Source organism: Klebsiella sp. KP20-425-1, from assembly GCF_025813515.1.
Lineage (GTDB): Bacteria > Pseudomonadota > Gammaproteobacteria > Enterobacterales > Enterobacteriaceae > Klebsiella > Klebsiella pneumoniae.
In genome coordinates, this window is the sequence record NZ_CP109614.1 from 3,044,360 (window position 1) to 3,099,309 (window position 54,950).

Consider the following 54,950-nt stretch of genomic DNA (forward strand, 5'->3'; position numbering starts at 1 on the left):
CGCTGCTGACCGCCCTGGCGGTGGGCTTCTCAGTGAGCATCGCGCAGTATCTGCCAACGCTATGGCTGGGGGCTGGCCGAATTCCGACGCTCACCAGCCAGGCGGTGGCGCTCAGCAGCGGCGGCGAGGCGCAGACGCTCGCCGCTCAGGCGCTGTGGCAATTACTGCTGCCGGCGGTATGCTTTACCCTGACCGCTCTGCTGGCCTGGCTGGCAGGCCGCTATCGACGAGGACTTCGCTAGTGCTAACCGTAAACCATCTGACTCTGAGCGTGAGACGCCAGCCGCTGCTGCGGGAGGTCGCCTTTTCGGTAGCCCCGGGGGAGGTGCTGACGCTGATGGGCCCCTCCGGTAGCGGGAAATCAACGCTGTTTGCCTGGATGATTGGCGCCCTGTCCGGCGATTTTCGCGCCCGAGGCGAACTGTGGCTCAACGAACGGCGTTGCGATACGCTGCCGACAGAGCATCGGCGCATCGGCATTCTGTTTCAGGACCCGTTACTGTTCGACCATTTCAGCGTCGGGCAAAATTTACAGCTGGCGCTGCCGGAGAACGTGCGCGGCGAGGCGCGAAAAACCGCGGTGGAGGAAGCGCTTAGCCGCGCCGGGCTGGCGGGCTTCGCCCCGCGCGATCCGGCCACGCTCTCCGGCGGGCAGCGGGCGCGGGTGAGCCTGCTGCGCGCCCTGCTGGCGCGCCCCGAGGCATTGCTGCTTGATGAGCCCTTCAGCCGCCTGGATGCCAGCCTGCGCGCCGGGTTCCGCCGCTGGGTCTTTGAAGAACTGGCCCGCCAGGCCATTCCGGCGATCCTGGTGACCCACGATCGCGAGGACTGCCCGCCGACGGGGCGCTGCCTGGCGATGGAGCGCTGGCAATGAAGGACAATAGCGTGCAAACCTGCGTTACCGCAAAGAAATCGGCGCCTGGCGAGTGGAGAATACGCCCTCCACTTTTTACCGTCGGGCATTTCGATGAAACGTGTTTCTCAATTGACCGCACTCGCCCTGCTCATGGGGCTTGCTGCTTCCACTACCTGCGCCGCTGAAACCATGCCAGCGCTCACTCTCTCCCACCTGCAACAGCAGCACGGCGTGGCCATCGACACCCGGCTGAGCGCTTATTACAACGGCTGGCCGCAGCGCGCCAACGGCCCGGAAGGCCATGAGCCGCAGGCCCTCAATCTTTCCGCCCGCTGGCTCGGCGCCATGAGCGACGATCAGCTCCGCGCCTGGGCTAAGCAGCACCAGCTCCTGTCCGATACCCCCATCGCGCTGTACGGCAGCCCGGAGGATAACGTCAGCGTCGCGGCGCGGCTGAAACAAACGGGTTTCACCCGGCTCAGCACCCTGAGCGATGCGCTGAGCCAGACCGACCGTCTGCAAAAGCTGCCGCACTTTGAACAGCTGGTCTACCCCCAGTGGCTGCACGACCTACAGCAAGGGAAAGCGGTCGCCGCCGCCCCGGCAGGCGACTGGAAAGTGTTTGAAGCCGCCTGGGGAGCGCCGAAGCTCTATCTGCTGAGCCATATCCCTGGCGCGGGCTATATCGATACCAATGAGGTGGAGAGCGAACCGCTGTGGAATAAAGTGTCCGACGCGCAGCTGAAGGCGATGCTGGCGAAGCACGGCATCCGGCATGACACCACGGTGATCCTCTATGGTCGCGACGTCTACGCCGCAGCGCGGGTGGCGCAGATCATGCTGTACGCCGGGGTCAAAGACGTGCGCCTGCTTGACGGCGGCTGGCAGACCTGGTCCGACGCCGGGCTGCCGGTAGAGCGCGGTATGCCGCCGGCGCAGCAGCCGGCGCCTGATTTCGGCGCGCCGATCCCCGGCCAGCCGCAGCTGATGCTGGATACCGAACAAGCCCGCGGGCTGCTGCATCGTCAGGACGCCTCGCTGGTCAGCGTCCGCTCGTGGCCGGAGTTTATCGGCACCACCAGCGGCTACAGCTATATCAAGCCGAAGGGCGACATCGCTGGCGCCCGCTGGGGCCACGCCGGGAGCGACTCCACGCACATGGAGGATTTCCATAACCCGGACGGCACCATGCGCAGCGCCGACGATATCGCTGCCCTGTGGCGCCAGTGGAACATTCTGCCGAGCCAGCAAGTGGCGTTCTATTGCGGGACCGGCTGGCGGGCCTCGGAAACCTTTATGTATGCCCGCGCCATGGGCTGGCCGCACGTCGCGGTGTACGACGGCGGCTGGTACGAATGGAGCAGCAACCCGCACAATCCGGTGGCCCGCGGAGAGCGCGGCCCGGAAAGCAGTCAGTAACTCGCCCCGCCTCAGCGCGTCGCCCTTTGTCGGCGACGCGCGATACCCCGTTTACGCTATGGTCGTTACCCGCTTTAAGGTCTGGTAGCCACTGCAGATGCGCGTCGCCGTCGTCAGCCAGCACAGCGCGCCAAACAGCCACGCCAGCCAGGCGAAATGCGCCGGAAACAGGCAGCCGAGGACAAACAACAGGATGGTCTCCGTCCCCTCCGTCAGTCCCCCGAGATAGTACAGCGATTTATGGGCGTAGCCGGGATTGGCGATCTGGTGCCTGGCCGCCAGGGCGGCAAAAGCGAGAAAGCTGCTGCCGGTGCCGATAAAGGCAAACAGCAGCCAGCCGCCCGCCAGGGCATTGTTCAGCGGATCCGCCAGAATAAAGCCGAACGGCACCAGGGCGTAAAAGAGAAAATCCAGCGCAATATCGAGAAAGCCGCCCGCGTCCGTGAGCCCGCGCCGCCGCGCCAGAGCGCCGTCCAGGCCATCCAGCAGGCGGTTAAGGAGAATGGCCGCCAGCGCCGCGCCATACCACCCCAGCGCCAGAAAGGGCAGAGCCAGCACGCCGATGGCAAAACCAACCAGCGTCAGCCCGTCCGGTGAGATGCCGGGGCGGTCAAGGACGCCGGCGACAGCGTTAAGCAGGGGTTTAAGGCGCGGATGCAGGTGGCTATCAAGCACGAAGGTCTCCAGCAGGGTTGGCGGTTGTCAGTTACGGTCTATGGCGGTGATAATAGGCCATATTCGTCTTATTAACCTTGATGCTTATGCTAAAAATGATTGATGTTGTCGCCGCCATTATTGAACAGGATGGCCAGATTCTGCTGGCGCAGCGTCCGCCCCGCGCCGACCAGCCGGGGATGTGGGAGTTCGCCGGCGGCAAAGTGGAGCCGGGTGAAAGCCAGCCGCAGGCGCTGGCCCGCGAACTGCAGGAGGAGATGGGCATCATCGCCCGCCCGGCTTGCTATATCGCTAGCCATCAGCGGGAGGTCTCCGGCCGCCGGATCCATCTGCACGCCTGGTGGGTGCCGCACTTTCAGGGCACGCCGCTGGCCCACTATCACACTCAGCTGCGCTGGTGCCTTCCCACAGAAGCGCTGGCCCTCGATCTCGCCCCGGCCGATATTCCTCTGCTGCACGCCTTTATCGCCCAGCGCCCCACCCTTTCCGTCCGCTGATCCGCCCGCCGCCTCGTCATCGCTTTTAGTTATGACGAGCGGGCAATTATAAATTTTGTTGTCGGCTCAATTTTTCCTTGCTTGCCTAAGGATTAGCGGTGTTATAGTCGGAAAATCGGTTTTTTCAAGGACCGAATCATAATAAATACATGCAACCACAACCATAAGGGGAACTGATATCTATGGATCAGACGTGCACTCTGGAAGGCTTTCTCACCCGCGTTCAACAGCGCGATCCTCATCAAACCGAATTTGCTCAAGCCGTCCGGGAGGTGATGACCACCCTGTGGCCTTTCCTTGAGGAAAATCCGCGCTATCGTCAGCTTGCTTTGCTGGAACGTCTGGTGGAACCGGAGCGCGTGATCCAGTTCCGCGTGGTGTGGGTGGACGACCGCAATCAGGTCCAGGTCAACCGCGCGTGGCGCGTGCAGTTCAACTCGGCCATCGGCCCGTATAAAGGCGGGATGCGTTTTCACCCGTCGGTTAACCTGTCGATTCTCAAATTCCTTGGCTTCGAGCAGACCTTCAAAAACGCCCTGACCACTCTGCCGATGGGCGGCGGGAAAGGCGGCAGCGATTTCGATCCTAAAGGCAAGAGCGATGGCGAAGTGATGCGTTTCTGCCAGGCGCTGATGACCGAACTCTATCGCCACCTTGGCCCGGATACCGACGTACCGGCGGGCGATATCGGCGTCGGCGGTCGCGAAGTCGGCTTTATGGCCGGAATGATGCGCAAGCTCTCCAACAACAGCGCCTGCGTCTTCACCGGTAAAGGACTCTCCTTTGGCGGCAGCTTGATCCGTCCGGAAGCCACTGGTTACGGCCTGATCTACTTCACCGAAGCGATGCTCAAACGTCACGGCCTCGGCTTCGAAGGCGCTCGCGTGGCGGTCTCCGGCTCCGGCAACGTCGCGCAATACGCCATTGAGAAAGCGATGGAGCTTGGCGCGCGGGTGGTGACGGCCTCCGACTCCAACGGCACCGTCGTTGACGAAGCGGGCTTCACCAAAGAAAAACTGGCCCGCCTGATCGACATTAAAGAGCGTGCCCACGGCCGCGTGGCCGATTACGCCCGCGAATTTGGCCTCACCTATCTTGAAGGCCAGCAGCCGTGGTCAGTGCCGGTGGATATTGCCCTGCCTTGCGCGACCCAGAACGAACTGGACGTCGATGCCGCCCGCCAGCTGATTGCCAATGGCGTCAAGGCCGTGGCGGAAGGCGCCAACATGCCGACCACCATCGCCGCAACCGACCTGTTCCTGGAAGCTGGCGTGCTGTTTGCCCCGGGCAAAGCGGCCAACGCCGGCGGCGTGGCGACTTCCGGTCTGGAGATGGCGCAGAACGCCGCGCGCATGGGCTGGAAAGCGGAAAAAGTGGATGCCCGCCTGCATCACATCATGCTGGATATCCACCACGCTTGCGTGCAGTACGGCGGCGAAGCGAAGCAGACCAACTACGTGCGCGGCGCGAATATCGCCGGTTTCGTGAAGGTTGCGGATGCTATGCTGGCCCAGGGCGTGATTTAACCTCCCCTAACTCCATCCCGGCGGCAGCCCGCCGGGATGCGTCTCACGACGTCATCGTGATCACAACTTTCCCCAGATGCTGACCACTGTCCAGACAGGCATGGGCCTCGGCAATCTCCGCCATCGGGTAGCTGGCGTAGATCAGCGGCTTGCATTTCCCTGCCTCTAGCAGCGGCCAGACGTGGCGGCGCAGCGCCTCGGCAATCTGTTGTTTCTCCGCCGCCGTCCGGCCGCGCATGGTCGAGCCGGTGACGGTGGCTCGCTTGAGCATCAGAGTCTGAATATCAACCTCATGAGCGATTCGCCCGCCCATAAAGCCGATGATGACCAGTCGTCCATCCTTTTTCAGTAGCCCAAGGTTGCGGTTAAAGTAAGGGCCGCCAACAATATCCAGAATGACGTCCACCCCTTCATCGTTGGTCAGCTGGCCGATTTTCTCGGCAAAATCATCGGTTTTGTAGTTAATCGCCGTAGCATAGGGACGTAGCGCAGCAATTTTTTCGTCCTGGCCGACGGTGGCATAGACGGTCATCCCCAGCGCGTGGCACAGCAGGACCGCGGTGGTGCCAATCCCGCTGGCGCCGCCGTGGACCAGAATGCTTTCGCCAGGCTGCAGCTTACCCAGCTGGAAGACGTTCGCCCAGACGGTGAAGAAGGTTTCCGGAATGGCGGCCGCTTCGCTAAAGCTGAGGCCCGCCGGGATCGGCAACGTCTGGCCTGCCGGCACGGCGCAGTATTCGGCATAGCCGCCGCCGTTGGTCAGCGCGCAAACGCGATCGCCGGGCGTAAACGCTGTGACCTGCGCGCCGACCTTAACAACCACGCCCGCCACCTCGAGGCCGGGCACGGGGGTGACGCCCTCAGGCATGGGATACAGACCCTGGCGCTGCAGAATATCCGGCCGGTTGACGCCCGCCGCCTTCACCTCAATGAGCACCTCATGCTCCCCGATGGTGGGGATCTCCCCTTCGCGGATCTGCAATACCTCCGGGCCGCCCGGTTGGCTGATAGCAATATATTTCACGGGTCCTCCTTATCGCCTGTGAGAGAAATGGGGCATCGGCATCAGGAAAAGCGCAGCGGGCATCCCCTGCTCAGGGGCCCCGCGTCCAGGCTCTTCCCGGCTGTTTAGTGTAGACCATTGGCCTGACTGGCGGAGAAGCGGTGGCCGTGGGGTAACGCATCCTCGCGACCACCGGCGGGTTACTGCGGCGGCGGCGCGGTATCGTCTGCCGCTTTTTTGCCTTTCGGCTTCCCTTTACCTTTGCTGAACGACTTCTTCGCCCCGCCCGGCGCCACCAGGCCGCGGAACTGACGCACCGGCGTGCTGCGCGCCTGATCGATCAGTTGATACAGCGTCCCCACCAGCGGCTGCATAAAGTCCTGATAGCGGCACTGTTTCTCGCTGATCTGCGTCAACACCGACTCCCAGTGGGCGGTCATGTCCGGTCGCCCGGCCATCTCCGGCAGGGAATGAATGAGCGCCCTGCCGGCCTCCGAAGAGTGGATATAGCGCCCCTTTTTGCTCAGGAAACCACGCTTGAACAGCAGCTCGATAATCCCTGCGCGGGTCGCTTCCGTGCCGAGGCCGTCGGTGGCGCGGAGGATCTTCTTCAGATCTTTATCCTGCACGAAGCGGGCAATCCCGGTCATCGCCGACAGCAGCGTGGCGTCGGTAAAGTGGCGCGGCGGCTGGGTCTGACGCTCCACCACCTCGCCCCTCTCGCACAGCAGTTCATCGCCTTTGGCCACCACCGGCAGCGGCGTGCCGTCGTTCTCTTCATCGCGCTCTTTGCTGCCAAGCAGCGTCCGCCAGCCCGCCTCGGCCAGAAAACGCGCCTTGGCGACAAACTTGCCGTTGGCGATCTCAAGATCAATCTGGCATTTGCGGAACACTGCGTCAGGGCAGAACTGCATCAGATACTGGCGGGCGATCAGGGTGTACACCTTCGCTTCGTTATCGGTGAGCTTCACCTGGCTGCTGCGGGCGGTTGGGATAATCGCATGGTGCGCGTCGACCTTTTTATCATCCCAGCAGCGGTTGCGGATCTCCGGATCCACTACCGGCTGCGGCAGCAGGTCCGCCGCATGGACGGCAATCGCATTCAACACCGCATGGCGGCCAGCGAAGTGCTCTTCCGGCAGATAGCGGCTGTCCGAACGCGGATAGGTGATGAGTTTGTGGGTTTCGTACAGCTTCTGGCAGATATCCAGCACGTTCTGCGCGCTGAAGCCGAAACGTTTGGCCGCCTCAATCTGCAGCGCCGACAGCGAGAACGGCAGCGGCGCGGGTTCGGAATCGCGCTTATCGTTATAGCCGGTCACGATTGCCGGCTGGCCTTCGATGCGCTTAACCACATGCTCGGCCAGCGGACGATGCAGCAGGCGCCCTTCTTCATCCTGGTAAGGTTCGCAGGCTTCGCTCGGCACCCAGGTGGCGACAAAACGCTCCTCCTGCGGCGTGACGATATGCGCCTTCACGTCGAAGAAATCTTTGGCGACGAAATTTTCAATCTCTTCATCGCGACGGACCACCAGGCCAAGTACCGGGGTCTGCACCCGCCCCACCGAGAGCACCCCCTGATAGCCGGCGTTGCGCCCCAGCAGGGTGTAGGCGCGGGTCATATTGATGCCGTACAGCCAGTCGGCGCGGGCCCGCGCCAGCGCCGACACGCAGAGCGGCACGAACTCGCTGTTGGCGCGCAGACGGTTGATCGCCCGCTCCACCGCCTGCGGGTTGAGATCGTTAATCAGACAGCGCTGCACCTGCTGACGCTTCTCCGGCGCCAGCTGCAGGTAGTCGAGTACTTCGTCCACCAGCAGCTGCCCTTCTCTGTCCGGGTCGCCGGCGTGGATAACCTCCTCGGCGTCGCCGAGCAGGCGCTTGATGACATTCAGCTGTTTGGTGACCGAGGGCTTTGGCTGCAGCTGCCATTTCTCCGGCACAATCGGCAGATCGTTGAGATTCCACCGGGCATAGCGGCTGTCGTAGATGTCCGGCTGCGCCTGCTCCAGCAGGTGGCCGATACACCAGGTGACCACCTGCCCGTTGCCGCACTCAATATAGCCATCGCCTTTGCGGTGCGGTTTAGGCAACACATCGGCGATAGCCCGACCGAGACTCGGTTTTTCTGCAATAAACAACCGCATCGAATCAACGGATCTCGATCATGGGTCGCCCGCCGCGGGCGGTCACCAGCTCGCCGATGGCGGCCAGCTTAATGCCGAACTCCGCCGCGGCGCCCTGAACTTCCGCCTCCGCCTCCGGGGTCACCGCCAGCAGCAGACCGCCGGAGGTCTGCGGATCGCACAGCAGATCCCGCCACTCCGTCGGCATCTCGCCCATGAGATGGCCGTAGCTGGCAAAGTTGCGCCCGGTGCCGCCCGGCACCGCGCCGGCGGCGATATAGTCCTCCACCCCCGGCAGTTTTGGGATATCGGCATAGCGCAGCTGCGCCTGCACGCCGGCCCCGCGGCACACCTCGCTGAGGTGGCCGAGCAGGCCAAAGCCGGTGACGTCGGTCATCGCCTTCACCCCGTCGATGGCGGCAAACGCGGCGCCGGCGAGGTTCATCTGGCACATGGTCTCCGTCGCTAACCCTTGATGCTCTGGCTTGAGCAGCGATTTTTTCTCTGCAGTGGTCAGTACGCCGATCCCCAGCGGTTTAGTAAGATACAGTTTGCAACCCGCCTGGGCGGTGCTGTTTTTCTTGATGCGCTCGGTGGGCACCACGCCGGTGACCGCCAGACCGAAGATCGGCTCCGGGGCGTCAATGGAGTGGCCGCCCGCCAGCGCGATCCCCGCCTGCTGGCAGGCAAAGCGCCCGCCCTCCACCACTTCGCGAGCGATTTCCGGCGCCAGGGTGTTGATCGGCCAGCCGAGGATGGCAATCGCCATAATCGGTTTCCCGCCCATAGCGAAAATATCGCTGATGGCGTTGGTGGCGGCGATGCGGCCAAAGTCGAACGGGTTATCGACAATCGGCATAAAGAAATCGGTGGTGCTGACGATCGAGGTGCCATTACCGAGATCGTAAACGGCGGCATCATCGCTGGTTTCGTTGCCGACAAGCAGGTTTGGATCGACAAACTTCGCCTGCTCGCTATGCAGGATAGTTTCCAGCACTTTCGGGGAAATTTTACAACCACAACCGGCTCCGTGGCTGTATTGCGTTAAACGAATGGCTTGCTCGCTCATGGACATCTCCTGTCATTGCAATCCCGCTATGTTAGCGCCCAAACGCCAGGGTGGTAAGTACGACAGTCTGAAATCGCGTATGGTTGCTCATTAAGCAGACAAAAAGCCGTTTTTGCGAGACGCGACAATTTTTTCCCGACCATTTTCACTTTTACTTAAAGATGACAGAAATGTGACAGCACAGGACTGTCTTCTCTGGAATGATTATGACGTAAGGAAATTCTAATGAAAAAGCGTGTTCTTGCCCTTTGCCTGGCCAGTTTCTTCTCCGTTAACGCCTTTGCTCTGGTTCCCCCCGGGAACGATGTCACCACCAAGCCCGATCTCTACTATCTGACCAATGCCCAGGCCATCGACAGCCTGGCGCTGTTGCCACCACCGCCGGCGGTGGGCAGTATCGCATTTTTAAACGATCAGGCGATGTATGAGCAAGGACGTCTGCTGCGCAATACCGAGCGCGGGAAGCTGGCGGCAGAGGATGCCAACCTCAGCGCGGGCGGCGTGGCCAACGCCTTCTCCAGCGCCTTTGGTTCGCCGATCACCGAGAAAGACGCGCCGCAGCTTCACAAACTGCTGACCAATATGATTGAAGACGCCGGCGACCTGGCGACCCGCAGCGCGAAAGAGAAATACATGCGCATTCGCCCGTTTGCGTTCTATGGCGTCTCCACCTGCAACACCACCGAACAGGACAAGCTGGCGAAAAACGGCTCTTACCCGTCCGGGCATACCTCTATCGGCTGGGCCACCGCCCTGGTGCTGGCGGAGATCAACCCGCAGCGGCAAAACGAAATTTTGAAGCGCGGCTATGAGCTCGGCGAGAGCCGGGTGATCTGCGGCTATCACTGGCAGAGCGATGTCGATGCGGCGCGCATCGTCGGCTCCGCGGTGGTCGCTACGCTGCACACCAACCCGGCCTTCCAGCAGCAGTTGCAGAAAGCCAAAGATGAATTCGCGAAAAGGCAGAAGTAACGTCATCGCCGTTGCATTCCCGGATGCGGCGCCTGGCGCGCCTTGTCCGGGCTACAAAAACCGCGATTGATTCGAATGGTAGGGGTTGTAGGCCGGGTCCGGCGCGAGCCGCCACCCGGCATAGATGCGGCTCCGAGCCTGCTGCCATCGCCCGGCGGCGCTGCGCTTGCGCGGCCAGCCGGACGGTTCCCTCTCCCTCCGGGAGAGGGCCAGGGTGAGGGGAAGCACTGCAGTGTGGTTGTTTATGTTATCTGTGGCTTCAGCGTAGTTTGCGCTCCCGGTTAATCGTCTGCGTTATGTCACTCATGGCGCCGGGAGCGCACAGGGGGCGGCCAGTCACCGCCGCCCCCTGTACCCCCGGGCTCTGGCCAGCAAAATCGCCGCTGCGCGGTCCCTTCGACTTATCCCTGCAGGCTTCGGGTCGGGCCGAGGCAGCGTCCCTGCAAAACACGGCCCTCAGCCCGCATCCATGCGGGCTGCCCCGGCCTGCCGGGAACGTCTCAGCGATTTTGAGGCCGTCAGCACCGGCAGTTTCAGCAAGAAAAGTGAATAAATTAACGACAGGTCGTACGAACGTAGGCCGGGTAAGGCGCAGCCGCCACCCGGCACAAAATCGGCTCCGTGCCCGCTGTCCTTGCCCGGCGGCGCTGCGCTTGCGCGGGCCTACAGACAGTCAGAGCCGGATGCGTTGGCCGGGTAAGGCGCCAGCCGCCACCCGGCATAATAAGCACCGACTCAGAATCGCGTCACAAACGGCGCGGTATCCGGCAGGGCAATGGTGGTTGAGGCTTTTAGCTGCGGCGTCCCCAGATAGAGGAAGCCGACAATTTTATCCTGTTCGCGGCACTCGAAGCCGGCCCGCACCACCGGACTCTCGGTCAATGCTCCGCTGCGCCAGATACCGTTGAATCCCTGAGCCAGGGCCGCCATCTGCATCGCCATCACCGCGCAGCCAGCGGACATCTCCTGCTCCCAGCGCGGCACCTTAGGGTGGTCTTCACAGCGCGCGACCACGGTAATAATCAGCGGCGCACGGAACGGCGCATTGCGGGCTTTCTCTATTCCCTTCTCATCCTGGCCGGCCTCTCTGGCCCCTTTTTCCAGCAACTGGCTGAAGCGCTCGCGGCCGTCATCGGCGATAATAAAGAAGCGCCACGGCTGCAGGGTGCCATGATCCGGGGCGCGCAGCCCGGCGCGCAGAATGTTTTCCAGCTGTTCGCCCGCCGGGGCAGGTTCCGCCAGGCGGGAAGCGCTGCGGCGATTAAGCAGTAGATCGAGAGCATCCATCTGTATAACTCCTGTGATGTCATTTTTCATAAAATTAACATGCACAAGGATTTTGTTACAGCGCGGTCGGTGATTCCTGCTGACAACCGACGGCTCACTCTTTAGGATAGCCAGACGCGGCGGCCCCTGCGGCCTGCCCTTTTTAGATAACGTTAGGGAGAAGACATGCGAACCCTTTGGCGACTGATTGCCAGCTTTTTTAAATGGACGTGGCGGATACTCAACTTTATTCGCAAACTGGCCCTCAATGCGATCTTCCTGGTGCTGGTGCTGGTGTGTATCGGCATCTGGAGCCAGTTCAGCAGCACCACCAGCGAACATGCCGCGCGCGGCGCGCTGTTGCTGGATATTACCGGCGTGGTGGTGGATAAACCATCCGCCAGCAGCAAGCTCGGCGTGATTGGCCGCCAGCTGTTTGGCGCCAGCTCGGACCGTCTGCAGGAGAATTCCCTGTTCGATATCGTGCAGACCATTCGCCAGGCGAAGGATGACCGCAATATCACCGGTATTGTGCTGGATTTGAAAAACTTCGTCGGCGGCGACCAGCCATCCATGCAGTACATCGGCAAAGCGCTGCGCGAATTCCGCGATAGCGGCAAACCGGTGTATGCCGTTGGCAGCAGCTACAGCCAGGGCCAGTACTACCTGGCGAGCTTCGCCAACAAAATCTGGCTCTCGCCGCAGGGCGAGGTAGACCTGCACGGCTTCGCTACCAACGGGCTATATTACAAATCGCTGCTGGATAAGCTGAAGGTCTCCACCCATGTCTTCCGCGTCGGCACCTATAAATCCGCCGTCGAGCCATTCATCCGCGATGATATGTCCCCTGCCGCCCGCGAAGCGGATAGCCGCTGGATTGGCGAACTGTGGCAGAACTACCTCAACACCATTGCCGCCAACCGCCAGATCACCGCCCAGCAGCTCTTCCCGGGCGCCCAGGGCATTATCGATGGCCTGCGTAAGGTGGGCGGCGACACGGCGAAATATGCGCTGGACAATAAGCTGGTGGATGAGCTGGCGACCTCCACGGAAGTGGAAAAGGCGCTGACCAAACAGTTTGGCTGGAGCAAAGCGGATAACAATTACCGGGCGATCAGCTATTACGACTACAACGTGAAGACGCCGTCTGACCAGGGTTCCGCCATCGCGGTAATCTTCGCCAACGGCGCCATCATGGACGGTGAAGAGACCCCGGGCAACGTCGGCGGCGACACCACCGCAGCGCAAATTCGCGATGCGCGCCTCGATCCGAAAATTAAGGCCATCGTTCTGCGCGTAAACAGCCCGGGCGGCAGCGTAACCGCTTCGGAAATCATTCGTGAAGAGCTGGCGGCAGCCAAAGCCGCCGGTAAACCGGTAGTGGTCTCGATGGGCGGCATGGCGGCGTCCGGCGGCTACTGGATCTCCACCCCAGCGGATTACATCGTGGCGAACCCAAGCACCCTCACCGGCTCCATTGGCATCTTTGGGGTGATCAACACCGTGGAAAATACCCTCGGGTCGATTGGCGTCCACACCGACGGCGTCGCCACGTCGCCGCTGGCGGATGTCTCCAGCACCAAAGCGCTGCCGCCGGAAGTGCAGCAGCTGATGCAGTTGAGCATTGAGAATGGCTATCAGCGCTTTATCACCCTGGTGGCTAACGCCCGTAAGAGCACGCCGGAGAAAATCGACCAGATCGCCCAGGGCCACGTCTGGACCGGGGAAGATGCTAAAGCCAACGGACTGGTCGACAGCCTCGGCGACTTCGACGACGCGGTGGCCAAAGCCGCCGAGCTGGCGAAGCTGAAAACCTGGCACCTCAACTACTATCAGGAAGAGCCGACCTTCTTCTCGATGGTGCTGGATAGCCTGACCGGCTCGGTACGCGCCTCGCTGCCGGCGGCCATTCAGGCCTGGCTGCCTGCGCCGGTCGCCGCAGCGGCCGAGACGGTGAAAGCGGAGAGCGACAAGCTGGCGGCGTTTAACGACCCGCAGAATCGCTATGCCTTCTGCCTGACCTGCGCTAACATCCGTTAATACGCAGCGGCTGCCCCGTCTCCCGGGGCAGCCTTTTTCCCTCTCCTGCCAACACTGCCACAAAGCCCGCGACCGACGCTGTATTTTTTCCTGCGTCTCTTTATACTGCGCCTGTCTACGACCAACCTAAGCGATGCTATGCAAAAAAAATCGATTTACGTTGCCTACACCGGTGGGACCATCGGTATGCAGCGCTCTGAACACGGCTATGTACCCGTTTCCGGCCATCTGCAGCGTCAGCTGGCGCTGATGCCGGAGTTCCATCGTCCGGAGATGCCGGACTTCACGATCCATGAATACCATCCGCTGATGGATTCATCCGATATGACCCCCGAGGACTGGCAGCACATCGCCGACGATATCCGCAGCCATTATGAGGAGTATGATGGCTTTGTGATCCTCCACGGAACCGACACCATGGCGTTTACCGCCTCGGCGCTGTCGTTCATGCTGGAAAACCTTGGCAAGCCGGTCATTGTGACAGGGTCACAAATTCCGCTGGCCGAGCTGCGTTCCGATGGTCAGATTAACCTGCTCAACGCCCTGTACGTCGCCGCCAACTATCCGATTAACGAAGTGGCGCTGTTCTTCAACAATCGACTGTTCCGCGGCAACCGCACCACCAAAGCCCATGCCGACGGCTTCGACGCTTTCGCCTCGCCAAACCTTGCCCCGCTGCTGGAGGCCGGGATCCATATTCGCCGTCTCGGTACTCCGCCGGCGCCGCAGGGTAGCGGAGAGCTTATCGTGCACCCCATCACTCCGCAGCCGATTGGCGTGGTGACGATTTATCCCGGCATCTCCGCCGACGTGGTGCGTAATTTTTTGCGCCAACCGGTGAAAGCGCTGATCCTCCGCTCCTATGGCGTCGGCAATGCCCCACAGAATGGCGAGTTTATTCAGGTGCTGGCGGAAGCCAGCCAGCGCGGTATTGTAGTGGTCAATCTGACGCAGTGCATGTCCGGAAAGGTGAACATGGGCGGCTATGCCACCGGCAACGCCCTCGCCCAGGCGGGGGTCATCAGTGGTTTCGATATGACGGTGGAAGCGACGCTGACCAAGCTACACTATCTGCTTAGCCAGCAGCTGGACGTTGACGCCATTCGCGCGGCGATGCAGCAAAATCTGCGTGGCGAACTCACCCCCGACGAGACTTAAGGAGGACGTATGGCACATCGAGCGCTGTTACTGGTTGATTTGCAGAACGACTTTTGCGCCGGCGGCGCGCTGGCCGTTCCTGAAGGCGACAGTACCGTCGACGTAGCCAATGCGCTTATCGACTGGAGCCTGGCGCGCGGCGAGCCCATCGTCGCCAGCCAGGACTGGCATCCGGCGGATCACGGCAGTTTCGCCAGCCAGCACCAGGTGGAACCCTACACCGAGGGCGAGCTGGACGGCCTGGCGCAAACTTTCTGGCCGGATCACTGCGTGCAGCACAGCGAAGGCGCGGCGCTGCATCCGCTGCTCAAGCAGCAGGCGATCGCCGCTGTGTTCCACAAAGGGCAAAACCGGATCATCGACAGCTATAGCGCTTTCTTTGACAACGGTCACCGGCAGAAAACCGAACTGGACGGCTGGCTGCGTGGTCAGGGGATCGTGGAGCTGACCGTTCTCGGCCTCGCCACCGATTACTGCGTTAAGTTCACCGTGCTGGATGCCCTGGCGCTGGGCTACGCGGTCAACGTCATCACCGACGGCTGTCGCGGCGTAAATCTGCAGCCACAGGACAGCAGCCAGGCGTTTATGGAGATGGCCGCCGCGGGCGCCACGCTCTATACCCTCGACGACTGGCGGGAAACTCAGGCCTGATCCCTCCCCCCCGGCGCCCTCGCGCCGGGTCTTCTTCTGCCGCCTCGCTATTGTCCATAAATTGAACTCTCTCGCAGTTTCAACAGGTTATTGCTGCTAGTCTGGCAAGGCTGTTTTTTCGCCACGCCATTTCCGTGGCGTGGTTATTTTTATGTCAAAGAGGAACCACTATGAAACGTTTGCCCTTGCTGGCAGCTTTGCCCTTGCTTTGCGCTTCCGCGCTCTCTGCCCAACCGCTGATGTCCGTCGGCTATTTTAACGGCGGCGGCGACGTCACCGCCGGGCCGGGCGGTGATATCGATAAGCTGGACGTCCGGCAGATCACCCATCTCAACTACTCGTTTGGCCTTATCTATAACGATGAAAAAGACGAGACCAATGCGGCCCTGAAGGATCCTGCTCATCTGCACGAGATCTGGCTGTCGCCGAAGGTGCAGGCGGATCTGCAAAAGCTCCCCGCCCTGCGTAAACAGAATCCGGACCTCAAAGTCCTGCTGTCGGTCGGCGGCTGGGGCGCGCGTGGTTTCTCCGGCGCGGCGGCGACCGCAGAAAGTCGCGCCGTCTTTATTCGTTCCGCGCAGAAAATCATCCAGCAATATGGTCTGGACGGCATTGACCTCGACTGGGAGTTTCCGGTCAACGGCGCCTGGGGACTGGTGGCCAGCCAGCCGGCTGACCGCGACAACTTCACTGCCCTGCTGAAATCGCTGCGTGAGGCAGTCGGTGAGCAAAAGCTGGTGACTATCGCCGTGGGCGCCAATGCCGAGAGCCCGAAAAGCTGGGTGGACGTCAAAGCGGTGGCCCCGGTGCTGAACTACATCAACCTGATGACCTACGACATGGCCTACGGCACGCAGTACTTCAACTCGAATCTGTATGACTCCAGCCACTGGCCGACGGTCGCCGCAGCGGATAAATACAGCGCCGATTTTGTGGTCAACAATTACCTGGCCGCCGGGCTTAAACCCAGCCAGATGAACCTCGGGATTGGTTTTTATGGCCGGGTACCGAAACGGGCGGTCGAGCCGGGGATTGACTGGACGAAAGCGGATGCGCAAAACAATCCGGTCACCCAGCCCTATTTTGGGCCACAACAGATCGCGCTGTTTGCCTCGCTGGGCTATGACCTGAGCAAAGACACCTATGTGAAATACAATGATATCGTGGGCAAACTGCTCAACGATCCGCAAAAGCGTTTTACCGAGCACTGGGACGATGAGGCGAAGGTTCCGTGGCTGTCGGTGCAGTCCGCAGAGGGCAAGCCGCTGTTCGCCCTCTCCTATGAGAACCCGCGCTCGGTAGCCATTAAGGCGGACTATATCAAGGCGAAGGGCCTCGCCGGGGCCATGTTCTGGGAATATGGCGCCGATGACCAGAATCAGCTGGCCCGTCAGCTGGCGGAATCGCTGGGGATCAAACACTAATCATGGCTGTTCCGCCGCATCGTCGGCACCGAGAGGCGTGACGCAGGCAGCATCGCCTGCAATGCAGGTATATCGCGCCGCCCGGGATAGGTTATGATGCCTGTTATCCGCTGCGCCAGGGGCTGGCGCAGCTTAACCGTTTGACAGGAGGCAGGGGGCCATGGCCTATATCCCCAAAAATTACGCACGTCTGGAAGTGGGTTACCGCGAAAAGGCGCTCAAGCTTTTTCCCTGGGTGTGCGGACGCTGCTCACGGGAGTTTGTCTACTCCAATCTGCGCGAGCTGACGGTGCACCACATCGATCACGACCACTCCAATAACCCGGAAGATGGCAGCAACTGGGAGATGTTGTGCCTGTACTGTCACGATCACGAACATTCCAAGTACACCGAAGCCGATCAGTATGGCTCCACGGTGGTGGCAGGAGAAGATGCGCAAAAGAGCGTCGGCGAGGCCACCTACAACCCGTTTGCCGATCTGAAAGCGATGATGAACAAAAAGTAAGCGAAGCGGCTGACCGCCGGACGCGGTCATTCGACATGACGCCATCCGGCGCGCAGTTACCCGACGCCGGAACGTCTCACCGCCGGCCGGCGGTTTATTGCAGTTTAACGGTGGCGATCGGCTTCGGCACGATGCCAAAATCCTCTTTCAGCTGCTGTTTGCTCTTCATTACCATCTGCCCGCTGGTGTCGATGGTCATGTGCTGGGCGTCGGTGTTATACCGGGCCTGCCAGAGCATCACCAGCTGCAGGCTATTTTCCTTCTGCTCCGGCGTCAGCGCGACGCCATCCGGCCATTTTCCCAGCTCTACCGCCGTCGCCAGACGCTGATACACTTCCGGCGTCATACTGTCGATAATTTGCTCAATATCCATCTTCCGCTCACCTCCGCCTGGAATAATTTGCTGAATCGTTTCTTCAACCCTTGATTTGCTCGCCATTTTGCTCATCGGTGAAGCTCAGCGATGCCGAGTTGACACAATAGCGCTCGCCGGTCGGCTGCGGACCATCCGGAAACACGTGGCCGAGATGGGCATCACAGTTTCCACAACGGATCTCAATGCGCTGCATGCCGTGCGAATTGTCGGTCAGATAGCGAATGGCCTCCGCGCTTACCGGCTCGTAGAAGCTCGGCCAGCCGCAGCCGGAGTCGTATTTAGTCTGGGAGTTAAACAGCGGCGCATCGCACACCAGGCAGTGGTACACGCCATTTTTCTTGTTGTGCAACAGCCGTCCGGTGAAAGGCGGTTCGGTGCCATGATGCTGCGTCACGTAAAACTGCATTTCGCTCAAGCCATTTTTCAGCTCTTCCGGGGTGGGTTTATTCGCCATGGGCTTACATCTCGCTTTGCAATGGACTACTTTCGCCCCAATTCTAACAAAACATTAACAATGAAGCGTACACTTTTGTTCTAAACTTATCCGGTGCCCACAGGCAGCCAGATAATTGTGACTTAAATCACGTTTTTATCTTAAATGCCCTTTAAAATTCCGCGCGCAGCCCCCATATGGAATTGGGCTCAAAGGGAAAGTGAGGCAAATCAATCGCGCAAAGGTCTGCTCAGGATTGATTTGTCGCAATGATTGACACGATTCCGCTTGACGCTGCGTAAGGTTTTTGTAATTTTACAGGCAACCTTTTATTCACTAACAAATAGCTGGTGGAATATATGACTATCAAAGTAGGTATCAACGGTTTTGGCCGTATCGGTCGCATTGTTTTCCGTGCTGCTCAGAAACGTTCTGACATCGAGATCGTTGCAATCAACGACCTGTTAGACGCAGAGTACATGGCTTACATGCTGAAGTATGACTCCACTCACGGTCGTTTCGACGGTACCGTTGAAGTGAAAGACGGTCATCTGGTCGTTAACGGTAAAAAAATCCGTGTTACCGCTGAACGTGACCCGGCTAACCTGAAGTGGGACGAAGTTGGTGTTGACGTTGTTGCTGAAGCAACCGGTATCTTCCTGACCGACGAAACCGCTCGTAAACACATCACCGCTGGCGCGAAAAAAGTCGTTCTGACTGGCCCGTCCAAAGACAACACTCCGATGTTCGTTCGCGGCGCTAACTTCGACGCTTACGCTGGCCAGGACATCGTTTCCAACGCTTCCTGCACCACTAACTGCCTGGCGCCGCTGGCTAAAGTTATCAACGACAACTTCGGTATCGTTGAAGGCCTGATGACCACCGTCCACGCTACCACCGCTACTCAGAAAACCGTTGATGGCCCGTCTCACAAAGACTGGCGCGGCGGCCGCGGCGCAGCTCAGAACATCATCCCGTCCTCTACCGGCGCTGCTAAAGCAGTAGGTAAAGTACTGCCAGAACTGAACGGCAAACTGACCGGTATGGCGTTCCGCGTTCCGACTCCGAACGTATCTGTTGTTGACCTGACCGTTCGTCTGGAAAAAGCTGCGTCCTACGAAGAAATCAAGAAAGCCATCAAAGCCGCTTCTGAAGGCGCTATGAAAGGCGTTCTGGGTTACACCGAAGACGACGTTGTTTCTACCGACTTCAACGGCGAAGTTTGCACTTCCGTATTCGATGCTAAAGCGGGTATCGCACTGAACGACAACTTCGTGAAACTGGTTTCCTGGTACGACAACGAAACCGGCTACTCCAACAAAGTTCTGGATCTGATTGCCCACATCTCCAAATAAGTTGAGATGAAAAAGTAATCTGTAAGAGCGACTTCGGTCGCTCTTTTTTTTGTCTGCAGAGATAGGATTGCACAATGATAAATAAAATTTTTGCTCTCCCGGTGAATGAAACCATTTCTCCCGTGATCTCCCGTCGCCAGCTGGACGACCTGGAGCTGATTGTCATCGACCATCCGCAGGTGAAAGCCTCTGTGGCGCTGCAGGGGGCGCACCTGCTCTCCTGGAAACCCGCCGGTGAAGAAGAAGTTCTGTGGCTGAGCAACAACACCCCGTTTAAACAGGGCGTCGCCCTGCGCGGCGGCGTGCCGATTTGCTGGCCCTGGTTTGGTCCTTCTGCGCAGCAAGGTCTGCCGTCGCACGGCTTTGCCCGCAATCTGCCATGGACCCTGGAAGGTCATGACGAAGACGACAGCGGCGTCATGTTGACCTTTGCGCTCCAGCACAGCGCTGAAACCATGAAGCTCTGGCCGCACGAGTTCACCCTCTATGCCCGCTTTAAGCTGGGTAAGACCTGTGAAATCGAGCTGGAAGCCCACGGTGAATTCGAGACCACCTCTGCCCTGCACAGCTATTTCAACGTCGGCGATATCGCGGCGGTGAAGGTGAGCGGTCTTGGCGAGCGCTATATCGATAAAGTGAACAATGCCGAAGAAGGCGTTCTGAGCAACGGCGTGCAGACCTTCCCGGACCGCACCGATCGCGTCTATCTCAACGCCGACAGCTGCAGCGTGATCCATGACGACGCGCTAAACCGCACTATCGACGTGGTGCATCATCATCAGCACAATGTGGTGGCCTGGAACCCGGGCCCGGCGCTGTCCGTCAGCATGGGCGATATGCCGGACGATGGCTACAAAACCTTCGTTTGCGTCGAAACCTGCTGCGTAACCCAGCCGCAGAAAGCCAGCGAAGAGACGCCCTCTCGCCTGGCGCAAACCATCAGCGTGAAAAAACGCTAATAGCAAAAGCCCCGTTGGTAACGGGGCTTTTGTTTTTCTTTGCCGTGAACGATGGGTTAAACCATATCCAGCCGGGTTTTTCGCTGCGGCGGCGGATAGAGGCGGTCCAGCTGCGCGAGCTCTTCCCCACTAAGGACGATGTCGAGCGCTGCGGCATTCTGCACCACATGCTCAATACTGGCCGCTTTCGGGATCGCCAGCACTCCCGGATGACGAATCACCCAAGCGAGCAGCAGTTGCGCTACCGTAATCCCCCGCGCGTTAGCCATATTAATGATATCGCTATGCTGAAAAAGTCCATCGCGTAAGCGCCCCGCCTGCGCCAGCGGGCAGTAGGCCATCACCGGCAGACTGTGCTGCTGGCACCAGGGCAGGAGATCGTATTCAATGCCCCGCGATGCGAGATGGTAGAGCACCTGGTTGGTTGCACAGTGCTCTCCATCCGCCGTCCGCCACAGCGCCTGCATATCGTCGGTGTCCAGATTAGAGACGCCCCAGCGGCGGATCTTGCCCTCGGCCACCAGCTTCTCCATCGCCTCAACCGTCTCCTGCAGCGGGATATCCCCGCGCCAGTGCAGGAGATACATGTCCAGATAGTCGGTCTGCAGCCGGCGCAGGCTGTTTTCACAGGCGCGGTGCATCGCCGTTCCGCCGGCATGCCAGGGATAGACTTTGGAGACTAGCACTACCCGGTCGCGCAGACCGCGGATCGCCTGGCCCACCACTTCCTCCGCCCCGCCATCGGCGTACATTTCCGCCGTATCGATCACCGTCAGTCCATGGTCGATGCCCGCCCGCAGTGCAGCCACTTCCTGCTGACGCTGCGCCGCATGTTCGCCCATATACCAGGTGCCCAGCCCGATGGCCGGCACTGCCTCCTGCTCGCCGAAGCGTACTGTTTTTTTCACCATCTTCTCCTCCTTAACCGTATGCACCACCATAAAGCAAAACAGGGCGCAAGGCCCTGTTTTGATGCATGAAGCGTACTGTAAGAATGCACAATCAGAAGGTGTAGGTGATCCCGGTGGAGATCAGACCGCTCCAGGATTTATCCACCATCGGACTGTCGGTAATTTCATCCGACAGACGCGTGTAGCGCGCCACGCCATAAACGCTCCAGTCACCAAGGAAGCGATAGTTAGCCGACAGTTCCAGATACGGGTTCCAGCTACTGTCCGGGTCATAGCTGCGCATGCCGCTGCGGCGCGACTCGTGCCGGGAGACACCATAGTAGTATTCGTTCTGATTGTCGCTGTTCCACTCCACGCCAATACCCGGCGTCAGCGTCAGGTTACCGTTGGTGTAACGGTACAGCCAGGCGAGATCCCAGTTAATACCGTTGCTGTTATCCAGCGTATCGCCGGCAATCGTCGTGCGCAGGAAGCCATAGGGCGTGTTGTGGACATAAGAAAGACCGGCCATCACGGTCGATTTACGTTTATCCAGTCGACGCATCTGCTCGCTGTCGCTGTCGCCCGGCTTGAAGTACATTGGCGACCAGTAGGCCGTAATCGACAGTTTATCGTTGGTGTCATTCCACAGGTAGTAACCCCCGCCCAGACCGTGGAACCAGAAGTTTTCGCTCTCATAACTAATGACCGGCACCGGATAGACATCCGCATCATATTGCTTATACGGATGCTCAACGACCCCTACGCCAGCCCCAAGAGTGAACTTCCCGTCGGCATGCGCCGCGCTGGCGGACGTCGCTATCAGCACGCCGAGTGCCAGAAGTTTGATTTTAGTCACAATCCATATTCCCGTTGTCAAATAATCAGCCCGTGCAGTGTACCGTCGTAGGTCTCATGCCTCAAATTCTTTACCCGATATGACACAAATCGTTCACTTTGCCACCCTTCTCTTACCATCCGGTGACAGCCCGATGACAACTTTGCGTCCCAACGAATCAAAAAGCGTCATGTTCAGGATGAGTTATTGATATGTCATTGAAATTGATTTTCTGCGCCATGCAAGATTTCTAAATGCATCTACGCTTAAATTTAGAAGGTGTAATTGCCGGGCACATTCACGCTACCCCACCCGCAACCTGGCATAAGGGTTGCTGGATACCAGGAGAGCGATGTTCAGCTTATGTCTTCCGGGGGCCCCCACTATTCATATGAACGGCTCTCAACCTGTGCTAAAAAACGAAAGGACGGCATGCCATGAATATATTCGATCACTATCGCCAGCGCTACGAAGCTGCCAAGGACGAAGAGTTCACACTGCAGGAGTTTCTTACCATCTGCCGGCAAGATCGCAGTGCCTATGCCAATGCGGCAGAACGTCTGTTGATGGCCATTGGTGAACCCGTCATGGTTGATACGGCTCTCGAGCCGCGGCTATCCCGTCTCTTTTCAAACCGGGTTATCGCACGCTATCCGGCATTTGAAGAGTTTTACGGTATGGAAGACGCCATTGAGCAGATCGTTTCCTACCTCAAGCATGCCGCCCAGGGGCTGGAAGAGAAGAAACAGATCCTCTATCTGCTGGGGCCGGTGGGCGGTGGTAAATCGTCGCTGGCTGAACGGCTGAAAGCGCTGATGCAGCGCGTGCCCATCTATGTGCTGAGCGCCAACGGCGAACGCAGTCCGGTCAACGATCACCCGCTGTGCCTGTTCAATCCGCAGGAAGATGCGCAGATCCTCCAGAAAGAGTATGGCATCCCGACCCGCTATCTCGGCACCATTATGTCGCCGTGGGCGGCCAAGCGCCTGCACGAGTTTGGCGGCGATATCACTAAATTCCGCGTGGTTAAAGTCTGGCCATCGATTCTCGAGCAGGTTGCCATCGCCAAAACCGAACCGGGTGATGAAAACAACCAGGATATTTCAGCGCTGGTCGGTAAGGTGGATATCCGTAAGCTGGAACACTATGCGCAGAACGACCCGGACGCCTACGGCTACTCCGGTGCGCTGTGCCGCGCCAACCAGGGGATTATGGAGTTCGTCGAGATGTTTAAAGCGCCGATTAAGGTGCTGCATCCGCTGCTGACCGCCACCCAGGAAGGTAACTATAACGGCACCGAAGGGATCTCCGCCCTGCCGTTTAACGGGATCATCCTTGCTCACTCCAACGAATCGGAATGGGTGACCTTCCGTAATAACAAGAACAATGAGGCCTTCCTCGACCGCGTCTATATCGTCAAGGTGCCTTATTGCCTGCGTATCTCCGAAGAGATCCGCATCTATGAAAAACTGCTCAACAACAGTGAGCTGACCCATGCGCCCTGCGCCCCGGGCACCCTGGAAACCCTGGCGCGCTTTTCGATTCTGTCGCGCCTTAAAGAGCCGGAAAACTCGAGCATCTACTCGAAGATGCGGGTCTATGACGGCGAAAGTCTGAAAGATACCGACCCGAAAGCGAAGTCCTATCAGGAGTATCGCGATTACGCCGGGGTTGATGAAGGGATGAACGGGCTCTCCACCCGCTTTGCCTTTAAGATCCTGTCTCGGGTATTTAACTTCGACCACGTCGAGGTGGCCGCTAACCCGGTGCATCTGTTCTATGTGCTGGAGCAGCAGATTGAGCGCGAACAGTTCCCACAGGAGCAGGCCGAGCGCTATCTGGAATTCCTCAAAGGCTATCTGATCCCGAAATACGCCGAGTTTATCGGCAAAGAGATCCAGACCGCTTATCTGGAATCCTACTCCGAGTATGGACAGAACATTTTCGATCGCTATGTCACCTACGCTGACTTCTGGATCCAGGATCAAGAATACCGCGATCCGGACACCGGGCAGCTGTTTGACCGTGAATCGTTGAATGCCGAGCTGGAGAAAATTGAGAAGCCAGCCGGGATTAGCAACCCGAAAGACTTCCGTAACGAAATCGTCAACTTTGTGCTGCGTGCCAGAGCCAACAACAGCGGACGTAATCCGAACTGGACCAGCTATGAGAAACTGCGCACGGTTATTGAGAAGAAAATGTTCTCCAATACCGAAGAGCTGTTGCCGGTCATTTCGTTTAATGCCAAAACCTCAACCGATGAGCAGAAAAAACATGACGACTTTGTCGACCGCATGATGGAGAAAGGCTACACCCGCAAACAGGTTCGCCTGCTGTGCGAGTGGTACCTGCGGGTTCGTAAATCGTCCTGATGCGTCCAACCCGGCGGCACGCCGCCGGGTCAACTGCAGCTGAATGATGATAAGTAAAGTTGGCTAATGCAGTACAGGAGGGCATATGACCTGGTTCATAGACCGACGCCTGAACGGGAAAAACAAAAGCGCCGTCAACCGCCAGCGCTTTTTGCGCCGTTATAAGGCGCAGATTAAACAGTCGATCTCCGAGGCCATCAACAAGCGCTCGGTGACCGATATTGAGAGCGGAGAATCCGTCTCGATCCCGACGGACGATATCAACGAGCCGATGTTTCATCAGGGTCGCGGCGGCCTGCGCAACCGCGTCCACCCGGGCAACGACCATTTTGTGCAAAACGACCGCATTGAGCGCCCGCAGGGCGGTGGCGGCGGCGGCGGTAGCGGTCAGGGGCAAGCCAGCGCCGATGGTGAAGGAAAGGATGAGTTTGTCTTCCAGATCTCGAAAGATGAATACCTGGATCTGTTATTTGAAGATCTGGCCCTGCCGAACCTGAAGAAAAACCAGCACCGGCAGCTGAATGAGTTTAAAACCCATCGCGCGGGTTTTACCTCCAATGGGGTGCCAGCCAACATCAGCGTGGTACGTTCACTGCAGAACTCGCTGGCCCGCCGTACGGCGATGACCGCCGGCAAGCGTCGTGAACTGCGCGCCCTGGAGGAGGATCTGGAAGCCATCAGCCGCAGCGAACCGGTGCAACTGCTGGAGGAGGAGCGCCTGCGCAAAGAGATTGCCGAACTGCGGGCTAAAATAGAGCGGGTGCCGTTTATCGACACCTTTGATTTACGCTACAAAAATTACGAAAAACGGCCGGAGCCTTCCAGCCAGGCGGTGATGTTCTGTCTGATGGACGTCTCAGGCTCGATGGACCAGGCCACCAAAGACATGGCCAAGCGCTTTTATATCCTGCTGTATCTGTTCCTCAGCCGGACTTATAAAAACGTCGACGTGGTCTATATCCGCCACCATACCCAGGCAAAAGAGGTGGATGAGCACGAATTCTTCTATTCTCAGGAAACCGGCGGCACCATTGTCTCCAGCGCCCTGAAGCTGATGGATGAAGTGGTGCAGGCCCGCTATGACCCGGCGCAGTGGAACATCTACGCCGCCCAGGCGTCGGATGGCGACAACTGGGCCGATGACTCCCCGCTGTGCCACGAACTGCTGGCGAAGAAAATTCTGCCGGTGGTGCGTTATTACAGCTATATCGAAATTACCCGCCGGGCGCATCAGACCCTGTGGCGCGAGTATGAACACCTGCAGGCGACCTTTGATAATTTCGCCATGCAGCATATTCGCGACCAGGAGGATATCTACCCGGTATTCCGCGAACTGTTTCACAAGCAGTCATCTAAAAGTGAAGCTTAATTAAATACTCAGCCAGTGAGTCGAGTGACTTGCTGGCTGTTTTCCTCAGACACAAGGCCCGGTGGCACATCCATACATCATGTAAAACGGAAACAACGGGGCCAGGGCAACGGCGCCAAGCGAGCTAATCGTTTTGGTCTTATCATTGATTGATACCACAACGGGGTGCGCTAACTGGTAGGCGGCGGCCAGATCTGACGCGTCCGATGCAGTCCAAAATCCTGTCGCTTTAAACAACACCCCGAGGCGATCGTTATCAATTTGCACCGCATGATACTGATTCACCAGCTCGCTATGCTGCCCGGCATCCAGTTTGCGCTGATCCATCACCACCAGATATTCCGCCGTCACCTCATGTTGTTCCACGACAAAGTTAACCCGCACGCCGGAAGCCTGTTGGTGAAAGCGTTCATAAAAGGTCTTGTAACGCTGATATTCCTGAGGCACACCGTCACGGACAAAGCGGTAACTGTATTTCGCTGAGCTGGCGACAATACCGGACTCTGTGGGTTTCATCGCCACAATGGTATCCCGAGGCGGCAAGTTTGGCGTGCTGGTACATCCTGCGAGTATCGCCACCACCACCAGCGATAAGACATATTTCATCATTTTCAGCCGTTCCTGTTCGCGATTTTCTCTATGACATCTGGCGTTTTTTTAACACTCCAGGTACAAATCCCTAACCCTGTGTATCATAACTGCCTAATCTGCTTCAAACATTCGCGCGATCGTCAGCGTTGAACTGTTTCTACTCTCAGGAGCCTGCTATGACCCCTTTTTATCAATTGACGGCTACCCGCCTGCGCGGCCAGCCCCTCTCCATGGCTGACTATGCTGGCAAGGTGGTTCTGGTGGTGAATACGGCCAGCCATTGTGGCTTCACACCGCAATACGCTGGCCTGGAAGCGCTCTACAAAAAGTACGCGGCTCAGGGGCTGGTAGTGCTTGGTTTCCCGTGCAACCAGTTTGGTAAGCAGGAACCCGGCGGTGCGGATGAAATCGAGCAGACTTGTCACGTTAACTACGGCGTGAGCTTCCCGATGTTTGAGAAAGTGGACGTCAACGGCCCCGCCGCACACCCGCTGTTTCGTTATCTGAAACAAGCGTTGCCCGGCGTGCTCGGCGGACGGATCAAGTGGAATTTCACCAAGTTCCTCATCGGTCGCGACGGCACACCCCTCACGCGTTTTGCGCCGTTCACGACGCCGGAGAAAATGGAAGCCTCCATTGTCGCGGCCCTCACGCGCTGAGTGTTCCCATCATGCCACGTTCACCCAGCGGCGGCTGGCTGCCCATACAAGGTAGACGTCGCTCTCACGCGGCCAGCAACCGCCTGCTGCTGGCCAATCTTCCACCTGCCCGGTCATCAGCCTACAGCGGCGACACGGCCTCGACTTCATGCTGAAACACATAGGGGTCGGAGAGGAGTTCGAATGCTTCGTCGTCCGGATAGGTGACCGCGACGTGATAGTCTTCGCCAGCGAAGGCTTTGACCGCCGCGAGATCCTGCCAGTAGGTGGCAAGAAAGAAATGCGCCCATTCGCCCTGGTTTTCCTGGCGCACCAGCGCCCCCCGGTTGCCGGCGATGCTCTGAGCGTGTTCCACGCCGGTCCGCTCGAGGTGGCGGGCAAACCCCTCAGCATGTTGCAATGGCACACAGCCGTGCCAGGTCCTGACAATCATTTGCGTTCTCCTGTGGTGATAAACGTCTCACCCTAACATCGACAGGCATTTCTGGGGGAGCGCAACAATGCCGCGCTGGCCACAACACAAAATTATTTTGCCGGACGGGGATATCCTCTCACTCTGCAGTATTTTCGACTGCGGGGCAGCATTGGGCCGAATATTGCGCGGCGAGTATCACTGTTAGCTGGCGCGGAGAAAATCGTGGCTCGTCAGCCTCAGGCAGTCTTATCGATACACGCCCAAGCCGCGCCCCTTCAGGGCATCGCCAGCCGATCTTGATGGTCCGCAAAGAGAGCGATGAGATGGTCGGCGAGAACCCGCACGCGTCTGGATCCGGCCAGGTCAGAATGCATCACCAGCCAGAGGGTCTGATCCGCGCCGATCTCCGGCTGCAGGCACTGCAGGCCGCTGGCCCGCGCCATAAAGTGCGGCAGGACGCCCAATCCGAGGCCCGCGGATACTGCGGAAACCTGGGCCACGAGCGTATTGGCTTCGACTTTACACGGCCGGCCGCGCAGGGTGCGCGTGATCCATTGGGCGGCCGGCAGGTGCTGGTGAGTTTCCGGCCACCCCACAAAGTCCGCCTCGCTCAGCGACAGGCCGTCCGCGCCGGCCAGACAGTCGGCGGCGCCATAGACGCCAAACCCCACCGTCCCCAGCCGCTTTAACGTCAGATGCCCGGCCTCAGGCTTGACCATGCGGATCGCCAGATCGGCATCCCGACGGTGCAGGTTCACCGGCTGCACGCCGCTCAGCACCTCCACCCGCAGCTCGGGATAATGGTCCAGGAGCCCTTTCAGGGAGGGCAGAATAAAATGCGTGGCCAGGTTATCCGAGGTGGCCAGGCGAACAACCCCGGCGACATGCCCCTGCAGTTGCGCCGCTTCGCCGAACGCCAGGCCAGCGTATTCCAGCGCCTCCGCCCGCGCGAGCAGGGCTTCGCCATCGTCGGTCAGGCGGTAGCCGCTCTGATGGCGGCTGAAGAGCGGAACGTTCAACGCCTGCTCCAGCCGATCCAGCCGGCGGGAGACCGTGGCAATCCCCATGTTCATCTTGTCGGCGGCGCCGCTCAGCGTTCCCGCCCGGGCGATGGCGAGGAATATGCGAGCATCATCCCAGTGGAATTCTGCGGTCATCTATTTTCCATGTATGGAAAACGGCTCTCCGTTTTCCGCTCTTTTTTATCAGTTTCGCAGGGATGATACTGCACGCCATTCGCGGAGACAACCAGGCCATCCGATCGCCTGCTCTCTCCTCACCTGAACGTCCGTGCACCGCGCGGAACGCTCCTTTCCTAAGGATACGCCTGATATGAAAGAGATTGCTTTACCCCTCCACCCGGCGCCGGCGCGCGTCTGGATTGCCGTCGTTGCGCTCGGGATCTGCGCCTTTTCGATCGTCACCAGCGAACTGGCGCCGGTGGGCATGCTCAGCGCCCTGGCGGCGGATTTTCACCAGACGGAATCCGGCGTGGGCCTCGCCGTCACCGCCTATGGCTGGGTAGGCGCCCTGGCGGCTCTGCTTTCCGGCGCAATGCCGACGCGTATTTCCCGCAAGGCGCTGCTGGTCGGGCTGATGCTGATCCTCGCGCTTTCCTGCCTCGCCGCAACCCGGTCTTATTCGATGTTCGCCCTGATGAGCGCCCGCATGATTGGCGCCCTGGCGCATGGCGCCTTCTGGGCCTTAATTGGCATTGTCGCCGCGCAGCTGGTGCCGCCGCACCGGCTGGGGCTGGCCACGGCGATCATTTTTGGCGGCGTGTCAGCGGCAAGCGTAGTGGGGGTGCCGCTGGCGAGCTTTATCGCCACCCTGGCGGGCTGGCGACCCGCGTTTATGTCGATGGCCTTGCTGTCACTAGCCGCCGCTGCTGTGCTGTGCTCGACGCTGCCCCCGCTGGCCGCCCCTGCCCCCGTCAGGCTGCGTGTTTATCGCGATATCTTCCGCAATCCGCTGCTCGGTGGCCTGTATGGCGCCACGGCCTGCATCATTACCGCTCACTTTGCCGCCTTCACCTACATTGAACCGCTGCTGATAAATCTGCAGGGAGTCCCGGCGACCGCTCTCTCCGGCCTGCTGCTGCTGTCAGGGGTTTCCGGGCTGCTGGGTAACGTTATCGCGGGTAAGCTTATCGATCGTCATCTGAAGGGGCTGATTTTCGCTGCGCTGCTGCTGAGCGGGGGCGCGCTGGCGCTCCTTGGCGCCGCCCGTCTTGCGCCACTGCCGTTCTGTTTTAGCGGGCTACTGTTAGCCCTGTGGGGCGCCGGCATCGCGATTGTGTTCGTCGGCTTACAGACCTGGCTGCTGCGCAGCGCGGGCGCTGTCGCCCAGCCGGCGTCAGCCATTTATGTGGCCATTTTTAATGCCGCCATCGGCACCGGGGCGTTTGTCGGCGGCCAGCTGATCGCCTCAGCTGGCCTGTCGGGAATGGTGTGGCTGGCGGCGGGGATCATGGTGGGCAGTACGCTGCTGATCGCCCTGCTGAAAGCGCCTCTGCCCGGTCAGATCGGTGCGGCGACGGCAGGCGCTTAGATTTGCGCCAGCCCGCCGTCGACATAGATCTCCGCGGCGTTAATAAAGCTCGACTCATCCGACGCTAAAAATACCACCGTCCGGCCAATCTCCTCCGGCTCGCCCAGCCGCCCGAGCGGTACGCCGGCCGCCAGAGCATCGAACAAGCCCTGGCGGTCCGCCTCCGCCACCAGCCCTCCCAGACCCGGGGTACGTACCGGCCCCGGGCTGACCACATTGATGCGGATCCCGCGGTCGCTAACCTCCAGCGCCCAGGAGCGCGCCAGGCTGCGTACCGCGGCCTTACTGGCGCTATAGATGCTGAAGTTAGCCGTCCCTTTTACCGCCGCCGTAGAGCCGGTCAAAATCACCGAGGCGCCGTCGGCGAGCAGCGGCAGCGCTTTTTGCACGGTGAACACCACCCCGCGCACGTTGGTGGCGAAAATTCGGTCGACGTGCGCTTCGGTGATGGCGCTCAGCGGCAGCATGTCTCCGCCGCCGGCATTGGCGAACAGCACATCCAGCCGGCCGGACTCTTCGGCAATGGTCGCAAATACCGCGTCAAGGTCGCTTAACACGGCGGCGTCGGCGCGGATCCCGCGGGCGGCGGGCCCGATGAATCTTACCGCCGCATCCAGCTCCTCCTGACGGCGGCCGGTGATGTACACCTTCGCGCCCTGCTCCGCCAGCGCTTTCGCCGACGCCAGGCCAATCCCGGCGCTGCCGCCGGTGACTAACGCCACTTTATCCGCAAGTTTTTTGCTCATGGTGCATTTCCTTGGTTAGAGTATAAACAGGCCAGGCTCGCGAACGCGCCCCGCCGGGTATGGAAAGCACTGTAATCGTCCCGGCGAGGCGGAAAAATGGCCTAATCTGAAAAACACTCTTCCCCTCGGTGGATAATGACCTCCAGTAACCAGGATAAAGCGAATAATGGACCGGTTTTCAGCTCTCAAAGCCTTCACTCGCGTTGTCGAAGCCGGCAGCTTTACCCGCGCCGCGGACTCGCTGAATATGCCCAACGCCACCCTCAGCAAAACCATTCAGCAACTGGAAGCGCATCTTGGGGTTTCCCTCCTGCAGCGCACCACGCGGCGTATTACCGTGACGCCGGAAGGACGGGAGTACTATGAAAAAGCCCGCTGTCTGCTGGAAGACCTGGAAGAGATCGACGCGTCGTTCAATACCGCCCGCAATAAGCCGAAGGGCCATCTACGGATCGCCATCGGCGGGTCGACCGCGTGCGATGTGCTGATCCCGCTGCTGGCGGACTTTATGACCTCCTGGCCGGATATCCGTATCGATTTGCAGGTGGCCGATAAGCCCGCGGACCTCATCAGCGGCAATATTGACTGCGCCATCCGCGGCGGTCCGATGGAAGACTCGACGCTGATCGCCCGTAAAATCGGCGAGGCGACGCTGGTCACCTGCGCCACCCCGGGCTATCTTCAGCGCTACGGCACCCCCGCCTCGCCGGATGAACTACATCATGGCCACCGGCTCATCAGCTATCTGTCGCCGGCCAGCGGCAGAGCGTTTCCGTTTCGCTTTACGCGTCACGGCGTCAGCACCGAGCTGAAGACAGAGCCCCATCTCGGCATCAATGAGAGCAACGCGCATATTGCCGCCGGCGAGGCGGGCTTAGGCATTGTGCAGACCTTTACCTATTCGCTGAAACCGGCGCTGGCGAGCGGCGAACTGGTGGAGATCCTCAGCGCCTGGCGCCCGGCCCCCTATCCTTTTCACGTTGTCTATGCCCGGCACCGGCACGTCCCGCCCCGGCTCCGCGTCTTTATTGACTGGCTGGCGGCGGTTTTTCCGGCCGCGGTGCAGGGATAGCGCGCGTTATCTGACGCGGAGCAGGTCGCTGTATCGCGTGGTGTAGCGCGGCGAGAGCATCTCTCGCTTCATCTGCCACTGCTGCTGGATCCCCTGGCCGGCAAAATAGAGCGCCCCCCTGCCGTTTTTCGCATTCAGCTGATCGAGAACCTGCATCAGTCTGGCGCTGTTGTGCCGCGGAGCAAGCTCGTCGAACAGATTCAGCTGGGCGACGCCCTGGCTGTAGAAATCGCCGAGCATCACGCCGGCCTTCTGATAGCGATGCCCCGCTTTCCAGATGGCATCCAGACAGCTCGTCGCCGCGGCGATAATATCCCGGGAGTCCTGGGTCGGCGTCAGCAGCTTTAGCGAGGCGCTGTTGCCGTAATAGGGTTCATTCAGCGCGAAGGGGCTGGTTTTGACAAAGGCGGAGACGAACCGGCAGTACTGATGCTCACCGCGCAGCTTTTCTGCTGCCCGCGCGGCATAGCTGCAGATCGCCTGGCGCATATCCTCATAGGCCGTAATCCGATCCCCGAACGAGCGGCTGCAGATAATTTCCTGCTTAGCGGGGGCAAACTCCTCCAGCGCCAGGCAAGGCTCGCCGCGCAGCTCCCGTACCGTTCGTTCGAGCACCACCGTGAAGTGCTTGCGGATAAAGCGGATATCGCTCTCCGCCAGCTGGAGTACCGTGCCGATCCCCATCGCTTCAAGCTTTTTGCCGATCCGCCGCCCGATGCCCCAGACCTCGCTCACCGGCAGCAGCGCCATCAGCTTTCGCTGCCGCTGCGGGCAGGACAAGTCCACTACCCCGCCCGTCTGCCGCGGCCACTGCTTCGCCGCGTGGTTGGCCAGCTTCGCCAGGGTTTTGGTCTGGGCGATGCCAACGCCCAGCGTCAGATGGGTACGCTGCAGCACCGTGGCACGGATTTCGCGGCCAAAATCGGTCAGATCTCTGCAATGACGCACACCGCTGACATCGCAAAAGGCCTCATCGATACTGTAAATTTCGCAGCGCGGGGTGAGCTCTTCCAGGGTGGCCATCACCCGGCTGGACATGTCGGCATACAGCTCATAATTACTGCTAAACGCCACGACGCCGTGGCGAAGAAACGCAGCCTTCTGCTTAAAGTAGGGTTCGCCCATTTTCACAAACGGCTTCGCCTCCGCCGAGCGGGCGATCACGCAGCCGTCGTTGTTCGACAGCACCACCACCGGCCGCCCCTTCAGGTCTGGCCGGAAGGCGGTCTGACAGCTGGCATAGAAGGCGTTCACATCACAATGCGCGAACATGATCAGCCCGCCGCCTTGATGATGTAGGTTACGACACCGAAAATATCGAGCGTCTCCTCGCGGCCGACCACGATGGGCGAATAGGCCGGGTTCATCGGGTTAAGCTGCACCCGCGGCAGAAGCTGCAGCTTCTTTACCGTAAACTCGCCGCCGACGGCGGCAATCACGATATCGCCATGCTCCGCTTTACGCGCGCTGTCCACCACCAGCAAATCGCCTTCGTCAATGCCGGCATCGATCATGCTGTCGCCAGCGGCTTTGACAAAATAGGTCGCGCTGGGATGCTGCACCAGCAGCTCGTTGAGGTCGATTCGCTTTTCAACATAGTCCTGAGCCGGGCTGGGAAAGCCGCACTGCACCAGGTCGGCAAAAAAGGGAAAGGAGACAATCTGACGTAGCTCAACCGGCGTGTAAACGTTCATTTTTCAACCCACCACACAATGTCGCGGTAGGGATACCCGTTACCGGATACCCCCCGCACAGATCCCGGCGTGCGCGATTTACGCACCGGGCTCCTGCCTCGGGTGTCTGGCGGTGAACCGCTCCACAGGCCATGGATGAAGAACCCGAACCCTTGGTAGCCATGCGGCTGCCAGTTTGTTTGCTTTCGTCCAGGTCGTATCATCCTTCTGGCTCCTGCGCCTGAGCGCCCGGCGCCAGAGGTTTGTTACGTGTGTCCTGAACTTCTGCATGGTGGGGAAGTTGCCCGGTACCGAGTGATAGTTCAGGTATCCCTGAACCACTCTCCTGAGCCATTTTCCCTGTTCGGGGATTGAGTAATGCCAGCGCCTTCGCAGACCGTCTTTGATGGCTTTCAGAGTTGCCGTCATCCGATCCCGGCGGGTCTTTCGTATCAGCATGAACCTGCCGTTGCGATCTTTCCCGCTGATGTGCGTGAACCCGAGGAAGTTGAACGTTTCTGGTTTGCCTTTTCCCCTGATGGCACGGTTTTCGGCAGCGAAGCGGCCGAACTCCATCAGACGGGTTTTCTCCGGGTGAACCGTGAGTCCGAACTCCCTCAGTCTGCGCTGCATGGCTATACGGAAGCGCCGGGCATCGTATCGTTTGTCGAACCCGATGACGATGTCATCGGCGTATCTGACCATTACCACATTGCCTGTGGCATAGCGACGTCGCCACTGATGCGCCCACAGATCGAAGACGTAGTGGAGGTATATGTTTGCCAGCAGCGGTGAGATGACCGCACCCTGTGGGGTGCCTTCCTCCGTTGCTCGCCATTGACCCTCCTCCGACGTCCCGGCTGTGAGCCACTTACGTATGAGCCTGATTACCCTCCGGTCGCCGATCCGATGCTCTGTGAACCTGATCAGCCATTCGTGGCTCACCCTGTCAAAGAACTGACTGATGTCGGCATCCAGTACCCAGTTTACGTTAGTGCGTACCAGCCCTGTGGCCAGTGCGTCCAGTGCATCGTGCTGGCTTCGCCCGGGTCTGAACCCGTATGAGAACCCCATAAAGTCGTTTTCATAGACTGCGTTCAGGATTTTCACCAGCGCATACTGGACGATCTTGTCCTCCAGCGAGGCGATGCCGAGCGGGCGTTGTTTTCCATCCGCTTTTGGGATGTAGTGACGCCTGCCGGGCTGCGCCCTGTAGCTGCCCTGATGTAGCCTCCGGTGCAGATCTGTTATGTTGTTCTTCATGTTTCCGGCGTAGTCCATCCACCTGATGCCATCCACTCCGGCGGCCGCTTTCCTGCTCAGGGAGAGGAATGCGGCTTCCAGTGCTTCGACTGTCAGCAGGTGGAACAATGCTGTAAACCGTTCTTTCTTCCGCTGCTTCGCAGCTTCCCGCACGCGTGACAGCCTCTGTGACATGCTTTCCCGGCTCTGTGTCCGGCGCATGTGTGGCTGTTCCACGTTCCCCTTGGCCCCGCTCCTTCGCTCCACTGACTCCGCTCCTTTCGGGTTGTTCGCCTGCTTCGCCGCTACTATGAGCGAGTCCGACTTCTCCTCTCCGTACATCACCGGCTATGACTCCTCGTCTTCCCGGTGCGGGCCATCTCCGACACTGGCAGATGGTCAGAGGGGAGATCTCCCGGTTCCCGCGTAGAGATCGTATTGACATGCCAGGGTCTCAGACCCCGCCGGGTCCATGTGGCACTCGCAGTATCGCACCCTATGATGTTGCCTTCCGTTAACAGTACAACGTCGGCACCCGGTAATTTAATATACATTTCGTGGCTCAATGGCTGGCCTGTCAACACCCCTGTCAACGCTTCGCCCCATACCTCGCGGTATGCAACGCATGACTCGGGGACCTTGTGGATTGCTGGTCCTTCAATGGTCGGGGACTTTCACCCCTTGATCTCTACCGGTCTCCCGGCGCACACTGAATATATATACAGTAGTTTTGCCAGTTTTACCGGTCAATATCGGCTCCAGCTATCAATCGCCAGCACTGAAATAACTCCTTGATGTCAATAGGGGTCTTCTTCAGCGCCAGCGAACCGTTTGCTGCTTTTGCGCGCAGCCCGCCCGCCGCGCGAGGTGGTAGATGCGCAGCGCCGCGGCATTCGCTTGACACTGTACATTAATACAGTAAAACTATCGCCCGCGATCAGCATACAGAGGACAGAAGATGTTTGTGGAACTGATTTATGACAAGCGCAATTTTGCCGGGCTACCGGGCGCCAGAGAGGCCATTCTTAACGAGCTGACCAAACGCATGCAGCGCATTTTCCCGGAGGCGGAAGTGCGGGTGAAGCCGATGATGACGCTGCCGGCGATCAACACCGACGCCAGCAAGCATGAAAAAGAGCTGATCAGCCGCACGGTGCAGGAGATGTTTGAAGAGGCGGATATGTGGCTCACTGAAGAGTGATCCCGCCCGTCAGTCGCGGCGACCACCTCTTTAAGAGCTTTCCCGGATGTGGCAGAGCCGCGGGCAACAGTACAATAGCGGCGGTTGCAGACTGGCAATGCAACCTTCGCTCACCTGCTGGCTCTTGCATACGGCCAGCAGGTGAGCCCTACCTGCCTCCCCTCATCGCCTCACAGCGTCTCCGGTAGCGCCGCTATAATTCTATCCACTAGCCCGCGATGCTGATGGACCTTCCCGCATTTAACAATGATCTGCCTGGCGTTGTCATAGCCCGGGGCCCACAGCCGGTTATTAAGCAGAACGTCCTTATAGACCGCGATCAGCGGTTTGTTCCACGCCGCCGCCATGTGCACCACCGAGGTGTCCGGGGAGATAATCAGCTCCGCCTGGGCGATCAGCGCCATCGCATGGTGTAACGTGTTAAATGGGTTAATCACCACCTCCGGCGGCAGCGGGATGCGGATCTCGCGCCGGTGATCGAGCAGAATAACCGCGCTCCCCGGGTGGCGGGCCAGCAGTTTGTCGAGCAGTTCCGCCAGCTGCGTCTGCGAGAGACTGCGGTCGGCATGGCCGGCAAAAATATTAATCACCACCGCTTTTCCGCTTAGCGACGCCAGATACTGCGCCACCTCCTGCATAATCGGCCCGGGCACCGCCAGGTCGTAAGCGTCCAGCCCGCGGGTGTCCAGTTGGAGATAATCGGCGATCAGCTCGAACGTTTTCGTCACGTGCCAGCGCTGGCAGTCAAAATCAAAAGAGTGGGAGTAGTGCTTAATCGATGGCCATTTATTAAACCCGAGCACTGATTTGGCTTTTATTTGTCGGAAAAGCCGCAGGCGATGCACGGGAATATCGAACAGCGAAGGGTCAATAATAATATCGTACTTATTATTAGCCAGTTCATTAATAACGTCGCGAGGAACGTTATGATTAAATTTACGCAAAAAATCGGCGGACGTAACCGGATCAGCTTCATAAATATGGCGGATCCGCGGGTTATAACGCATCACCTGGCTGTTAGAGGTCGTCAGCAAAAAATCAACGATATAGCCTGACTGATGCAGGCATTTCACCAGCGCGGAATCCACCACTACATCGCCGACCGCCCCCTCATTGCGCATCAACAGGACGGTTTTCGCAGACGACAAATCTACCGGCTGACGGCGTCGGCGATCCCAGAGCGCTTTCGCCACCCCCACCCGCAGGGCATTACGTACTTTCTTAGTAAAGTAATTCCGCCGTCTGTTGAGCTCCCTTATTTTATTAAATTTCTTGCGTGGGGAACCCTGCATGGTTGCATCGTGCATCATCCTAACCTCATTACGGCAATTATTAATATTCTGTGTCGTCCGATAGAGACTGAGCGAAATAAAAAAAGTTCGATTGAAAATGAAAATCATTCTTTTTTTTATTTGCAAAACTCATCTGCGCCTGCGGGATTGCACCACAGCACTGTGAAGTAATAATGAGCGAATGGTGAATTTCCCGGCCCACCGTTGGCAGGCCGGCGCAACAGCGCTAAGCTGGCTGCTTTATGATGTCAGGAGGACGCTATGCTTGAAGCAGTAGAAGGTAATATCCACCAGCGGCTGTGCGCGCTGCTCGACGAGCACCGGGCCCGCTACCGGGTGATGGCGCACGAGGCGGTCGGTCAGTGCGAAGCCGTCTCGGCAATCCGCGGCACCGCGCTTGGCCAGGGCGCGAAAGCGTTAGTCTGTAAAGTGAAAGGAAACGGCGTCAACCAGCATGTGCTGGCGATCCTCGCCGCCGATCGGCAGGCCGACCTCGCCAGCCTGGCCCGGCATATCGGCGGCAGCAAAGCCTCGCTGGCCAGCCCGGCGGAGGTGGATGCCCTCACCGCCTGCGTGTTCGGCGCCATTCCCCCCTTCAGTTTCCATCCGGCGCTGCGGCTGGTGGCGGACCCGCTGCTGTTTGAACGCTTTCCACAAATCGCCTTTAACGCCGGGCGCCTGGACCGGTCGATCATTCTCGACACCGAAGACTATTTACATATCGCCCGACCAGAGATCGCGACCTTTCGCCGTCTTAGCTAACCGGGCATCCGCCCAGATTTCCGCCGCATGGCGTAAAAATCCTGTTTATTCACGCCACGATGCGTAGAGTAAGCGGGATATTTTTGGCATTCTTATTTTGGCAAGGACCTCTGTACATGTTTGATACCACCCTGTTGATCCTGCTGGGTCTGGCGGCGCTCGGCTTTATCAGTCATAACACCACCGTGGCGATCTCCATCCTCGTGCTGATTATCGTGCGCGTCACGCCGCTGAACGCCTTCTTTCCCTGGGTTGAGAAACAGGGACTGACCGTCGGGATCATTATTCTGACCATCGGCGTGATGGCGCCTATCGCCAGCGGCACGCTGCCGCCCTCGACGCTGATCCACTCCTTTATGAACTGGAAATCGCTGCTGGCGATTGCGGTCGGGGTGTTTGTTTCGTGGCTCGGCGGGCGCGGCGTCTCCCTGATGGGCTCCCAGCCGCATCTGGTGGCCGGGCTGCTGGTCGGTACAGTACTCGGCGTCGCCCTGTTTCGCGGCGTCCCGGTCGGGCCGCTGATTGCCGCCGGGATCATCTCATTGTTTATTGGGAAGTCGTAGCCAGGCTACCGTGATAGCGGCCCGGTGTCTGCCCGAGCCCTTTTTTAAACATGGTGATGAAGGCGGTGGTGGAATCGTAGCCCAGCGCCTGAGCCGTCTGCTGCACCGTCTGCCCGCGGATCAGCAGCTGCAGCGCGAGGATCAGCTGCAGCTGATGGCGCCAGCGGCGAAAGCTCAGCCCCGTTTCGCGCACTACCAGGCGGGCCAGATTCCGCTCGCTCATCGCAAACACCGCCGCCCACTGGCTCAGGGTCTGCCAGCGCGCCGGATCCTCAGCCATCATCGTCACCATTTGACGAATTTTCGGGTGGTTTGATACCGGCAGCTGCAGGTGCTCCTGCGGCTGGCGGGGCAGCTCATCAAACAGAACCTGCACCAGCCGGGCCGTGGCGGGGGCGGCCAGGGACTCTCCGCCGCGCTCCGCCAGAGTAAGGATCAGCTCTCGCACCAGCGGGGAAATCTTTAGCGTACAGCAGCGATCCGGCATCGGCGCGGCGCCCGGCTCGATGAACAGGAAGCATACCTGGGCGCCGGGGGTAGCGCGGTTACTGTGGGACAGCTGCCCCGGAACCCACACCGCATACTGCGGCGGCACCATCCACATTGCGTTCTCCACCTCGCAGGTCAAGGCGCCGTGCAGGGCAAGGATCAGCTGCCCCTTACGGTGGGAATGCGCCGGAATATACTGCTCCGCCTCCACCACCCGGATACGAAAGGCAATGGCCGATTCGTGGCCACTGTCCGGTTCATAGCCATCCAGCCCCAGTCCAATCATCATCTTGTCCGATATTAGCGATAATCTGTCATTTTAGCTTGATTTAAACGAGGGACAAAGCCGCTATCGTAACCCCCCTCGTTAGTTACCTTGAGAATGATATGTCTTCTGTGATCTCCTCTACCGGCCGCCGCCCCGCGCTGCTGATTGCCGGTATCCTGCTCATCGCCACCACCCTGCGCGTGGTCTTTACCGGCGCGGCGCCGCTGCTGGACGCGATTCGTAGCGACTATGGCCTGACCACCGCGCAGACCGGGCTGCTCACTACCCTGCCGCTGCTGGCCTTTGGCCTTGTCTCGCCGCTGGCGGCAGGGGTTGCCCGCCGGTTCGGCATGGAACGCAGCCTGCTGCTGGCGATGCTGCTGATCTGCGCCGGCATTGCCCTGCGCTCCCTGCCCTCCGCTGCGCTGCTGTTTATCGGCACGGCGGTGATCGGCTGCGGCATTGCGCTGGGTAACGTGCTGCTGCCCGGGCTGATTAAACGGGATTTCTCGCAGCATGTCGCGCGGATGACCGGCGCCTATTCCCTGACGATGGGCGGCGCGGCGGCGCTTGGTTCGGCGCTGGTGGTCCCCGTGGCGATGGCCGGATTCGGCTGGCGCGGGGCGCTGCTGCTGCTGATGGTCTTCCCGCTACTGGCGCTCCTCAGCTGGCTGCCGCAGTCCCGGTGCCGGGCGGAGACGCCATTGACCGGCTCAGGCGCTATGCATAACCGGGGGATCTGGCGGTCGGCGCTGGCCTGGCAGGTGACGCTGTTCCTCGGCATCAACTCGCTGGTCTATTACGTGATTATCGGCTGGCTGCCGTCGATTCTGCAGAGTATGGGCTATAGCGAAGCGCAGGCCGGCTCGCTGCATGGCCTGCTGCAGCTGGCGACCGCCGCGCCCGGCCTGGCGATACCGCTGATCCTGCATCGGCTGCGCGACCAGCGCGGGATCGCGGTGCTGGTCGCCCTGATGTGCGCCATCAGCGCCGCCGGGCTGTGGCTGTTGCCTGAGCTGGCGATCGGCTGGACGCTGCTGTTCGGCTTTGGCTCCGGAGCCACTATGATCCTCGGCCTGACGTTTATCGGCCTGCGCGCCAGCTCGGCGCATCAGGCCGCGGCGCTGTCAGGGATGGCGCAGAGCGTCGGCTATCTGCTGGCCGCCTGCGGGCCGCCGCTGATGGGCAGGATCCATGATGCCAATGGCGACTGGCATATTCCGCTGCTGGCGGTGGCGCTGATTTCGCTGGTGATGGCGGTCTGCGGCGCGCTCGCCGGACGTGACCGGGAAATTCACCCCTGAAGATGACCGGCAGCGCCCGCTGCCGGTGGAATTATTGTGCCGCGGCGCGGAGAAACGCCTGCACCAGCGGCGCGGGACGCCCGTCCAGCGCGTGACGCTCATGCTGGAACAAGGTGGCGACAAAAAACGGGTGCGTCACCAGCTCGACGGCGCGGATCTCACCCTCTTCATCCCAGCCGGTGACGCGCAGATCGCCCTGCTCCAGCTCCGCCGCAAACGCGCTGCTCACGCCGTACCGGCAGTGGTAGCCCTCTTCAATGCTCTCCCGGCCATAGGCGCGGGCAATCAGCGTATTCGCCCGCAGCTCGACGACGGCGGAGGTCTCCACCAGCGAGCAGCTGAGGGGAGCGATCACCATCCGCCCTTCGCTGTCGGTTTCCGCATGTCCGGCGTCCTGCCAGCCGAGCACGTTGCGGGCGTATTCAATCACCGCGTGCTGAAAGCCGCCGCAGGTGCCGAGGAAAGGAATGCTGTTTTCCCGGGCATAGCGGATCGCGGTAAACGCGCCTTCCGGGTGACGATACGGGCTGCCGGGAACGACCCAGATGGCATCGTACTCCGCCAGCGCCTCGCCGGAGGCGATCGATGGGGTGGCGAGCCAGTCATATTTCACCGGCTGCTCCAGCACGGCGGCGGCATCGTCTATCGCCAGGGGAATGGCCTGATGGGCAACAATATCGGGGTGATAATCGCCGACAAGGGCGAGGCGTAAAGGAGTTTTCATAGCAGGTTCCTTATGTCTGGACGAGACGGACAGCACAAGGCACGTCAGAATAGCGATCCCGCCTGTGGAACACAATCCTTATTTTCACCCCACCGCCGTGGCCGACGGGTGAGGTATACTGGAAAAAGCGCGTAAGGGAGAGAGAATGAAAAATAAGCTTTTGGTCAGCGCCTGCCTGATGGGATTCCAGGTGCGGTATAACGGTAGTGAGAAGGCACAGCTGGCGGCGACGCTGTCCCGCTGGCAGCAGGCGGGGCGGCTGGTGATCCACTGCCCGGAGCTGGCGGCCGGTCTGCCTACGCCCCGACTGCCGGCGGAGATCCTCGGCGGCACCGGCGGCGATGTGCTTGCCGGACGGGCGCGGATCGTGGAAAGCGACGGCCGCGACGTCACCGGACATTATCAGCTGGCCGCCTGGCTGGCGCTCAGCGCCGCCCGGGAAGCGGGCTGTCAGGCAGCGTTACTCACCGACGGCAGCCCTACCTGCGGCAGCCAGTTTGTCTATGACGGTTCCTTTCGCGGACGGCGCAAAGCGGGCGCCGGCGTGGCCGCCGACCTACTCCGCGCCCACGGCATCACGGTATTTTCCGACGGGCAAATCCCGCAGTTGCTCGCCTGGATGGCACAGAAGGAGCAGGATGATGATTCAGTGTAAACGGGTGTATGACCCGCAGGAAAGCAGCGACGGCTATCGGGTGCTGGTCGACCGTCTCTGGCCGCGGGGGATTAAAAAAGAGGCGCTGGCCTGTGATGAGTGGTGTAAGGAGTTAACGCCTTCCGCTGAGCTGCGCAAAGCCTTTCACGGCGAGGCGATCGATTTCGCCCACTTCAGCCAGCGCTATCGTCAGGAGCTCGACGCCCATCGCGAAACGGGCCTGCGGCTGGCGGCGCTGGCGCAACGCCAGCCGCTGACGCTGCTGTACGCTGCGAAGAACACCGAGCAGAATCATGCCCGGGTGTTGGCCGCCTGGCTGGCGGCCCTGCCGGTTACGATTTAGCCGGATGATCCCGGCGCCACAGCGCCCACTCGTCGAGAGTTTCGCCGCTGGGTAGTTTGCACTGGGTGCTGACGCCCTGCGGCGTTTGCACCGGCACCCGGGTGCCGCCGGATTGCTGACAGTATACCGCCGCGGGGTTGGGCATGCCGATGGTTTTCGTCGGCGCAGTGGGCTGCGGCTGGGCACAGCCGGCTAATACCAGTGGCAGAATAGCCAGTAGCTTTTTCATTGTTCCTCCCTTTCCTGAATGCCCGGGGATTTTAGCCTGAATCTCCACGTTTTCTCCATCTTGCCTGCACTTTTCCCCCGTAGAGTAGCCCTGTTCTCGAACTGACCAGAGAACAGATCATTCCATAATCAATGAGTTTTTCCCCGTCGCCCCCGACGGGGCTTTTTTTCCCACCGCGTGGACAAGTATTCCCCAGACAGATGTGATAAATTTAAAAATATCACTGTTTATTTGACGCTGATGTCCGTTTGCAGCCCAATATGCTGGGGTGACGTTTGGCGTGCTGGAGCTGTATTATTCATGTCAGATTTTATTCTTGCCCGGGTGTCGCAAACCCTCGCTGCGGAACAGTCCCTGGAAACCCTGGTGCGCCAGCTGCTGGAGATGCTGGAGGCGGTGACCCGAATGGAGTCCACCTACCTCACCCGCATTGATACCAACGCCCAGCGGCAGCAGATCATGTTCGCCCACAACAGCAGCGAAATGCAGATCCCGGAAGGATTTTCCGTCCCCTGGGATGAATCCCTGTGCAAACGCGCCCTTGAGGATCAGTGTACGTTTAGCAATGACGTTGCCAACCGCTGGCACTCCTGCATCGCCGCCCAGGAGCTGGGAATCGCTACTTTTTTAAGCATTCCCGTCCGCCTGGCCGACGGCTCTCTGTTCGGCACCCTCTGCGCCACCAGCCGGCAACAACAGCCTTATAACCTCGAAGGCGAACAGGTCATGGGCCTGTTTGCGAAGCTCATTTCCCACTACGTGGAAAAAGACACCCTGGTGCAACAGCTGCAGGCGGCAAACGTCGCGCTGGAGCTGCACTCGTCTACCGATGAGCTCACCCAGCTTCCCAATCGCCGCGCGCTGTTTAAGCAGCTGGCGTTACGCTTTGCCTCCGCCCGCGCCCAGCAGCAGCAGGTCTCGCTTATTTTTATCGATCTCGATGGTTTCAAAGCCATTAACGATCGGTTCGGCCATCCGTGCGGCGACAGCTTTCTGGTGCAGGTCGGCAAACGACTCACCGCTGTCGCGCGCCGGGAAGATATCGTTGGCCGCCTTGGCGGCGATGAGTTTTTGATCGTCGGTAGCGCCCAGCAGCCTGCCGCACAGCAGGCGTATGTCACGTCCCTGCGTCAGGCTCTGTGCGGCGTCTACTTCCTCGGCGAACAGCGTATCGACTATGAGGGCGCCAGCTTCGGGGTGGTCACCTGCGATCCGCAGAGTATCGATGTTGAAGCGGCCTTACGCGCTGCCGATGAGGCGATGTACCAGGATAAGAAGTCCCGCCGCCAGGAGAATTTCATTCATATTGACTAAAGTACCGCGATATCCAGTATCATGCAGGGCATCATTCGTGGGTACAGGGACACAATCATGAAATTGGGTATTCTTTTCCCGGTGGCGATCTTTATCATCGCCGTCGTCTTTCTCGGCTGGTTTTTTGTCGGCGGCTATGCGGCGCCGGGTGGGGCATAATGAAAAAAAGCACCATTATCATGCTGGTCGTCGCCATCGTGGCGGTGGCCGGCACCCAGTTTGGCTGGTGGTGATCGCCGCGGCGATATTGCGGAGTTATCCTATCCCATCAATAAGTTAACCCTTTACACTCACGTTATCCGCCGCGGCATTCTCGGCCCCGGGGAATAAGAATAGCGGGAGAAGTAAGGATGAAAAAACCGATCGTGTTACCGTTGATTATTGCGCTGTGCACGCTGTTATCGGGATGCATTATTGACGATGGATATCACCCCCATCGCCACCACCACCATCATCACTATCATGACGACGACTAATGCTTCACGCTGTTGATAAGCCGATAAGACAGGGCGAACCGCGGTTCGCCCGTTGACGCTTAATCCTGACGATCGGCGCCGAGGAAAATAAAGCCGAGGGGGATAGCGAAGAGCGCGGTAAAGACAATGCTGTAAACCGTCACCATCGCCCCCTGCAGGAAGAACATGGACGTCGTCCACTCTGAGTACGGCATATTGTACTCGCTCACCACGCCCCCGAAGGTCGCCCGCCCCACTACCGCCAGCGCGATAGCAAACACCACCGCGAGCGACAGACAGTATTTTTTGCAGTTTTTATTGCTGAGGAGTTTTTGCAGAATCATCGGGGCTTCCTTTTTGCTGAGCGATAAACGGCTGTATATGTAACACCAATGCAATAAAAAATGAAGGGTTTTTGTTACAGGGCAGAATAAGAGACGGCGGGCCGGTCAGCGGGTAACCGGCCCGTGGGGATCAGGACTGCAGGGTAGCCAGGCGCGCGGCGAACCCGACGAAAACCAGACCAATCAGGCTGTTGCCAAGTTTAGCCAGCTTCTTGCGGGTTTTGACGTAGCGGGTGACAAACGAGCCGGAGAGGATCAAAAAGCTCATATAGCAGAAGCTAATCACCTCGAGGGTCAGCGCCAGGATAAAGAACGCCACGCCGGGGGTTTTGGCGTTGACATCGATAAACTGCACGAAAAACGACACATAGAACAGAATCGCTTTCGGATTGGTCAGGCTCAGGGTCAGGGAGCGCTTGAGGATCGCGCTCGCCGGCTCCGCGCTGGCGTCGGACTGGCCGTCGCGCTGGGTCAGCACCGCATAGAGCATTTTGCCCCCGAGCCACAGCAGGTAAATTGCCCCGAGGTAGCGCACGACGTTAAACAACACCGGCGTGGTTTTAATCAGCGTCGCCACCCCGGCGAAGGCCAGAAACATCAGCACTGCGTCGCCAATAAAGACGCCCGCCGCCGCCAGATAGCCTTTCTTCACCCCGTGGGCAATGCCCGTTTTCAGCACGAAAAACGTATTAGGGCCAGGAACGAGGATGATAAGCACCGCCCCGACCAGATAGGTTAAATAATTCAGAACACCAAACTCAGCGAACACTCTGCACTCCTTCGCGCACGACTAAAACATGATCCGGCTCACGTTACCCCAACTGTCGGGATTTTGAAAGCGCAGCCTGTGCGGGAAGGTTAATAGACGGAAGGTTCGCCCAGCGGTCGGGTTTTAAAACGACGGTGTACCCACAGATACTGCTCGGGAGCGCGCAGGATCTCGCGCTCAATAACCTTGTTGATATAGCCGGCGGCGATCTGCTTATCCTCACCCGGATAGTCATTCATCACCTCGCTGATATGCAGGCTATAGCCCCGGCGATCCAGCTTACGTACCATGCTGATGCTCAACATTTTCGCGCCCGATAAGCGGGACAGGACATAGGTGCCGTTGGTGGTCGCCGCCTGCGGGACGGAGAAAAAAGGTGCAAAGACGCTGCCCTTGGGACCGTAATCCTGATCGGGCGCGAACCACACCGCTTCACCGGATTTCAAGGCATGCACCAGACCGGTCAGATTGTTGCGATCGATCATCGCTTTGTTCGAACGCAGGCGACCGCGGGTTTGCACCCACTCCATCAGCGGGCTGTTGTGCGGCCGGTAGGTGGCCATCATTGGCCGACACAGCCCCATCGCGCGCCCGCCCAGCTCCAGCGACATAAAGTGCACGCCGACGACCATTACCCCTTTCCCACCGCTAAGCGCGTGATTAAGGTTGGCGAACCCCTCGACATCAAACCATTTTTTGACCCGCTCGTCGCTCCAGAACCAGGCCATGCCGGTTTCGATAAGCCCCATTCCCAGCGACATAAAGTTTTGATCGATCAGCGTCTCGCGCGCCGCTGGCGACATGTCCGGGAAGCAGAGTTCGATATTACGCCGGGCGATATGTTCGCGGCGTTTAAGAAAGCGACGGGAAAGGCGACCAGCGCTGGTGCCGATAAAATGCAGCAGCGGATAAGGCAGTTGCACGATTAACCAGAGGATGCCGAGCCCGAACCAGGTCAGCCAGTTACGCGGGTGTAAAAGTTGTTTATTAAATACGCAGGCCATGATTTTTCCTGTAAACATTAATTATGTGGTAACGCTTAAGGAAAACAGAATCCATTTATCATCATTAGGCGGTACGTACAGCAAGTTCGACAATACTAATCCGCTGAAATTCCCTCCGGCAAGTAAAAAACAGCAAGCTGACAAAAAAACATAATTGCGGCACATATGTTACTAAATGTAAACTTAAATCTTGAACCACGCTTAATATATTCATCATGCATATCATTTTCACGCTAATCATCAGCGTTACTAACGAAAACAACCGAAAGCTGCCGCAGTGCGGCCCTGGCCGCCGGTGGCAGGCGTCCGCTGAGCCGCGCGATCGGCGGTCTGACCGCGTTGGGATGCATCGTAGTCTGTCAAAGCGAGTATTAAACGCGTCCCACTGCGAAATGCATCTTTTTTAATCCGTCAGCATAAAAAAGATTAAAACGACTTTAAGACAACAATTAAGAATAGACTTATTTAAACCTGCTTTTAAAATAAGCGCGGTGCATTGAAATACTGTGCCCGCCGGACAATAAAAAATATTTTTTTACGCCTCGTGGGAAATACAGGTGGAGTGAATGATGGGCAATCATCCGCCATCGATTTGCATGGAAGCCAGGTCATTGAGAAGAAAGCACGGCGAGGGTGTGAAAAACGCCCTCGCCGCAGAGGATCAGTAGGTATGGAAATATTGCTGAATCAGCTGCGGATCTTTAGTCTGCGTCAGCGCGGTCATCAGCAGTATACGCGCTTTTGCCGGGTTGAGGGAGTCGGCCACCAGCCCGGGCTGGCTGTCATCCGGCGGTACGACGCCGCTGCCGGTACGGGAGGCTCGCACCACCACGATGCCCGCCTGCTGCGCTTTTTTGATACCGGCGGCGCTACGTACCGACACCGACCCCGCCCCGGTTCCGGCGTAGATAATACCGTCGGCATGATGGGCGATCGCCGCATCGTACATATACTCCGGATCGTCCTGGTAACCATAAATAATCACCACCTTCGGCAGAACCTTCAGCTGACGCACATCGAACACCGAGCGCAGCGTGTGAATTTTATCCACCCGCGTCTCGAACTGGGGTTTTCCGCCCACCACGACACCAAGATAGCCCTCCTCGGGCGCCCGGAAGGTATCCAGCGAAGTGGCATTAGTTTTGGTGACAAAGCGCGCCGCGCCGATGCGGTCGTTAAGCACCACCATTACCCCGCGTCCCCGGGCATCAGGATCGGCGGCGACCGTGACCGCTTCCAGCAGGTTCATCGGCCCGTCGGCGCTGATCGCCGTCGCCGGGCGCATCGCCGCGGTAAAGACCACCGGCTTGTTGCTTTTCACCGTCAGATTGAGGAAATACGGGGTTTCATCCAGCGTGTCCGTGCCATGGGTGATCACCACGCCATCGACATCGTCCCGGGCCAATAGCGCATTCACCCGCTTCGAGAGCTGGAGAATAATATCGCTGGTCATATTCTCACTGCCAATATTGGCCACCTGCTCGCCCTCGACGTGAGCGATTTTACTCATTTCCGGCACGGCGTTAATCAGCGTCTGCACCCCAATCGCCCCGGCTTTATAGCCGGTTGTTTGGGTATTGCTGGCCGCCGAACCAGCAATCGTTCCGCCGGTGGCTAAAATAACAATATGCGGAAGACGCGTCTCGCTAAACGCCAGGCTGCTCATCGTCAATAACGCAATGGCAAGTAATGCTCTAAAATTCATACAGGTCACTCCCTTCATAGACATTAATCAAACTTACGCTTGCTTAATGCAAAGGGCTTGCCAGAATTCATTTCTTTTCTGGGGGGGAAATGGTTAACTATCAGACAATAATAAGGTTCTTAGGACGATATCGCCCAACTCTGGTGCACCACTGGATCTGAAACGGGCAGAGCTATGAACCAAAACATTCTGAGGATTTACCTGTTCAGCAACACACAACACGCATTGCGATCAGATTATCGACACTTCCGTCACCGGCGAGAGCATTTTTGCCCGCCAGGTCACGCGAACGGAGAACAGAGATGCGTATTGCCCTGAAGTCGGCCCTGATGCTGACCACCAGAGTCATCCAGATCATTAACCCTGAACTGCACCGGCATATGCAACGAACGGCCTTAATCGCCCTGACGCTGGCGCAAAGGCTGGAACTGCCTGACGAACGGCAGCAGACCATTTTTTGCGCCGCGCTGCTGCACGATATCGGCGTGCTGGGGGATAAACGCACCATTCATTCGCTGGATGCTATCGATAATATCCACGACCCGCATCAGCGCCAGGGTGTGGCGATGCTGGAGGGATTAGCGACCTTCCAGCCCATCGTTCCCTTTATTCGCGATCACCATTTTAGCCCGAACCACCGGGGCTCCCGCGAACAGCACATTGTCTATTTCGCTGATGCCTTTGAACGGCTGCTGCCGGCCGATAGCCACGTTGCCGCCTGGCCCACGCGGGCGGTGGTGGAACAGTTCGTCGCTTTGCATCGGGAGATCGATCCGCCGCTCTGCGATAGCCTGTGCGAGGTCGCTGAAAATGCGAACTTCTGGCAGCACCTTCACCCCGGCCATATTCAGCGGCTGCTGGAGATTATTGGCCCCATCAACACGCGCTATCTGGATATTCACGGTCTGAAGGATGTCTGCCTGCTGATTGCCAAAATCGTCGACACCTACAGTAGCTTTACCGCCACCCATAGCATCATGGTGGGGGAAATCGCCCGCCAGCTTGCCCGCTGGATGCAGCTGCCGGAGCCCACCTGTCAGCAAATACAGATAGCCGGCTATCTACACGATATTGGCAAGGTCTATATCCCACTCTCCATTCTCGAAAAAGAGGGCGAGCTGGATGATGAGGAGCTGAGTCAGGTGCGGGAGCACAGCTACATGACCGGCGAACTTCTCAGCGACTATAGCGAGCTCGGCGACATCATTAACTGGGCCTCGAATCATCATGAAAAAATGGACGGCAGCGGCTACCCTCTGCATCTCGAAAAGGAGCACCTGACCCTCGCCGACCGGATTATCTCCATCGCCGATATTTTCACCGCGCTGACCGAAGATCGCCCTTATCGTAAAGGGATGGCCTGGCAGGAAGCCTTACAGATTATGGAAGCGGATGTTATAAATGGCGCTCTGGATAGCGATGTCTTCCTCGTTTTGCGCCACCATGCGGAAACGCTACACGCCATCATTCTTCAGACCCTTGCCCCTCTGCATAGCGAGCGCCGCCTCTGAAGCGGGCCGCCGTCGTGGCGGGGGCGGAGTTCTATAATCAAAACAGCTTCATCTGCATGCAAGGAAATTCACGGTGAGAATCGCCACCATCACTAACTGGGCTTACGGGATCACCGTTGGCCTGACGCTGGCTTCCGGGAGCGCTATGCTCATGGCCTCCAGCGCCGACCGCGTCGAACGCCAGGCGGTACAGCAGCGCCAGGTCTTTGATACCCTCTCCGACGAGGTGGAAAACGACGCCTGGGCGCTGTCTGACCTCGCCCGGCTGTACGTGATAAAGCCTTCGCCGGAGACGCTTACGCAATATCAGCAGCTGCAGCAGACCGACAAGAGCATAGAGCAGCGGCTGGGCGGCCTGAAAGATAACGGCGCCAGCCGCGAGGAGCTGGCGCTACTCCAGGATGGCCTGCGGATCGCCAATGAGCTACAGGATGAACAGCAGGCGGCCCTGGCGCATGTCGCTCGCGGCGATGCGCCAGCGGCCATCGCGGTGCTGTACGGCACCGCGTACGAGACTGAACTGGAGCGCATGCAGACGCAGATCGATCGCTTCCGCCAGATGCTTGAGCATCGCGCCGCCGTCGCTATCGACCAGGCCACCGAGCGCTCGCGGATCTGGCGTACGCTGTCGGAAATCATGGTCGGCCTGACCGCCCTGATGTTTTTGTTCGTCCTCGGCTTCATTCTCAAACGCCGGGTGCTCTACCCGGTGGTTCGCCTGAGCGACGTGGTCCAGCGTCTCGCCTCCCAGGATTATGCGGTGGAGACGCCGCACTTTACCCAGGTGGATGAGATTGGTGACATGGCTCAGGCGATCCGCATTTTTCGCGAGAACGGCCTGGCCCGTCAGCGGCTGGAGCAGCAGCGCGACGCCGACTGGGCGATCCGCGAGCTGCTGGCGCGTATGACTCAGCGGCTGCAGGGCTGTGAAACCATTGAGGATGTGATTAAGGTGGCGGAGCGGTTTGCGCCGAATATCGCCCCGACGATCCCCGGTAAACTGTATGTTCTGGATACCGACCCCTGGCAGCTGCGCTGCGTAGCGCAGTGGCTGTCACCCGCCGGTGAGACGACGCCCTTTTCTCCCGACGACTGCTGGGCGATACGGCGGGGACTCAGCCATCCGCCGGTGCAGGGCGAGCCCGATATCACCTGCTATCATCTGCCGGAGACGCACGCCGGCCAGTCGCTCTGCGTACCGCTCATCGCCCAGGGCGAAGCCATTGGCCTGCTGACTTTCCAGAACGTCACCGCCAGTGACGCTCCTTCCCGGGCCTATCTCGAGCTGATGGCGGAAGCGTTGGGCCTGGCGCTGGCCAATCAGCGTTTGCGCAGCGCCCTGCTGGAAAAAGCGCTGTTCGATTCCCTGACCGGCCTGCGTAACCGCCATCATCTTGACGAAGCGCTGCATTCGCAGATGGCGCTGGCGGTCCATACCCATACTCCGCTGAGCTGTCTGATGATCGACATCGATCATTTTAAAACCATCAATGATCGCTATGGCCATGAGGCTGGGGATCTGGTGATTAAGAGCGTTGCGACCATTGTGCAGCGCGCGGTGCGCGATATCGGCATGGCTTTCCGCTACGGGGGCGAGGAGTTTTTAGTGCTGCTCCCCGGGATTGACGAAGCCGGGGCGCACCAGTGCGCCAGCGAGATCTACACCCAGGTGCGTAATATGACGCTGCGCGATGGTCTGACCGAGATAGGCCAGGTGGATGTGTCGATTGGCATCGCCAGCTACCCGCAGCACACCCAAAGCGATAGTCTGCTGCGCGCGGCGGATGCCGCGCTGTACCGGGCGAAAGAGCTGGGCCGCTCAAGGATTGTCAGCTTTGGCCGCCTGAAGACCAGCTAACCGGGACTATCGCTCAGCGGTATTAAGCAGCGAGATAACTTTCCTTACCACCGCCGAACGAATATGGCGGTGGTAAACCATGCTCAGCTCACTCTCCGCCAGCCGATCCTGGAGATCGATATACACCACGTTATCAAGGCGTAAGGCCCGCGCCGAGAGCGGAACCAACGCCACTCCCACCCCGGCGGAGACCAGGCTAATCATCGAGGTAACGTCGTTAATCCGCTGCGCCACCTGCGGCGTAAAGCCCGCGACGCGACAGGCATCCATAAAAACCTGCTCCAGTCCGGTGCCCTGCGGATCGTCAAGCGAGATCCAGTTGTCAGTGCGCAATGAGGCCAGATTAAGCGCGCCCACGCCGGCCAGCGGATGCTGTTGATAGAGGGCCAGGCAGAGCTTTTCACGTACAAACGGCCTGACCACCAGCGCGTCCGGCGGCGAGGCCAGCGGCGCGCGGATGATGGCGATATCCAGACGCAGATCCAACAGCGCTTCGTAGAGCATTTGCACATCCCCCTGGACCAGCGACAGCTCAATCCCCGGCCAGTCGGCGCGCAGCCGGCGCAGGAGCCCCGGCAGTTTACTGTCGTACATCGCGCTGGAGACATACCCCAAATGCAGCCTCCCCTGCTCGCCCCGCGCGGTGCGCTGGGCGTCCAGCACCGCCTGATCGGCCATTTCCAGCGCCAGCCGCGTCTTGTGTAAAAAGGCCTCGCCCGCGGCGGTCAGAGTCAGACGGCGGTTAGCGCGGGAAAAGAGCACCACGCCCAGGCGCTGCTCAAGCTGCTTAATCTGCTGACTGAGGGCGGGCTGGGCGATATGTAACCGCTCCGCCGCCCGGTGCATATGCAACTCTTCGGCAACGACCACAAAATGGCGTAACGCTCGCAAGGACATGGTCGGACTCCTCCCTACAAATTGATAAGAAAAAGCTTATCAATAAAGCATAAATGATGTAATTGATAACCATTAGCCTGCGAAGCATACTGTGCGCATCGATACGCTAAGGAGAACATCATGACCGCACTGATTCAGGATCTGCGCGACGCCATCGCGCTGCTGCAACAGCATGACAATCAGTATCTCGAAACCGATCATCCGGTTGACCCTAACGCCGAGCTGGCCGGTGTTTATCGCCATATCGGCGCGGGCGGCACCGTGAAGCGCCCCACTCGCATCGGGCCGGCGATGATGTTTAACAATATTAAGGGTTATCCACACTCGCGCATTCTGGTGGGTATGCACGCCAGCCGCCAGCGGGCCGCGCTGCTGCTGGGCTGCGAAGCCTCGCAGCTGGCCCTTGAAGTGGGTAAGGCGGTGAAAAAACCGGTCGCGCCGGTGGTCGTCCCGGCCAGCAGCGCCCCCTGCCAGGAACAGATCTTTCTGGCCGACGATCCGGATTTTGATTTGCGCACCCTGCTTCCGGCGCCCACCAACACCCCTATCGACGCCGGCCCCTTCTTCTGCCTGGGCCTGGCGCTGGCCAGCGATCCCGACGACGCCTCGCTGACCGACGTCACCATCCACCGCTTGTGCGTTCAGGGCCGGGATGAGCTGTCGATGTTTCTTGCCGCCGGCCGCCATATCGAAGTGTTTCGCCAGAAGGCCGAGGACGCCGGCAAACCACTGCCGATAACCATCAATATGGGTCTCGATCCGGCCATCTATATTGGCGCCTGCTTCGAAGCCCCTACCACGCCGTTCGGCTATAACGAGCTGGGCGTCGCCGGCGCGCTGCGTCAACGTCCGGTGGAGCTGGTTCAGGGCGTCAGCGTCCCGGAGAAAGCCATCGCCCGCGCCGAGATCGTTATCGAAGGTGAGCTGTTGCCTGGCGTGCGCGTCAGAGAGGATCAGCACACCAATAGCGGCCACGCGATGCCGGAATTTCCTGGCTACTGCGGCGGCGCTAATCCGTCGCTGCCGGTAATCAAAGTCAAAGCAGTGACCATGCGAAACAATGCGATTCTGCAGACCCTGGTGGGACCGGGGGAAGAGCATACCACCCTCGCCGGCCTGCCAACGGAAGCCAGTATCTGGAATGCCGTCGAGGCCGCCATTCCGGGCTTTTTACAAAATGTCTACGCCCACACCGCGGGTGGCGGTAAGTTCCTCGGGATCCTGCAGGTGAAAAAACGTCAACCCGCCGATGAAGGCCGGCAGGGGCAGGCCGCGCTGCTGGCGCTGGCGACCTATTCCGAGCTAAAAAATATTATTCTGGTTGATGAAGATGTCGACATCTTTGACAGCGACGATATCCTGTGGGCGATGACCACCCGCATGCAGGGGGACGTCAGCATTACGACAATCCCCGGCATTCGCGGTCACCAGCTGGATCCGTCCCAGACGCCGGAATACAGCCCGTCGATCCGTGGAAATGGCATCAGCTGCAAGACCATTTTTGACTGCACGGTCCCCTGGGCGCTGAAATCGCACTTTGAGCGCGCGCCGTTTGCCGACGTCGATCCGCGCCCGTTTGCACCGGAGTATTTCGCCCGGCTGGAAAAAAACCAGGGTAGCGCAAAATAAGCAATAGCCGCCGGTAAACGGCGGCATTTTTCCATGCCGCGCGATCCTGAGCGGATGGCGCAGGCAGGATTAATTGATCGCAGCGGCGAGATCTTTTTTCACCAGCTCGCGCAGCTCAGAAGTCAGCACCTGGCTTACGTCGAAATGGCGATCGGGGCGTTACGCATGGGGGTATTTACAGGGAACGATCCTTCATAAAAAAGAGAGGCGCTTATCACTGCGCTAATAAAGATTATCAGTAGCAAAGGGGGAATTTAAAACTGGAAAATAAAAGAATAGCAGGTAACCGAAACCAGCCCCCGGTCGACCCTCAACCGCAAAGAAAAATATATTCTTCCTTCCAGTAGCGGCCCTGACCTATGATGTCCCCGGCAGAAGTGATTAACCGTTTTTGCTTTTCGGTTTCGATACCCTCAACGATCACATGGCCGGTCAGGGTATGAATAGACTGCAACAGACCGGGCAAAGCGGGGTCGTTTTCTTTATCCCAGAAGTAATCCTTATCCACTTTGACGCAATCGAAGCGGAATCTCTCCAGCAGCGGGAAGGAGGTTCGCCCGCGACCAAAATCATCCAGCCAGACCGGACAAAGCGCCGCCAGCGTGCTTAGCGCCGTCAGCTCGCGGCCGGCGATAAACTCATGAAAATTCTCATTTATCTCCAAAGCAATATGCTTACACGAGCGCAGAAAATCGCAGAGATAGCGGTCCGTCAGAATAAAATGGCTTAATAAATCATCGATATTGAGCGAGATCGGCTTATTATCGACCAGGGAAAAATCAAATACGGAAAGCAACTCGATTTGTCGGGTAAATAGTGCAAGCTTATCGCTTTCGGTAAGCGTGGAGAAAGAAAACGCGGGCGCTGAGGCGTTATTTCGTGCGGGTGCTATAATATCTTTAGTGAG

General features: G+C 59.1%; 59 protein-coding genes and 1 pseudogene (2 of these 60 running past the window's edge). 34 read left to right on the forward strand and 26 right to left on the reverse strand.

The window, feature by feature from the left end; all coding sequences use genetic code 11:
* The 3 genes from OHJ17_RS14970 to OHJ17_RS14980 all read left to right on the forward strand — a co-directional run.
* Window positions 1-242, forward strand: partial view of an ABC transporter permease subunit gene (locus tag OHJ17_RS14970; RefSeq protein WP_032432913.1) — the end only. Its footprint begins 1,294 nt before the window's first position; only the last 242 of its 1,536 coding nucleotides appear in the window; its start codon lies off the left edge, out of view; the stop codon is at window positions 240-242.
* Window positions 242-874, forward strand: coding sequence for an ATP-binding cassette domain-containing protein (locus OHJ17_RS14975; protein ID WP_004176522.1), 633 nt, complete (start codon window positions 242-244; stop codon window positions 872-874). The genes OHJ17_RS14970 and OHJ17_RS14975 overlap by 1 nt, the downstream gene beginning before the upstream one ends.
* A 93-nt stretch (window positions 875-967) precedes the next feature.
* A complete protein-coding gene (locus tag OHJ17_RS14980; RefSeq protein ID WP_032432912.1) occupies window positions 968-2,275 on the forward strand; it encodes a sulfurtransferase in 1,308 nt (435 codons plus the stop codon).
* Between the two features lie 51 nt (window positions 2,276-2,326).
* Here the strand turns inward: OHJ17_RS14980 and OHJ17_RS14985 are convergent, their stop codons facing one another.
* The gene (locus OHJ17_RS14985; RefSeq protein WP_032432911.1) at window positions 2,327-2,950 is read right to left on the reverse strand and encodes a CDP-alcohol phosphatidyltransferase family protein; all 624 of its coding nucleotides are present in this window, start codon (window positions 2,948-2,950) and stop codon (window positions 2,327-2,329) included.
* Window positions 2,951-3,036: 86 nt separating this feature from the next.
* Between OHJ17_RS14985 and OHJ17_RS14990 the strand changes: the two genes are divergently transcribed.
* Together OHJ17_RS14990 and gdhA are read left to right on the forward strand one after the other, a co-directional pair.
* Entirely contained in the window at window positions 3,037-3,447 is a 411-nt protein-coding gene (locus OHJ17_RS14990; protein ID WP_032433859.1) for a pyrimidine (deoxy)nucleoside triphosphate diphosphatase, read from the forward strand.
* 182 nt (window positions 3,448-3,629) lie between these two features.
* Window positions 3,630-4,973 carry an NADP-specific glutamate dehydrogenase gene (gene gdhA, locus OHJ17_RS14995; protein ID WP_004176526.1) on the forward strand — a complete coding sequence of 448 codons (1,344 nt, stop codon included), beginning with the start codon at window positions 3,630-3,632 and terminating at the stop codon, window positions 4,971-4,973.
* A gap of 43 nt (window positions 4,974-5,016) precedes the next feature.
* On the opposite strand, the gene OHJ17_RS15000 is transcribed toward gdhA, so the two are convergent.
* The 3 genes from OHJ17_RS15000 to selD form a co-directional block, all read right to left on the reverse strand.
* A complete protein-coding gene (locus OHJ17_RS15000; protein WP_004140406.1) occupies window positions 5,017-5,997 on the reverse strand; it encodes an NAD(P)H-quinone oxidoreductase in 981 nt (326 codons plus the stop codon).
* A 179-nt stretch (window positions 5,998-6,176) separates the two neighbouring features.
* Window positions 6,177-8,123 carry a DNA topoisomerase III gene (locus OHJ17_RS15005; RefSeq protein WP_004148065.1) on the reverse strand — a complete coding sequence of 649 codons (1,947 nt, stop codon included), beginning with the start codon at window positions 8,121-8,123 and terminating at the stop codon, window positions 6,177-6,179.
* Between the two features lie 4 nt (window positions 8,124-8,127).
* Window positions 8,128-9,171 (reverse strand): selenide, water dikinase SelD, encoded by a 1,044-nt coding sequence (gene selD, locus OHJ17_RS15010; RefSeq protein ID WP_016946408.1) that lies wholly within the window; start codon window positions 9,169-9,171, stop codon window positions 8,128-8,130.
* Between the two features lie 225 nt (window positions 9,172-9,396).
* Between selD and phoC the strand changes: the two genes are divergently transcribed.
* On the forward strand, window positions 9,397-10,143 hold the full coding sequence (gene phoC, locus OHJ17_RS15015; protein ID WP_002901387.1) for an acid phosphatase PhoC: 747 nt from the start codon (window positions 9,397-9,399) through the stop codon (window positions 10,141-10,143).
* Between the two features lie 735 nt (window positions 10,144-10,878).
* Here phoC and OHJ17_RS15020 read toward each other — a convergent pair.
* Complete coding sequence (locus tag OHJ17_RS15020; RefSeq protein WP_004176531.1) at window positions 10,879-11,430, reverse strand: NAD(P)H nitroreductase; 552 nt, start codon at window positions 11,428-11,430, stop codon at window positions 10,879-10,881.
* Window positions 11,431-11,595: 165 nt separating this feature from the next.
* Between OHJ17_RS15020 and sppA the strand changes: the two genes are divergently transcribed.
* The 5 genes from sppA (at window position 11,596) to yajD (ending at window position 17,187) form a co-directional block, all read left to right on the forward strand.
* The gene (gene sppA, locus OHJ17_RS15025; RefSeq protein WP_004140411.1) at window positions 11,596-13,449 is read left to right on the forward strand and encodes a signal peptide peptidase SppA; all 1,854 of its coding nucleotides are present in this window, start codon (window positions 11,596-11,598) and stop codon (window positions 13,447-13,449) included.
* Window positions 13,450-13,587: 138 nt separating this feature from the next.
* A complete protein-coding gene (ansA, locus tag OHJ17_RS15030) occupies window positions 13,588-14,607 on the forward strand; it encodes an asparaginase (RefSeq protein WP_032432910.1) in 1,020 nt (339 codons plus the stop codon).
* Window positions 14,608-14,616: 9 nt separating this feature from the next.
* The gene (gene pncA / locus OHJ17_RS15035) at window positions 14,617-15,258 is read left to right on the forward strand and encodes a bifunctional nicotinamidase/pyrazinamidase (protein ID WP_004892853.1); all 642 of its coding nucleotides are present in this window, start codon (window positions 14,617-14,619) and stop codon (window positions 15,256-15,258) included.
* A gap of 170 nt (window positions 15,259-15,428) precedes the next feature.
* Window positions 15,429-16,682: a chitinase ChiD gene (locus OHJ17_RS15040; RefSeq protein WP_002901255.1), complete on the forward strand. Its 1,254-nt coding sequence runs from the start codon at window positions 15,429-15,431 to the stop codon at window positions 16,680-16,682.
* A 160-nt stretch (window positions 16,683-16,842) separates the two neighbouring features.
* Entirely contained in the window at window positions 16,843-17,187 is a 345-nt protein-coding gene (gene yajD / locus OHJ17_RS15045; protein ID WP_002901254.1) for an HNH nuclease YajD, read from the forward strand.
* Between the two features lie 94 nt (window positions 17,188-17,281).
* Here the strand turns inward: yajD and OHJ17_RS15050 are convergent, their stop codons facing one another.
* Window positions 17,282-17,560 (reverse strand): YeaC family protein, encoded by a 279-nt coding sequence (locus OHJ17_RS15050; RefSeq protein ID WP_002901249.1) that lies wholly within the window; start codon window positions 17,558-17,560, stop codon window positions 17,282-17,284.
* Window positions 17,561-17,603: 43 nt separating this feature from the next.
* A complete protein-coding gene (gene msrB / locus OHJ17_RS15055; RefSeq protein ID WP_002901246.1) occupies window positions 17,604-18,017 on the reverse strand; it encodes a peptide-methionine (R)-S-oxide reductase MsrB in 414 nt (137 codons plus the stop codon).
* 338 nt (window positions 18,018-18,355) lie between these two features.
* On the opposite strand from msrB, the gene gapA reads away from it, so the two are divergent.
* Together gapA and OHJ17_RS15065 are read left to right on the forward strand one after the other, a co-directional pair.
* Complete coding sequence (gene gapA / locus OHJ17_RS15060; protein WP_002901243.1) at window positions 18,356-19,351, forward strand: glyceraldehyde-3-phosphate dehydrogenase; 996 nt, start codon at window positions 18,356-18,358, stop codon at window positions 19,349-19,351.
* A 74-nt stretch (window positions 19,352-19,425) separates the two neighbouring features.
* Window positions 19,426-20,310, forward strand: coding sequence for a D-hexose-6-phosphate mutarotase (locus OHJ17_RS15065; protein ID WP_002901240.1), 885 nt, complete (start codon window positions 19,426-19,428; stop codon window positions 20,308-20,310).
* Between the two features lie 56 nt (window positions 20,311-20,366).
* On the opposite strand, the gene OHJ17_RS15070 is transcribed toward OHJ17_RS15065, so the two are convergent.
* Together OHJ17_RS15070 and OHJ17_RS15075 are read right to left on the reverse strand one after the other, a co-directional pair.
* A complete protein-coding gene (locus tag OHJ17_RS15070; protein WP_032432908.1) occupies window positions 20,367-21,221 on the reverse strand; it encodes an aldo/keto reductase in 855 nt (284 codons plus the stop codon).
* Window positions 21,222-21,312: 91 nt separating this feature from the next.
* Complete coding sequence (locus tag OHJ17_RS15075) at window positions 21,313-22,059, reverse strand: MipA/OmpV family protein (RefSeq protein ID WP_002901236.1); 747 nt, start codon at window positions 22,057-22,059, stop codon at window positions 21,313-21,315.
* A gap of 416 nt (window positions 22,060-22,475) precedes the next feature.
* Here OHJ17_RS15075 and yeaG point away from each other — a divergent pair, with 416 nt between their 5' ends.
* Together yeaG and OHJ17_RS15085 are read left to right on the forward strand one after the other, a co-directional pair.
* On the forward strand, window positions 22,476-24,410 hold the full coding sequence (gene yeaG, locus OHJ17_RS15080) for a protein kinase YeaG (RefSeq protein WP_002901234.1): 1,935 nt from the start codon (window positions 22,476-22,478) through the stop codon (window positions 24,408-24,410).
* An 85-nt stretch (window positions 24,411-24,495) separates the two neighbouring features.
* Window positions 24,496-25,779 carry a YeaH/YhbH family protein gene (locus tag OHJ17_RS15085; protein WP_004152363.1) on the forward strand — a complete coding sequence of 428 codons (1,284 nt, stop codon included), beginning with the start codon at window positions 24,496-24,498 and terminating at the stop codon, window positions 25,777-25,779.
* 45 nt (window positions 25,780-25,824) lie between these two features.
* On the opposite strand, the gene OHJ17_RS15090 is transcribed toward OHJ17_RS15085, so the two are convergent.
* Complete coding sequence (locus OHJ17_RS15090; protein ID WP_002901231.1) at window positions 25,825-26,388, reverse strand: hypothetical protein; 564 nt, start codon at window positions 26,386-26,388, stop codon at window positions 25,825-25,827.
* 158 nt (window positions 26,389-26,546) lie between these two features.
* Between OHJ17_RS15090 and OHJ17_RS15095 the strand changes: the two genes are divergently transcribed.
* Entirely contained in the window at window positions 26,547-27,029 is a 483-nt protein-coding gene (locus OHJ17_RS15095; RefSeq protein ID WP_002901230.1) for a glutathione peroxidase, read from the forward strand.
* Between the two features lie 121 nt (window positions 27,030-27,150).
* Here OHJ17_RS15095 and OHJ17_RS15100 read toward each other — a convergent pair whose 3' ends face one another.
* Window positions 27,151-27,462 (reverse strand): hypothetical protein, encoded by a 312-nt coding sequence (locus OHJ17_RS15100; RefSeq protein WP_004140435.1) that lies wholly within the window; start codon window positions 27,460-27,462, stop codon window positions 27,151-27,153.
* 67 nt (window positions 27,463-27,529) lie between these two features.
* Here OHJ17_RS15100 and OHJ17_RS15105 point away from each other — a divergent pair, with 67 nt between their 5' ends.
* Entirely contained in the window at window positions 27,530-27,649 is a 120-nt protein-coding gene (locus tag OHJ17_RS15105) for a hypothetical protein (protein ID WP_004140436.1), read from the forward strand.
* A gap of 70 nt (window positions 27,650-27,719) precedes the next feature.
* On the opposite strand, the gene OHJ17_RS15110 is transcribed toward OHJ17_RS15105, so the two are convergent.
* The gene (locus OHJ17_RS15110) at window positions 27,720-28,601 is read right to left on the reverse strand and encodes a LysR family transcriptional regulator (RefSeq protein ID WP_009309126.1); all 882 of its coding nucleotides are present in this window, start codon (window positions 28,599-28,601) and stop codon (window positions 27,720-27,722) included.
* Window positions 28,602-28,776: 175 nt separating this feature from the next.
* On the opposite strand from OHJ17_RS15110, the gene OHJ17_RS15115 reads away from it, so the two are divergent.
* Window positions 28,777-29,994 carry an MFS transporter gene (locus tag OHJ17_RS15115; protein ID WP_023300891.1) on the forward strand — a complete coding sequence of 406 codons (1,218 nt, stop codon included), beginning with the start codon at window positions 28,777-28,779 and terminating at the stop codon, window positions 29,992-29,994.
* Here OHJ17_RS15115 and OHJ17_RS15120 read toward each other — a convergent pair.
* Window positions 29,991-30,740, reverse strand: coding sequence for an SDR family oxidoreductase (locus OHJ17_RS15120; RefSeq protein ID WP_002901225.1), 750 nt, complete (start codon window positions 30,738-30,740; stop codon window positions 29,991-29,993). The two genes, OHJ17_RS15115 and OHJ17_RS15120, sit on opposite strands and share 4 nt — an antisense overlap.
* Window positions 30,741-30,906: 166 nt before the next feature.
* Here OHJ17_RS15120 and OHJ17_RS15125 point away from each other — a divergent pair, with 166 nt between their 5' ends.
* The gene (locus tag OHJ17_RS15125; protein ID WP_004140447.1) at window positions 30,907-31,812 is read left to right on the forward strand and encodes a LysR family transcriptional regulator; all 906 of its coding nucleotides are present in this window, start codon (window positions 30,907-30,909) and stop codon (window positions 31,810-31,812) included.
* 6 nt (window positions 31,813-31,818) lie between these two features.
* Here OHJ17_RS15125 and OHJ17_RS15130 read toward each other — a convergent pair whose 3' ends face one another.
* From OHJ17_RS15130 to ltrA, 3 genes are all read right to left on the reverse strand, one after another.
* Complete coding sequence (locus tag OHJ17_RS15130) at window positions 31,819-33,084, reverse strand: Y-family DNA polymerase (protein WP_004213131.1); 1,266 nt, start codon at window positions 33,082-33,084, stop codon at window positions 31,819-31,821.
* A 2-nt stretch (window positions 33,085-33,086) separates the two neighbouring features.
* On the reverse strand, window positions 33,087-33,506 hold the full coding sequence (locus tag OHJ17_RS15135) for a translesion error-prone DNA polymerase V autoproteolytic subunit (protein ID WP_002901192.1): 420 nt from the start codon (window positions 33,504-33,506) through the stop codon (window positions 33,087-33,089).
* 78 nt (window positions 33,507-33,584) lie between these two features.
* Window positions 33,585-35,072 (reverse strand): group II intron reverse transcriptase/maturase, encoded by a 1,488-nt coding sequence (gene ltrA / locus OHJ17_RS15140; RefSeq protein WP_162660611.1) that lies wholly within the window; start codon window positions 35,070-35,072, stop codon window positions 33,585-33,587.
* A gap of 613 nt (window positions 35,073-35,685) precedes the next feature.
* Here ltrA and OHJ17_RS15145 point away from each other — a divergent pair.
* The gene (locus OHJ17_RS15145) at window positions 35,686-35,928 is read left to right on the forward strand and encodes a DinI family protein (protein ID WP_002901096.1); all 243 of its coding nucleotides are present in this window, start codon (window positions 35,686-35,688) and stop codon (window positions 35,926-35,928) included.
* Between the two features lie 170 nt (window positions 35,929-36,098).
* On the opposite strand, the gene OHJ17_RS15150 is transcribed toward OHJ17_RS15145, so the two are convergent.
* Window positions 36,099-37,235 (reverse strand): glycosyltransferase family 9 protein, encoded by a 1,137-nt coding sequence (locus OHJ17_RS15150; protein ID WP_014907796.1) that lies wholly within the window; start codon window positions 37,233-37,235, stop codon window positions 36,099-36,101.
* Between OHJ17_RS15150 and OHJ17_RS15155 the strand changes: the two are divergent.
* The 3 genes and pseudogenes from OHJ17_RS15155 (at window position 37,230) to OHJ17_RS15165 (ending at window position 38,545) form a co-directional block, all read left to right on the forward strand.
* Window positions 37,230-37,386, forward strand: a pseudogene (locus tag OHJ17_RS15155) (hypothetical protein). The gene OHJ17_RS15150 and the pseudogene OHJ17_RS15155 overlap by 6 nt on opposite strands.
* Window positions 37,387-37,481: 95 nt before the next feature.
* Window positions 37,482-37,982, forward strand: a complete 501-nt coding sequence (locus tag OHJ17_RS15160) for a YbaK/prolyl-tRNA synthetase associated domain-containing protein (RefSeq protein ID WP_004892876.1) — start codon at window positions 37,482-37,484, stop codon at window positions 37,980-37,982.
* Window positions 37,983-38,098: 116 nt separating this feature from the next.
* The gene (locus OHJ17_RS15165; RefSeq protein ID WP_002901080.1) at window positions 38,099-38,545 is read left to right on the forward strand and encodes a DUF441 domain-containing protein; all 447 of its coding nucleotides are present in this window, start codon (window positions 38,099-38,101) and stop codon (window positions 38,543-38,545) included.
* On the opposite strand, the gene OHJ17_RS15170 is transcribed toward OHJ17_RS15165, so the two are convergent.
* The gene (locus OHJ17_RS15170; protein WP_004140469.1) at window positions 38,529-39,323 is read right to left on the reverse strand and encodes an AraC family transcriptional regulator; all 795 of its coding nucleotides are present in this window, start codon (window positions 39,321-39,323) and stop codon (window positions 38,529-38,531) included. The two genes, OHJ17_RS15165 and OHJ17_RS15170, sit on opposite strands and share 17 nt — an antisense overlap.
* A gap of 107 nt (window positions 39,324-39,430) precedes the next feature.
* On the opposite strand from OHJ17_RS15170, the gene OHJ17_RS15175 reads away from it, so the two are divergent.
* Entirely contained in the window at window positions 39,431-40,606 is a 1,176-nt protein-coding gene (locus OHJ17_RS15175; RefSeq protein ID WP_014343001.1) for a CynX/NimT family MFS transporter, read from the forward strand.
* Window positions 40,607-40,637: 31 nt separating this feature from the next.
* Here the strand turns inward: OHJ17_RS15175 and OHJ17_RS15180 are convergent, their stop codons facing one another.
* Window positions 40,638-41,330, reverse strand: coding sequence for a CTP synthase C-terminal region-related (seleno)protein (locus tag OHJ17_RS15180; RefSeq protein ID WP_004140471.1), 693 nt, complete (start codon window positions 41,328-41,330; stop codon window positions 40,638-40,640).
* Between the two features lie 145 nt (window positions 41,331-41,475).
* On the opposite strand from OHJ17_RS15180, the gene OHJ17_RS15185 reads away from it, so the two are divergent.
* Together OHJ17_RS15185 and OHJ17_RS15190 are read left to right on the forward strand one after the other, a co-directional pair.
* Window positions 41,476-41,985 (forward strand): 2-thiouracil desulfurase family protein, encoded by a 510-nt coding sequence (locus OHJ17_RS15185; RefSeq protein ID WP_004176547.1) that lies wholly within the window; start codon window positions 41,476-41,478, stop codon window positions 41,983-41,985.
* Between the two features lie 4 nt (window positions 41,986-41,989).
* Window positions 41,990-42,328 carry a DUF488 domain-containing protein gene (locus tag OHJ17_RS15190; RefSeq protein ID WP_014343000.1) on the forward strand — a complete coding sequence of 113 codons (339 nt, stop codon included), beginning with the start codon at window positions 41,990-41,992 and terminating at the stop codon, window positions 42,326-42,328.
* Here OHJ17_RS15190 and OHJ17_RS15195 read toward each other — a convergent pair.
* On the reverse strand, window positions 42,318-42,557 hold the full coding sequence (locus OHJ17_RS15195) for a putative hemolysin (RefSeq protein WP_004176548.1): 240 nt from the start codon (window positions 42,555-42,557) through the stop codon (window positions 42,318-42,320). The two genes, OHJ17_RS15190 and OHJ17_RS15195, sit on opposite strands and share 11 nt — an antisense overlap.
* A gap of 300 nt (window positions 42,558-42,857) precedes the next feature.
* On the opposite strand from OHJ17_RS15195, the gene OHJ17_RS15200 reads away from it, so the two are divergent.
* The 4 genes from OHJ17_RS15200 to OHJ17_RS15210 all read left to right on the forward strand — a co-directional run bounded on the left by OHJ17_RS15200 (window position 42,858) and on the right by OHJ17_RS15210 (window position 44,347).
* A complete protein-coding gene (locus tag OHJ17_RS15200; protein ID WP_004176549.1) occupies window positions 42,858-43,871 on the forward strand; it encodes a sensor domain-containing diguanylate cyclase in 1,014 nt (337 codons plus the stop codon).
* 57 nt (window positions 43,872-43,928) lie between these two features.
* Window positions 43,929-44,030 carry a YoaK family small membrane protein gene (locus tag OHJ17_RS15205; protein WP_004150782.1) on the forward strand — a complete coding sequence of 34 codons (102 nt, stop codon included), beginning with the start codon at window positions 43,929-43,931 and terminating at the stop codon, window positions 44,028-44,030.
* Between the two features lie 20 nt (window positions 44,031-44,050).
* Window positions 44,051-44,104, forward strand: coding sequence for a hypothetical protein (locus tag OHJ17_RS26465; protein ID WP_139155684.1), 54 nt, complete (start codon window positions 44,051-44,053; stop codon window positions 44,102-44,104).
* Between the two features lie 117 nt (window positions 44,105-44,221).
* Window positions 44,222-44,347: a hypothetical protein gene (locus OHJ17_RS15210; RefSeq protein WP_004140488.1), complete on the forward strand. Its 126-nt coding sequence runs from the start codon at window positions 44,222-44,224 to the stop codon at window positions 44,345-44,347.
* 59 nt (window positions 44,348-44,406) lie between these two features.
* Here OHJ17_RS15210 and OHJ17_RS15215 read toward each other — a convergent pair whose 3' ends face one another.
* The 4 genes from OHJ17_RS15215 to fraE form a co-directional block, all read right to left on the reverse strand.
* Window positions 44,407-44,670 (reverse strand): DUF2534 family protein, encoded by a 264-nt coding sequence (locus tag OHJ17_RS15215; protein ID WP_004140489.1) that lies wholly within the window; start codon window positions 44,668-44,670, stop codon window positions 44,407-44,409.
* A gap of 130 nt (window positions 44,671-44,800) precedes the next feature.
* Window positions 44,801-45,439: a leucine efflux protein LeuE gene (gene leuE, locus OHJ17_RS15220; protein ID WP_032432905.1), complete on the reverse strand. Its 639-nt coding sequence runs from the start codon at window positions 45,437-45,439 to the stop codon at window positions 44,801-44,803.
* Between the two features lie 89 nt (window positions 45,440-45,528).
* The gene (gene lpxP / locus OHJ17_RS15225; protein ID WP_004148038.1) at window positions 45,529-46,443 is read right to left on the reverse strand and encodes a kdo(2)-lipid IV(A) palmitoleoyltransferase; all 915 of its coding nucleotides are present in this window, start codon (window positions 46,441-46,443) and stop codon (window positions 45,529-45,531) included.
* A 661-nt stretch (window positions 46,444-47,104) separates the two neighbouring features.
* Window positions 47,105-48,148, reverse strand: coding sequence for a fructose-asparagine asparaginase (gene fraE, locus OHJ17_RS15230; protein ID WP_004150784.1), 1,044 nt, complete (start codon window positions 48,146-48,148; stop codon window positions 47,105-47,107).
* A gap of 302 nt (window positions 48,149-48,450) precedes the next feature.
* On the opposite strand from fraE, the gene OHJ17_RS15235 reads away from it, so the two are divergent.
* Both OHJ17_RS15235 and OHJ17_RS15240 read left to right on the forward strand, forming a co-directional pair.
* Window positions 48,451-49,659 carry an HD-GYP domain-containing protein gene (locus OHJ17_RS15235; protein WP_032432903.1) on the forward strand — a complete coding sequence of 403 codons (1,209 nt, stop codon included), beginning with the start codon at window positions 48,451-48,453 and terminating at the stop codon, window positions 49,657-49,659.
* 73 nt (window positions 49,660-49,732) lie between these two features.
* Complete coding sequence (locus OHJ17_RS15240) at window positions 49,733-51,517, forward strand: sensor domain-containing diguanylate cyclase (RefSeq protein WP_032432901.1); 1,785 nt, start codon at window positions 49,733-49,735, stop codon at window positions 51,515-51,517.
* 6 nt (window positions 51,518-51,523) lie between these two features.
* Here OHJ17_RS15240 and OHJ17_RS15245 read toward each other — a convergent pair whose 3' ends face one another.
* Entirely contained in the window at window positions 51,524-52,414 is an 891-nt protein-coding gene (locus tag OHJ17_RS15245) for a LysR substrate-binding domain-containing protein (RefSeq protein ID WP_004150788.1), read from the reverse strand.
* A gap of 120 nt (window positions 52,415-52,534) precedes the next feature.
* Here OHJ17_RS15245 and OHJ17_RS15250 point away from each other — a divergent pair, with 120 nt between their 5' ends.
* Complete coding sequence (locus OHJ17_RS15250) at window positions 52,535-54,043, forward strand: UbiD family decarboxylase (RefSeq protein ID WP_032432899.1); 1,509 nt, start codon at window positions 52,535-52,537, stop codon at window positions 54,041-54,043.
* A gap of 33 nt (window positions 54,044-54,076) precedes the next feature.
* Window positions 54,077-54,241 carry a hypothetical protein gene (locus OHJ17_RS15255; RefSeq protein WP_032410895.1) on the forward strand — a complete coding sequence of 55 codons (165 nt, stop codon included), beginning with the start codon at window positions 54,077-54,079 and terminating at the stop codon, window positions 54,239-54,241.
* Between the two features lie 112 nt (window positions 54,242-54,353).
* Here OHJ17_RS15255 and OHJ17_RS15260 read toward each other — a convergent pair whose 3' ends face one another.
* A protein-coding gene (locus OHJ17_RS15260) for a KPN_01159 family EAL domain c-di-GMP phosphodiesterase (RefSeq protein WP_004150790.1) crosses the window boundary here: on the reverse strand, window positions 54,354-54,950 show its 3' portion. It continues 90 nt past the right edge of the window; only the last 597 of its 687 coding nucleotides appear in the window; its start codon lies beyond the right edge, outside the window — the gene reads right to left on this strand; its stop codon occupies window positions 54,354-54,356.

Coding starts and splice junctions, on each gene's coding strand:
- OHJ17_RS14980 (WP_032432912.1), top strand. CDS start 968: ATGAAACGTGTTTCTCAATTGACCGCACTCGCCCTGCTCATGGGGCTT.
- OHJ17_RS14990 (WP_032433859.1), top strand. CDS start 3,037: ATGCTAAAAATGATTGATGTTGTCGCCGCCATTATTGAACAGGATGGC.
- gdhA (WP_004176526.1), top strand. CDS start 3,630: ATGGATCAGACGTGCACTCTGGAAGGCTTTCTCACCCGCGTTCAACAG.
- OHJ17_RS15005 (WP_004148065.1), bottom strand. CDS start 8,123: ATGCGGTTGTTTATTGCAGAAAAACCGAGTCTCGGTCGGGCTATCGCC.
- selD (WP_016946408.1), bottom strand. CDS start 9,171: ATGAGCGAGCAAGCCATTCGTTTAACGCAATACAGCCACGGAGCCGGT.
- phoC (WP_002901387.1), top strand. CDS start 9,397: ATGAAAAAGCGTGTTCTTGCCCTTTGCCTGGCCAGTTTCTTCTCCGTT.
- OHJ17_RS15020 (WP_004176531.1), bottom strand. CDS start 11,430: ATGGATGCTCTCGATCTACTGCTTAATCGCCGCAGCGCTTCCCGCCTG.
- sppA (WP_004140411.1), top strand. CDS start 11,596: ATGCGAACCCTTTGGCGACTGATTGCCAGCTTTTTTAAATGGACGTGG.
- ansA (WP_032432910.1), top strand. CDS start 13,588: ATGCAAAAAAAATCGATTTACGTTGCCTACACCGGTGGGACCATCGGT.
- pncA (WP_004892853.1), top strand. CDS start 14,617: ATGGCACATCGAGCGCTGTTACTGGTTGATTTGCAGAACGACTTTTGC.
- OHJ17_RS15040 (WP_002901255.1), top strand. CDS start 15,429: ATGAAACGTTTGCCCTTGCTGGCAGCTTTGCCCTTGCTTTGCGCTTCC.
- yajD (WP_002901254.1), top strand. CDS start 16,843: ATGGCCTATATCCCCAAAAATTACGCACGTCTGGAAGTGGGTTACCGC.
- OHJ17_RS15050 (WP_002901249.1), bottom strand. CDS start 17,560: ATGGATATTGAGCAAATTATCGACAGTATGACGCCGGAAGTGTATCAG.
- msrB (WP_002901246.1), bottom strand. CDS start 18,017: ATGGCGAATAAACCCACCCCGGAAGAGCTGAAAAATGGCTTGAGCGAA.
- gapA (WP_002901243.1), top strand. CDS start 18,356: ATGACTATCAAAGTAGGTATCAACGGTTTTGGCCGTATCGGTCGCATT.
- OHJ17_RS15065 (WP_002901240.1), top strand. CDS start 19,426: ATGATAAATAAAATTTTTGCTCTCCCGGTGAATGAAACCATTTCTCCC.
- OHJ17_RS15070 (WP_032432908.1), bottom strand. CDS start 21,221: ATGGTGAAAAAAACAGTACGCTTCGGCGAGCAGGAGGCAGTGCCGGCC.
- yeaG (WP_002901234.1), top strand. CDS start 22,476: ATGAATATATTCGATCACTATCGCCAGCGCTACGAAGCTGCCAAGGAC.
- OHJ17_RS15085 (WP_004152363.1), top strand. CDS start 24,496: ATGACCTGGTTCATAGACCGACGCCTGAACGGGAAAAACAAAAGCGCC.
- OHJ17_RS15090 (WP_002901231.1), bottom strand. CDS start 26,388: ATGATGAAATATGTCTTATCGCTGGTGGTGGTGGCGATACTCGCAGGA.
- OHJ17_RS15095 (WP_002901230.1), top strand. CDS start 26,547: ATGACCCCTTTTTATCAATTGACGGCTACCCGCCTGCGCGGCCAGCCC.
- OHJ17_RS15100 (WP_004140435.1), bottom strand. CDS start 27,462: ATGATTGTCAGGACCTGGCACGGCTGTGTGCCATTGCAACATGCTGAG.
- OHJ17_RS15105 (WP_004140436.1), top strand. CDS start 27,530: ATGCCGCGCTGGCCACAACACAAAATTATTTTGCCGGACGGGGATATC.
- OHJ17_RS15110 (WP_009309126.1), bottom strand. CDS start 28,601: ATGACCGCAGAATTCCACTGGGATGATGCTCGCATATTCCTCGCCATC.
- OHJ17_RS15115 (WP_023300891.1), top strand. CDS start 28,777: ATGAAAGAGATTGCTTTACCCCTCCACCCGGCGCCGGCGCGCGTCTGG.
- OHJ17_RS15120 (WP_002901225.1), bottom strand. CDS start 30,740: ATGAGCAAAAAACTTGCGGATAAAGTGGCGTTAGTCACCGGCGGCAGC.
- OHJ17_RS15125 (WP_004140447.1), top strand. CDS start 30,907: ATGGACCGGTTTTCAGCTCTCAAAGCCTTCACTCGCGTTGTCGAAGCC.
- OHJ17_RS15130 (WP_004213131.1), bottom strand. CDS start 33,084: ATGTTCGCGCATTGTGATGTGAACGCCTTCTATGCCAGCTGTCAGACC.
- OHJ17_RS15135 (WP_002901192.1), bottom strand. CDS start 33,506: ATGAACGTTTACACGCCGGTTGAGCTACGTCAGATTGTCTCCTTTCCC.
- OHJ17_RS15145 (WP_002901096.1), top strand. CDS start 35,686: ATGTTTGTGGAACTGATTTATGACAAGCGCAATTTTGCCGGGCTACCG.
- OHJ17_RS15150 (WP_014907796.1), bottom strand. CDS start 37,235: ATGCACGATGCAACCATGCAGGGTTCCCCACGCAAGAAATTTAATAAA.
- OHJ17_RS15160 (WP_004892876.1), top strand. CDS start 37,482: ATGCTTGAAGCAGTAGAAGGTAATATCCACCAGCGGCTGTGCGCGCTG.
- OHJ17_RS15165 (WP_002901080.1), top strand. CDS start 38,099: ATGTTTGATACCACCCTGTTGATCCTGCTGGGTCTGGCGGCGCTCGGC.
- OHJ17_RS15170 (WP_004140469.1), bottom strand. CDS start 39,323: ATGATGATTGGACTGGGGCTGGATGGCTATGAACCGGACAGTGGCCAC.
- OHJ17_RS15180 (WP_004140471.1), bottom strand. CDS start 41,330: ATGAAAACTCCTTTACGCCTCGCCCTTGTCGGCGATTATCACCCCGAT.
- OHJ17_RS15185 (WP_004176547.1), top strand. CDS start 41,476: ATGAAAAATAAGCTTTTGGTCAGCGCCTGCCTGATGGGATTCCAGGTG.
- OHJ17_RS15195 (WP_004176548.1), bottom strand. CDS start 42,557: ATGAAAAAGCTACTGGCTATTCTGCCACTGGTATTAGCCGGCTGTGCC.
- OHJ17_RS15200 (WP_004176549.1), top strand. CDS start 42,858: ATGTCAGATTTTATTCTTGCCCGGGTGTCGCAAACCCTCGCTGCGGAA.
- OHJ17_RS15205 (WP_004150782.1), top strand. CDS start 43,929: ATGAAATTGGGTATTCTTTTCCCGGTGGCGATCTTTATCATCGCCGTC.
- OHJ17_RS15210 (WP_004140488.1), top strand. CDS start 44,222: ATGAAAAAACCGATCGTGTTACCGTTGATTATTGCGCTGTGCACGCTG.
- OHJ17_RS15215 (WP_004140489.1), bottom strand. CDS start 44,670: ATGATTCTGCAAAAACTCCTCAGCAATAAAAACTGCAAAAAATACTGT.
- lpxP (WP_004148038.1), bottom strand. CDS start 46,443: ATGGCCTGCGTATTTAATAAACAACTTTTACACCCGCGTAACTGGCTG.
- fraE (WP_004150784.1), bottom strand. CDS start 48,148: ATGAATTTTAGAGCATTACTTGCCATTGCGTTATTGACGATGAGCAGC.
- OHJ17_RS15235 (WP_032432903.1), top strand. CDS start 48,451: ATGCGTATTGCCCTGAAGTCGGCCCTGATGCTGACCACCAGAGTCATC.
- OHJ17_RS15245 (WP_004150788.1), bottom strand. CDS start 52,414: ATGTCCTTGCGAGCGTTACGCCATTTTGTGGTCGTTGCCGAAGAGTTG.
- OHJ17_RS15250 (WP_032432899.1), top strand. CDS start 52,535: ATGACCGCACTGATTCAGGATCTGCGCGACGCCATCGCGCTGCTGCAA.
- OHJ17_RS15255 (WP_032410895.1), top strand. CDS start 54,077: ATGCCGCGCGATCCTGAGCGGATGGCGCAGGCAGGATTAATTGATCGC.